This window comes from Hoylesella shahii, assembly GCF_937990675.1.
GTDB lineage: Bacteria > Bacteroidota > Bacteroidia > Bacteroidales > Bacteroidaceae > Prevotella > Prevotella shahii.
On record NZ_CALKQY010000073.1, the window covers coordinates 57,672 to 103,736 of the forward strand.

Here is a 46,065-nt window from a genome sequence, read left to right on the forward strand (position 1 = left end):
AGCGTGTTTCTGGGCGCTTAATAGTTAAAAAGGGTGGGGATTGATTTGTTAATGCGGTAAACAAACTTTACAAAATGCGCTCTTCTGTACAACCCTTTCTAGACGAAAAGGCTCGCTAAAACCTATATAAAACGCCTCAAAGACATAAAATTCACGACGTCAAACAGTCAGTTTTTATCTCGTTTAGGGGCATTTACTATGCTTTTGCACTTTTTTTTGAGGCAAATTTGTGCTAAATGTGTGTCGCTCCGACAAGAAAACCGACGCTAAAAAGCACGAAAATGCAGTGCTTTCTCTTGCAAAACGCAATGCTATCTCCTGCAAAACGCAATGCTATCTCCTACAAAACGCAGTGCTAACTCCTACAAAACGCAATTAAAATTGCTGTTAAAAGTGGCTTTAACTTGCGGTTGAAAGTGGCAAAAGCTTGATATATAGGAAGTTATTGTGTTTTTGATAAATTCCGACAGTCCACTTTTGATTGAGCGCTTAATTACGTCTTTTTCTTCTATTTTTTGTTCAAAATAGGATGTTTTGTGCGTTATTTGCTATAATTGTTTGTAAGTCAACGTGTTATAAACTTTCGAAATACGCGCGAAAATTCGGCCGATGCTCGGATTTTTCACACCGAAGGCACTCATAATGTTAAATTATGGTGGAAATATTTTACAATTTACGTACGGTTTTGTCTTTCGCCCTTTGCTAGGATGCCCTATTCTTATCAGTCCGTTAGTGTTTAAGTTTCTTTAGTTTGCAGTTGAAAGACCTTGCCAGGTGTGCGATTATAGGTTTAGAGTTTGGTTTTATGTCCAAGTTAATCGGTAGGGTTGTTTATCACAATCAAGGGATGTGAGGAGGCAAAAGAAGAAAGGACGGTGATAAGTGTTTGTGTTTGCCGCTGTTGTGTGTTGTTAATGGCAGAGCGTGGGTCTTAAACGGTAAGAAAGATGCCCGCAAGTAAAGCCCTTTTGCGCGATTTTGCTTAGTGCTGAGCGAGCCTTTACTATGCAGGGAAAAAAGAAAGCCCCATCTCCAGAGCTTAATGCTCTTGCTGGAGATGAGACTTATTGTATAGGAGTTAAACTCTAAGATGGGTTTAGTCTTCCATTCTTTGGGCCACTTTACCACTATTTGCATCAATTTTCTTTTTCGAACCGCCCGCGATGAACGGCACGAGAATGAGGCAGACGATGATAAGGAAGTCTACAATACCAACGGTGAGGATGATATTGGTGAGCGTTTGAGTAGTCATGTTCCAGCCTTCGGGTAGGGTTATGCCCCAAATCTTCATGATGGCGAAGAGAACAATGAGCACGATGAGCAAGACAACGCTGAGTGTTATGAATTTGATATATTTCATTGTCTATATTGTTATTGAGTTGATAATTATTTAAAACGAGCGTCTCAGGAGTTTGGTGAGGCCTTTGAGCGATTATATTTCGTTGAGTAGTTCGCGTTTTTTAGCCTCGTAGTCGGCCTCGCTAATTACATTTTCGTCTCTAAGCAGTCGCAGGCGAGTCAGTCGGCGTGTGAGTTCGTCGGTGGGGTTGGATCGTTCGTTAATGATTTGGGCTGCAGCGCCCATTTGTTTACCCATTTCCAGTCCCACGCCCATCTGCACTCCAGTGCCAGCCATTCCGCCTTCGTTGCGTGCAGCGTCTCGCAGTGCGCGCAGTTTTTCAAGTTCAGCATAGGTAAGTCCGCCCTCTTTAGCAGCTTGCGAGTCGGCAGTAACGTCGGCAATTCGTCCGATACGTTCTTGCGTTTGCTCGTCGAACACCGTACCATCAACACGGAAGTCGGTTAGTGTGAAGCCCAATTGTTCGGTATCCTGGTTGAGTAGGCTCGTCATTTGTAGTCCAATCTCGGTGAGATGTCCATCAATTTCGTTGTAGGCATATCCCAGTTTGTGAATGGAACTAATAATGTTTTGCGAAAGTCGGCCCAGCAGGAGTTCTCTAATTTCGTCGTTGCTAACCTCAGCTTTAGCACCAACGATGTTGATAAAGAAGTGTTCGATGTTGCTAATTTGGTAAGAGAAAGTTCCGTTAGCGCCCATTTCTACGGGCAGTTTATATTGTGGGTCGATAAACTTCACGGGCGAGGCTGTGCCCCAGTGTTGGTTGGTTACTTGAGCCTTGCGGAAGAAGAATATTTGCAATTTGTGTTCGCTTTCGAAGTTTTGGCGCAAGTTTACCAGTGTGGTGAAGAAGGGGTGGTTGTCTGTTTTGAGGTTAAAGGTGCCTTCGTCGGTAAGAACGTCGGCCACTTTACCTTCGTAAACCAGCACGGCGCCTTGTCCTGGAGCCACAATTAGCTTACTGGCGTTTTTTATCTCGTCGGTTTTAGATGGATATTTGTACCAGAGAAGGTGTTGCTTGTCGGCGTTCCATTGAATAACTGCCGACAATTGATTGCGAAAAATATTGGTTATGCCCATGATGTATGTTTATATAAATATGAGTAACGTGAATGAGTTATTGATAGCGGTTTAGAACTCTCTTATTGCTACGGTTTTTCCATTAAGTCCCAGTAGCCACACTTTGTTATATCCGCATATGATAAAGCCTTGTGGTGAGTGTACCACATTTCCCTGTAAGGAGTAAAAATGATAATTTTCGGGCTCTTTCACCGACCACAAAGGTTTGGCTGTAGTGGCGTCAAGGAGTTGGTAAACATATTCGGCATCTTCAGATGCTGTGGATTTAAAGCGTATAAACACATGCGAATCGTTCGACCAGAGTACGCTTGCAGAGAAGTAAGTTGCGTCGGGTGTGAAGTTTTCGTATTTAATAAGTCGTGCTCTTTCTTTGTCGAAAGTGCTGATGAAGGCCTTTACCGACCCTTCATTTCCTACGAATATACCCCATTTACGTCCAAAATCTCTGCACCAACCGAAGGACCAGCTATCAGATTTGGGGTATCCCACTTGCGTGTAATGCGAGTATTTTATCAGTTGGATCTCTTGTTCGGGATAGTCGGTAGTGGTTCGTGAGAAATCGAAATCGGTTTTTACAACAGGGTTTGGCAGTGGTTTCTCGCAGGCTTCGAACAATTCCCGCTGTGTGTACACCTTATTAATAATAGGCAGGTAAAAGCGTTCTTTAGCCGTGTTGGTCATTATTTTGAAGCCATCCGAGTCGCCATTGGATAAGAATTTGATGTTTGCAAATCCCGATTCCAGTTCAGGCACGTTTTTATAGCTTGTCATCTCTTTGAGGTCGAGCGTGCTTTTATCGATGGTGTACCAGGTGCTATTGTTGAGAATGATGTTAACTGAGCCATCGTCGAAGGTTCTTCCCTCTACCTCTTTAAGTTTTTCTATAGGCAGTTGGGTTGTTTTGATGGGTTCGTCTTTTTTCAAATCGTAGATGCGAATTTGGTTTTCGGTTATTTTTTTCGCGTAATCGCCTCTTGAGTATACGCCAAAAACAGCCACAACGGCGCGACCATCCTTTGTAACAAAGGGTACGAGTTTTTTAAAACTGAAGCTTTCTTCTATTTTAGGCTCATTATTCGCGGTGGAGTTAAAAGTAATAGGGTCGTCAGAGGATAAGAAGCTGAAGCAAGTAGAAATGACAAAGGGTATAATCATAAAGCCCAATATCGCCCCAATAATGGCCAGATGCTTAGCGTTGAGGCCGTTAAGCAGGTTGTTTTCTGGGGCAATGTATCGGTGGTTGATGTTGATATCGTCGCTATCAAGGAAAAACTCTGTAGAGCATGCTTCACATTGGTAATAATCGGGACGCGTTTCTCTCACCTTTGTGCTTCCGCAATGCGGGCATTTTATAACTTTTATATGTTTACTCATGTTGGTTGTCCAATTCTCAAGAGATGTGTAAATGTTGGTTTTCTAATTAATTCTAGTTTGTTCTGAATAGTCTTTCGACTACAAAATATTGCTTTACGTGTTCATGTTTTTAATCATACGTATCGCCCCTCGGTGCGTGTTGTAGCCCTCGTTACAGTTTGTTGGGTGGGCGTTGCCTTAATGTTTGGGCATCAACGTGCAGGTTAAGTGCTGCATTTACCGAAGTGGAATTTCAGAAACAGTTTTATTTTGGGTTGTCTTAACTGTTTTTTTAGAACATTCTTAATGTTGATGTTGGTTCTTAAACCAGTTTGCTTTTAAACATTCAAGGCACTCTAGCCCTTTAAGGCCAGAGTGCGCTCGAATATTTTTGGGTGAATGCGGGCGCTTTTCGTGCATGTGTTAGTCAAGTTGATGAGGTTGACTTACAGGCATTGCAACGGCCATGATTCAAGGCCGTGGTTTATCGCCTAGCGTCGAGTTGCTTTTTCAGCAACTCAGGGATTTCGCTTGTTTCTCTAGCCACGGGAATACCAGCAGCTTCGAAGGCGGCAACCTTTTCTTTAGCTGTACCGCTACTGCTAGAGATGATGGCTCCAGCGTGTCCCATTTGTTTGCCTTTAGGTGCTTCGCGCCCCGATATGAAGGCGGCAACGGGTTTAGTTACGTGAGCCTTGATGTATTCGGCAGCTCTTTCTTCAGCGTCTCCGCCGATTTCGCCAATGATGGCAATGCTATCCGTTTCGGGGTCGTTTTGGAACATTTCGAGTAAGTCTTGGAAGTAAAGTCCCACGATGGGGTCTCCGCCAACGCCCACAGCAGTGCTTTGTCCCATGCCCTTTTGGGTGAGGTTGTACACCACTTCGTAGGTTAGAGTGCCACTTCGGCTGATAACTCCAGTTCCACCTTTCTTAAAGATGTTAGTAGGCATGATGCCCACCATGCTTTCTTCGGGCGAAATAAGTCCGGGACAGTTGGGTCCGATAAGCTTAGCGCCCTTTTGTCGGATGTAGTTATAAGCCTGCACCACGTCGAGTGTGGGCACGCCTTCAGTGATACAGATGATGAGTTGAATGCCAGCATCGGCTGCTTCCATCATTGCGTCTTTGGCGAAAGCTGCGGGAACGAAGATTACTGACGTGTTGGCTTGAGTGGCTTCGACGGCATCTTTCACGGTGTTGAACACGGGGATGCCATTAACTTCCTGTCCAGCTTTGCCTGGAGAAGTGCCACCAACAACGTTAGTTCCATACGCTTTCATCTTGGTGGCATGAAAACCACCATCTCGGCCCGTGATACCTTGCACGATGAGCCTTGTATTTTTGTTGATTAGAATACTCATTTTAGGATGTTTTTAGATTGTGAATGTATTGTTCACTACTGGTTAAATAACTTGCGAATGCAATATTTGGTTTTGCCTTAAGTGCGTTTGCGTTTAATATCCAGCAGCAGCAACGGCTTTTTTACCAGCTTCGGCCATTGTTTCGGCTACGATGAAGTTGGTGCCTTTAAGCAATTCGCGTCCTTCTTTCTCGTTAGTGCCGGTAAGACGAATAACGATGGGCATATCGGTTTTCAGTTCTTTGAAAGCCTCGATAAGTCCCGTAGCCACGTCGTCGCAGCGAGTAATACCACCGAAGATATTGATAAGCACCACGCGCACATGTTTGTCGGCCATCAGAAGTTTCATTGCTTCAACAATCTTTTGTGGGTTAGAGCTACCGCCGATGTCGAGGAAGTTGGCAGGATTACCCCCATAAAGTTTAATCATGTCCATGGTAGCCATGGCCAATCCAGCACCATTCACCATGCATCCAATTTCACCACCGAGGTTAACATAGCTAAAACCTTTGTCTTTAGCCTCTTGTTCTTTCTTCTCATCTGGTGTAGGTTCGAACATTTCGAAGATGTCTGGGTGGCGGTAAAGGGCGTTGTTGTCGAAGGTCATCTTGGCGTCGATGGCCTTTAGTTGTCCTTCTTTGGTTAGCACTAGCGGGTTGATTTCGGCCAGCGATGCATCTTTTTCAACGAACAGCTTATACAATTTTTGGAACAAAGGCACAGCTTGTTTCACCTGAGCCATGTCGTCGAAGAGTTTAAAAGCTGCTTCGCGCGCTTTGAAGTCGGTTAGTCCAACGGCTGGGTCGATAGCAATCTTGAAGATTTTCTCTGGCGTTTCTTTAGCCACAGCCTCGATATCCATACCTCCTTCGCGGCTCAACATGAGTATAGCACCCTTCGATTTGCGGTCGATAACGATGCTTACATAATACTCAGCGGCGATGTTTACGGCCTCTCCCACCAATATACGGTCTACGGTAAAGCCTTTAATGTCCATCCCAAGGATGTTAGTGGCATACTCTAGCACTTCGGCTTCGTTGCTAGCAAGCTTCACTCCGCCGGCCTTTCCGCGGCCGCCAGTGTGCACTTGCGCTTTTACCACACATCGTTCTGTGCCAAGTTTCTTGAAAGCTTCTACTGCCTCTTGGGGCGTTTTGCATAGAATGCTGTTGTCTACTGGCACGCCATAACTTGCAAAAATACCTTTTGCTTGATATTCATGAACTTTCATAGTTTGATAATTAATTATTTGAGAATGAGTTCTAAGTGCAAATTTAGTTTTTTTTGTTAATCCACAGCGTTGTTTACTGGGGTATTTTGTTGAATAATGATTTTTTAACAGACCTGCTTTTCGTATGCCTTTTGACAAAGTTTTGTTGTTTTTGCCCTTGTGTCTATCTGCTTTTTCGCTTCGTAGGCATGTAGCTTACAAGTTGACAGGCTATAGTTCGTTGTGGCGAACAAGTTGAAAGTTACTTCTTGTTCGTTTCTTTCGTGTTGCAGGTTGTTGTTTTAGTTCAGCATGAGTGTCATTTCTGCCTGTTCGTTGCCAAAGATAAAGTCGGCCAACTGTTCGATGCGCAGCCTTGTGGCGTTAGCATCTGGTTCGTCGGTTTTCTTCACTTTTCCGTTTGCCAAGATATAATAGGCATTGTTCATGGGTATGTCGTGGTCGTCTTCCACACGTATAACGGTGTTTGTTTCGGGATGTTGTTGCAGGTAAAGTTTGAGTGCTCGTTTGGCATTCACCACGCGAATCATCCCTCGAACATTGTTTTCTGGACGTTGATACTTGTCGCCCATCAGTCGGATGTCTTCTTTAGCCACGTCGAAAGCGTCGGTGTCGTGTAGCACGATGCACGATTTGGCTCTTTGCCAGCGGTCGAATGTAGCAAAATTCATGCTTTCTATGCCTTCTGGAGGCGCTGTACAAGTTATTTGTTGAGCGTATCCGCACTTAGCATACCAATCAAAGAGCCATTCTTCGGCAGGTATGAGCGAGGCAAAAACGGTGTCCTTATAATATAAGTCGAAGTGCGCTTGTCGCATCAAGTTATCGGCAACGCCCTGCTGTCGATAGTCGGGATGGGTGCTCACACCACTTATATAGGCTGTTTTTACTTCCGTTCCGTGATACAATAAGTTAAAGGGGAGCGTCTGCAGAGCAGCCACCACGTGGTTGTCTATTTGGCAAACGATGTTAAATTTGGGTTTGAACACGCGCGTGAAGTAGAGGTTAACAAACTCATCGGTGTCTTCGAACACCAATTTCCACAGCGATTTCGTTTCTTCTTTAATTCGGTTTACGTCTTCAAACAGTGCCAACGGGTGTTGTTCCATCACGCTGTTTTTCTCTAAAAGGATGTCGGGCTTGTACGATTCTTTCGCTCTTCGCAGCCCTTCGTCGCCCATGTCTTCTTCTCTATTGATGTAATAGTATTGTTCGGGCAGATGTTTCACAAACTCTTGGTTGATGATGGTGAATGCGCCCTCGTAGTTTACGTCGGCCTTTTCAACACAAACGTCGAACGTGTTTTGGTTGATAGGGCAGCCAAAGGTGAAAGCCACTAGGTTGTTGTTCACCCAAATCGTTCCACCAACAAGTCCCAATCTATCCCATCTATTAAATGCACGAGTCATCGAGCGCAGCTCTTCCGAGAGTCCTTCGTCAAGGTCGTCCTCGTCGTTATCGTCTTTCGACACGTTTCTCCATTGTTTTTCGAGTGCCAAACATTGGGGGATAAGGTCGGGTGTAAGTTCCTTATACACATAATTGGGGTAAAGGTTCTTAAACTTATTGATGTGGTTGCGTTTGCTTTGCAGCTTCTTTCCCGAGAGATTAATCAGCTTTTCGCGCGTGTAGATATAGTCGGCGAAATCTCTGTTAGGCTTTATTTCAAATGTGTTGGGGAAGCGAAGTTCAATCAAGTCGCGCATATAATTGCACACGCCCATGAGCAAAAAAGGATGTCCCATGGCAATAGAGTCATCGCGTATAGCTTTAATCACGTTGATAGAACATTCGTCGCAGGGTTTCACCTTATAGGTCCCGTCTTCTTGCAGCTGCGGTTTAGCCACGGGCATCATGTAAGCAAGGTGGCGATTATAGTGAAATCTAAACACCAAATAGTCGTCTACGATGGCAAATTGTGTGTTGTATAAGAATCTCCAACTGATGAGGTTGGCAAACGATAGGTCGCAATTTTGCCGTTCGCCCCATAGCGTATAGCTTTGAATGAGCTGTTTGTCGGCTGTTGCGAGGTCTTTAAATTTTATCATAACGCTGGTTGGTTGCTGGTGTTGAATTTGTTTAGGGCAATCTATTGAAATAGTTTTGCGGGACATGTTACGACTCTTTTCTGGTCACGAATATCTATTACCGAACCTATTCGGCTGCCCCACGATACAAAATTATTAATTTTTATTTGTCGGACAAAGGCTATCCCATATATTTTTGTTACTTTTGCATTGTTCATATAGCAAAACAACGTAATAAAAAATAACTACATTAACTATAAGGAAAATAAAAATGGACCTATTAGACCAAATTATAGCGCGTGCTAAAAGCGACAAGCAGCGCATCGTTTTGCCCGAAGCTAGCGAAGAACGCACGCTTAGAGCAGCCGACAGAGCTTTAGACGACGAAATCGCCGACATCATTCTCATTGGCAACCCGTCTGAAATTCATAAGCTGGCAGAGGCTCGTGGACTGGTAAACATCAGCAAAGCCACCATCATCGACCCGCTTGACAATCCCGATAGCGAAGAACTGGCCGAGTTGTTGGCACAACTTCGTAAGAAGAAAGGTATGACTATTGCACAGGCTCGCGAGCTAGTGAAGAACAATTTGTACCTTGGTTGCATGCTTATTAAAACCGAAAAGGCCGACGGACAGATATCTGGCGCACTCAGCACCACTGGCGATACGCTGCGCCCTGCATTGCAAATCATTAAATGCGAACCGGGTGTTACCTGCATTAGTGGCGCTATGCTGCTGGTTAGCACACAGAAAGAGTATGGCGAAAATGGTGTTCTCGTAATGGGCGACGTGGCTGTTACGCCTATGCCCGATGCCAGTCAGCTTGCCCAAATCGCTGTTTGCACCGCTGCAACAGCTCGTTGTGTGGCTGGATTTAAAGACCCCCGTGTGGCCATGCTGAGCTTCTCTACCAAGGGAAGTGCTAGCCATGAGTCGGTGGATAAGGTGGTTGAGGCTACCCGTTTGGCCAAGGCTATGGCCCCCGACCTGCGTATCGACGGCGAATTGCAAGCCGATGCCGCACTGGTTCCATCCGTTGGACAGAAGAAAGCGCCTGGAAGTGCCATCGCAGGTAATGCCAATGTGCTGGTGGTGCCTAATCTTGAGGTAGGAAATATTAGCTACAAGCTGGTGCAACGCCTAGGAAACGCCCAGGCCATTGGCCCGATTTTGCAGGGCATAGCACGCCCTGTTAACGATTTGAGTCGCGGTTGCTCGGTAGACGACATTTATTACATGGTGGCCATTACTGCTTGTCAGGCACAAAACGCCAAGGCTAAGGCTTGCGCGCTCAATGCCGATAAATAAATAACAACGATATATAACAATGAAAATCTTGGTTTTAAACTGTGGAAGCTCGTCCATTAAGTACAAGCTCTACAACATGGACGATAAGTCGGTTCTGGCTCAAGGAGGCGTTGAACGCATCGGTCTAGACGAGGCTTTTTTGAAACTAACACTGCCAAACGGCGAGAAAAAAGTGATTATGCACGACATGCCCGACCACAAGGAGGGTGTGAACTTCGTGTTCCAAATGCTGCTCGATAAAGAGATTGGCGCCATTAGCGACCTCAAGGAGATTGACGCCGTGGGTCATCGCATCGTGCAAGGTGGCGACAAGTATAACGATAGCTGTATCGTTACGCCCGAGGTAGAAAAAGGTATTGAAGAACTTTGCGACCTTGCCCCTGTGCACAACGCAGGCCATCTTCGTGGTATCAGAGCCGTAGATGCCCTTATGCCCACCACGCCTCAAGTGGTTGTGTTCGATAATGCCTTCCATAGCACCATGCCCGAACATGCTTTCCTCTATGCTGTTCCTTATAAGTTCTACGAGAACTACCATGTTCGCCGCTACGGTTTCCATGGCACAAGCCACCGTTATGTATCGCAACGCGTGTGCGATTACCTGGGTCGCGACATCAAAACCCAACGCATCATCACTTGCCACATTGGCAATGGCGCCAGCATGGCTGCCGTTAAATTTGGTAAATGCATTGACACCTCAATGGGTCTTACACCACTCGAAGGCCTTATGATGGGCTCGCGTTCGGGCGATATCGACCCCTCGGCTGTTACTTACCTGATGGATAAAACGGGAATGAAGCCACAAGAAATGGCCGAATACCTCAATAAGCAGAGTGGTGTGCTGGGTATCACGGGCATCTCGTCGGATATGCGCGAAATTGAATCGGCTGCTGCCGAGGGCAATAAGCGTGCACAACTGGCGCTCGACATGTACAACTATCGCATTAAGAAATACATTGGCGCCTACGCTGCTGCAATGGGTGGTGTAGACATCATCGTTTGGACGGCTGGTGTTGGCGAAAACCAAACGGGAACGCGCCTCGATGCTTGCAGCGATTTAGAGTTCTTGGGTATCAAGATGGATGCCGAAGCCAATAAAGTGCGTGGCAAAGAGGCTATTATCTCTACGCCCGACTCGAAGGTTACGGTGTGCGTTATCCCCACAGACGAAGAACTGGTTATCGCAAGCGATACACAAAAGCTTGTGAGCAAACTTGGATAAATGGCCCGCTAGCGCCTTAACACCACTGATACTATTGGCCATGCTAGGATGCTAGCCACCCAATAACCTTTAAGCGACCAATTGAGCCATGCGCCCAATCGGTCGCTTTCTTTATCTACCTATTATTAGGTATTGTCTTATTCTTTATCTATTGTTAACTTTGCAGCCGTATTCAGGATAGGTGTATTCCATAACATCGCATTCCAGCTTTTCAAACAAACGTGCATTCAGCAACTGAACCCTTCATCCCAATCAGTACTGCGTGTTTCTCGTGTTGCTTGGTTGCAGTGGCTTTATTCCTTCTCATCTTGTCTAATGAAGGATGAAAGCTGAGAGGTGAAATTTAAATGTAAAATATTCGGTGCAAAATTTAACACTGAGAGTGGCTTTTTTGCGCGCCAATCGTCGCGCGGTCGCAAATATTCAATTCTCGCGGGAGTTTGTTGAGGCGAAACAAAAGATGTGGGAGGCAGATACCACAAAAGGATTTTTAGTCGAAAAAGTTGTGGTTTACACCAAAAAATAGATAGTTTAAAACAAAATTTAGGCTAAAATGCAGCAAAACGCCGTGCAATATGCAGCAAAATACCTTGCGTTTTGCTGCTAAACGCAGTGCGTTTTGCTGCTAAATGCAAGGTAAAATGGTGCAAAACGCAGAGTTAAATGGTGCAAAACGCGTTTCTTACAGCGCCTAAATCTTTACAATCGAGAGTAGAATGATACCTAATTTTGGTGAAAATATCGCCAAAAGTCTACTTTTTGTATGCTAAAACTGGTTTTTGGGACGACGAAAAATTGTGATCTTGGCACCAAATAGAAAGGCAAAAAGGTGCAAATTGATACTTTGACACTCAAAAAGACTGTAAAATAAAATGTGCAAGACTGAAAAAAAGGCCTAAAACCATGCTTTAGAGCATCTGTTTTCGCTAGAAGGGGTCGGAATTGGAGGGGTGTTTTGTAAAACAATAGTACTGGTTTTAACAATGTAAGGCGGGCAAATGGTTTTGAAAAACAAACCACATGTCCTGTTAATGCGCGCGCACATGCGTTGCACACACAGAATTAACCACTCTGTAACAAGCGCACTTCTCGGCCCAACGCCATAAAGAGAAGGTGTGTTTGAGGCTGTTAACACGCAACAGATTGTCGAAGCATATTGTGGCGTTGTGCAATTTTTTACACATAAAAGCATGGCGAGGTGGAAATAAAACAGTAACTTTGTGCAACAAAACCTAAAGATAATTATTTAACGATGACAAAGCGCATGCCTTGGGCATTGCAATAAACCTTTATAAGACACGGAAGAAATGATGACATTAATTGTTGTGAGTGGCTCGAGACATACCGACTGGGTATTTGTTGAAGATGGAAACATCGTGGAAAAGGCTCGTACTGAGGGATTAAATCCTTATTTCCAAACCCGAAAGGAAATAAGCCGAAGCGTTAGACTGGGCTTGCCCGAGGAGTATTTTCATCGTAAGCTGCAAAAAATATATTATTATGGTGCAGGATGTAGCAACGAATCCAAAAAGAAAGTGGTGAGCACGTCTATCATCTCGCAATTTAAAACCCCAACTTTCGTTGAAAGCGATTTGCTGGCGGCTGCGCGTGGCATGTGTCAAGATAAGCCGGGCATTGCCTGTATTCTTGATACGGGTAGCAACTCGTGTTTTTATAATGGTGAGGAAATTGTTAAAAACGTGCGACCTGGTGGCTTTATTCTTGGCGACGAGGGTAGTGGTTCGAACATGGGAAAGTTGTTTCTCTCGGATGTTCTTAAACGTTTGGCACCAGAAGAATTGGTGGTTGATTTTCTATATCGAAACAATACCACACCATCCGAAATGATGGAGAAGGTGTATAACGAGCCTCTGCCACATTATTATTTGGCTACGGTGAGCAATTTCTTGGCCGAAAGGTCAAACCATGAGTATGTGCGCGAACTGGTTGCAGACAGCTTCCGTAACTTTATCAAACGCAATTTGATACAATACGATTTTCAATCGCAGCCCGTTTACTTCATGGGTAAGATTGCAACAACGTGGGAACGACTGCTACTCACCGTGTGTTCGGAATTTAATTTCCAGCCTGCACGCATCGAAACCGATATTATTCCAGGACTGGTTAACTATCACAACCTGCGGCATCGACAAGGAAGCGACGTGCGCGGATAATGTTTGCGAAGCGCTCTTGTTTGCCCAATGGGGCAGCAAGGGCGCTTCGAGGTTTTATAAGGTGCATTTGTGGGCGTTGGTTTTGGGGCAAATTTCATCGTGTGAACATCTACTTTTGCACGCCAAAAACACGATGTTACAAGCCAATTGGTGGAATAGGGGAGAGATTGAAGTGATGACCTTGAAGGCTTAACATGTATTAAATAGGCAGATGGATAAGACAACAAAATATAAAATGTAATATATTTATGGATAAATGCTTGCAACGTAAATAATAAAGAATTAACTTTGTAATGTGTTTTTCATAGTATTAGATTTAAGGTTAACAAAAGGTTGGGGCTCAGCGGAGCCCTTTTTTTATGCCTTAAATTTAGGGCTAAGTGCTGTTTTTCATCTGTTTATCGCTGCATTTGACTTGTTTTTCGCATAGGTTGAGGGCTAATCCATCAGTTTGTGAAGTAATATTGCACGATATTTGTGTTTGTGTCGCGATTTTTTATTAACTTTGCAGTCAAGCCCCCAGCATAGAATACTGTGCTAAAAATGCGTTTAGAGAAGCGCGGAGAGTGTTATAATATGGTGGTTAAGGGCAAATGTGAGTAGTGAGCCAATCGTGGCGCGCAACAAAGTGAAAACGTGGCAGTTTCTTAACGAATTGAAACACGCTCGTGGCAGTTTCAACAGGCAGCAACAGCGATTATCTAAGTGCGCAGATGTAAGGCCACACAAATTCGATAACAAGAAATACGCAATTTTATTATTACGAAATGAACAAGCAACAGCCGTCGCTCACCGAGCGTAAGTATCTTTTACCCTTTGTGCTTATCACCACCCTGTTTTTTCTATGGGGCTTTGCTAGAGCCATACTTGATGTTTTGAACAAGCATTTTCAAAACGAACTCAATATATCGATAGCCCAATCGGCCTTTATCCAGGTAACAACCTACTTGGGTTATTTCATCATGGCCATCCCCGCGGGGTTGTTTATCAATCGTTTTGGCTACCGTCGAGGGGTGGTATTTGGCCTGTTGCTCTTTGCGTTGGGGGCATTTCTCTTTGTTCCAGGTGCCTATCATAGCACGTTCGAGGTGTTTTTAGTGGCTTTATTTGTTCTTGGTTGCGGACTAACGTTTCTCGAAACGGCCGCCAATCCCTATGTCACCGAATTGGGTTCTGAACAAACGGCCACCAGTAGACTCAATCTCTCGCAATCGTTTAACGGCATGGGAAGCATCTTTGCCACCTTAAGTGTGGGGCTGTTTCTCTTTCGAGGCGACAGCGAAGGGGGCAATGTGGCCGTGCCTTACGTGGTGCTGGGCATTGTGGTGCTTATTATTGCGCTGGTGTTTTCGCGTGTGCAATTGCCCGAAATACATCCCTCAGTCGGCGAAGAGCAGGAAGGTGGCGGGCTGCATAACCTTTTTTTGCTCTTTAAGAAACCCATGTTTGTGTTGGGTTTGGCCGCTCTTTTGGCTTACGAAGTGGCCGAAATATCCATTAATAGCTATTTCATCAACTTTGTAACTGGGCAAGGATGGATGACAGATAAGGTGGCTTCGATGGTGTTGACCGCCGCATTGGCCTTTTTTATGATAGGAAGGTTTGGCGGAAGTTGGGTGATGCGCCGTGTTAGTGCTCAGCGAGTGTTGCTGGTTTGTGCAGTGGGCTGCGTGGTAAGTATCTGCATGGTGTTGCTCAATGCGGGCTCGTTGTCGTTGATAGGGTTGCTAGTCAACTATTTTTTCGAAGCCATTATGTTTCCCACCATCTTTTCTTTAGCCCTTAAAGATTTGGGCGTTCTCACCAAAAGTGCTTCATCAGTACTGATGATGACACCCGTGGGTGGATGCGGTTTTTTGCTGATGGGTCTTATTGCCGATGGTGGCAACCCCGTGCTTCCCTTTGTTTTGCCTCTTGCAGGCTTTGCGGTGGTGCTAGCATATGCGTGGAAAGTGAATAGGGCAAGGAGATAGGTGATTGCTACTTCAAGGGAGAAAAGTTTAGTAATGGCTTCGAAGAATTCAAGTTTAGCAATGGCCACTTGAGTGTATAAGGTCTCGATGATTTTAAGCATACCAAGGCTATTTAGGCTATCTATGAGCAAGTTATAATCCCTAAAAGAACATAATATAATCCCGCTTATGCCTATAAGTGGGATTTTTTTTGTAACTTTACCACACTATTCACCAACAACCCGGTAGTATGCCCCAATAAAGGCAGCCGGCAAAACACAAAAACAATCGTTCAAAGCATGATCACTACATTAGTAATCCTCGCAATTTCGGTAACTATGTTTATAATTGGCCGCGTCCGTTCTGATGTGGTGGCAGTTTGTGCCATGGCTGCACTGCTTATTTTTGGCATCCTAACCCCAGCCGAAGCCCTTGCAGGCTTCTCTTCTACCGTTGTTATCATGATGGTGGGCCTGTTTGTGGTGGGCGGAGCCATATTCCAAACAGGCTTGGCCAAGGCAGCTAGTCATCGAATAATGGCGCTTGCAGGTGGAAACGACACGTTTATGTTTCTGTTAGTGATGTTTGCAACGGCCATCATTGGTGCCTTTGTGAGCAACACAGGTACAATTGCGCTGATGATGCCTGTGGTGGTTAGCGTGGCAACACAAAAGGGAATGCACCCCGGGCGAATGCTTATGCCACTGGCTTTTGCTAGCAGTATGGGCGGTATGCTCACACTTATTGGTACACCCCCTAACCTTGTGATACAAGAAGCATTGACACAGGCTGGCGAAACGCCACTTACCTTCTTCTCGTTTACTCCCGTGGGACTTATTATCGTGGTGATTGGCGTGCTGTTGATGTTACCCCTGTCGCGCATGTTCTTGGGAAAACGCAAACAAAAAGATGGCGATGCAGCCAATAAAGGTAAAACATTAGACCAGTTAGTGGAGGAATATAACCTCCAACATCAACTTAGAAGATACCACATCACACCGCAATCGCCTATCACAGGACAAACCCTGGCCGAACTAGACCTGCGCAACCGATTTGGCGTTAGCGTGATGGAGATAAGGCGAAAGGCTGCACGAAGTGGCCGATTTATTCGTAACGTGAAGCAAAGCATGCCCATGCCCGACAGTATGATGCAGGCTGAAGACATTATTTACATATCAGGAGACAACGAACAGATGGACCGCTTTGCCAAGGATATGAAGCTGGAACAGCTGGACGACACCGGAATTGACTTCTATGACTTGGGTATTGCCGAACTGGTGCTTATGCCAACCTCGCAACTTAATGGCGCAAGACTAAAAACTTCGGGACTAAGAGAACACTATAACGTGAATGTTCTGGGTATTAGGCGTAGTCATAACTACATCCTCAACGACCTCTCCGAAGAAAAATTGCATGCAGGAGACGTGTTGTTGGTGCAGGGCTCGTGGACCAATATCGGACAATTGGCAGGCGAAAACGAAGACTGGGTGGTGCTGGGACAGCCCAAAGAACAGGCTCAAAAGGTGATTCTTACTAATAAAGCTCCCATCGCTGGCGCTATCATGGTGTTGATGGTGGCCATGATGATGTTCGACTTCATACCCATTGCACCCGTTACGGCTGTTATCATTGCAGGACTTTTAATGGTGCTAACGGGATGTTTTAGAAACGTGGAAGCAGCTTACAAAACCATCAATTGGGAAAGTATAGTACTCATTGCAGCCATGATGCCCATGTCTACCGCCCTTGAGAAAACAGGTGTGTCGGCACAAATATCACACACTTTGGTAAACTCGCTGGGAAGCATGAGCCCACTTGTGCTGCTCGCAGGTATATATCTCACCACTTCGGTGATGACAATGTTTATCAGTAACACCGCAACAGCCGTGCTAATGGCCCCCATAGCCCTGTCGGCCGCAAAGGAAATACACGCCAGTCCCTACGCATTCCTCTTTGCAGTGACCATCGCTGCCAGTATGTGTTTTATGTCGCCGTTCTCCACTCCGCCTAACGCACTGGTGATGAGAGCCGGACAATACACCTTTATGGACTATGTTAAGGTGGGCTTCCCCTTACAATTGGTCATCGGCGTGGTGATGGTTTTCCTACTCCCCATCATCTTCCCGCTATAATAAAACTAACGTATGCAAATGTAAAGTAAAGCTGACAAAAAGTTAGTCAATAACTGATAAATGTCAAGTAATGTTGCATTTCGAAGGCGCAAGACAATAAAAACACAAACAACTCTTTGTGTTGACAAATTAAAACATTAAATTTGCATGTGTTTAAAAGAGTATCAGGAAATCCAACTTTATAATATAATAAAATTATGGTAGATTACAAATCACTAGGCCTAGTAAACACTCGCGAGATGTTTAAAAAGGCTATCAATGGCGGATATGCAATTCCGGCATTCAACTTTAACAACATGGAACAGCTGCAAGCCATCATTAAGGCTGCTGCCGATCTCAAATCACCCGTAATCTTACAGGTATCGAAGGGCGCACGCAACTATGCTAACCCCACCCTTCTGCGTTATATGTCACAGGGCGCTGTTGAATACGCAAAAGAACTCGGTGTAAAACACCCCGAAATCGTTATCCACCTCGACCACGGAGATAGCTTCGAAACTTGCAAAAGCTGTATCGATGCTGGCTTCTCTTCTGTAATGATCGACGGTTCGTCACTTCCTTACGACGAAAACGTGGCTCTTACCAAGAAGGTTGTTGAGTATGCACACCAATTCGACGTAACTGTTGAAGGCGAACTCGGTGTTCTGGCTGGCGTTGAAGACGATGTTGTGGCTGCCGAATCGCACTACACCAAACCCGAAGAGGTTATCGACTTCGTTACGAAGACTGGCGTTGACTCGCTGGCTATCTCTATCGGTACTTCGCATGGTGCATATAAGTTCACTCCCGAACAATGCACACGCGACCCCAAAACGGGCCGTCTTGTTCCTCCTCCCTTGGCTTTCGACGTGCTCGATGCCATCATGGAGAAACTCCCTGGATTCCCAATCGTACTCCACGGTTCGTCTTCTGTACCCCAAGAGTATGTTGATATGATTAACAAATACGGTGGCAAGTTGCCCGATGCAGTAGGTATCCCCGAAGAGCAACTGCGTAAAGCATCGAAGAGCGCCGTTTGTAAGATTAACATCGACTCAGACTCGCGCTTGGCCTTCACCGCTGCTGTGCGCAAGGTGTTTGCTGAAAAGCCCGCTGAGTTCGACCCCCGCAAGTACTGTGGACCTGCTCGCGACCTCATGACCGAACTCTACAAGCACAAAATTAAAGAAGTTTTGGGTTCAGATAACAAGCTGGCTCAACTCGACTAATTTTTTAATAAGTCTTTTGTGGATGTGCTTCCGCAGCGGGAGCACATCCTTATTCTTTTATATAAACCAAACAATGCTGTGCCATTTGCTGCTAACAGCATTGCTGCTGATGAAAAACAGGTTGCTAACATCTGCACGCGCCACCTTTATAATAAGGATAGGCGCTTATTTTTTTGCCTAAACGCCAACCTGAAGCCATATATCACCAACTCATCTCGTAAATATCAACTTTAATGGCCAACTTATCTGCTTCCAAAAAAATAACTTATTGAACAAACAATTATTCTCCTAAAAAACGATGTGAATACAAAAATATTCTTTATTTTTGCAAAAAATACCATGGAGATATGGAGAGAATAATCATTACCCTGTTATGCACACTCAGCGTTTTTAACTCTATTGCCCAATCAAAGAAGGGATTTGTAATCACAAGTGACATACCCGACCTGCCCGATGGCATTGAGGTGGAACTCGAAACTGCTGAAGGTTCAAACTACGATGAAGTGGCTAGAACCACTGTTAAGGATGGAAAATTCGAACTCGTGGGAAAACTTACGCATCCCACGCTCTGCACTTTGTCTACCAACAACTACAAGTTGTTGCTGGCAATGGAGTCGAAAGAGGAACCTACGTTTACTTTTACACCCATCTTTGTGAGCAACACCGAGATGGTTGTTAAGGCTGATAAGTATAAATATCTTGCATCTAACTTGCCACTAAGTAGCCATCTAAAGGTTACAGGCGGAAGGGCGCAAGCTGATTTCAACGACTTTAACCAGCGAAAAAACGACTCGCTCACCTGGATGAAGAAGCATCCGCAATCGCCTTTGGCCATAAAAATGGCCACCGAAATGGTGCAGAACAATCGCTCGCTTACTAAACGCCAGATACAAGACATGACGGCCACCATATTTGCGTGTCCAGAAGATTATCAAAGGGTGGTGGCTTATAGGCGAGCTGTGGCTATAGCTGAGGCTATGGCCGTGGGAGAGAAGCTGCAAGACGTGTCGATGTACACCGAAAAAAACAAAGGTACATCGCTGCTTGAGGCCATTCCTGCTGGCAAAGTGGCGTTCGTGGGCTTCTGGACTACATGGCGAAAGACTAATCAAAAGCTCATTCCCGAACTTAAAAGGATGATTGCCAAACACCCTGAAGTGTCGTTTCTCAATGTGGCCGATGATAAAGAAGATTATCTTTGGCAAAAATTCTTGGAGCGCGAACAACTATCGTGGCCTCAATATCGACTCACAAAGCGGGGGCTGAAGCACTTCACCGAGACTTATGGCCAAGATGCAACGCCCTTCTTTGTGATGCTTGCACCCGACGGAACTATCGTTAGGGTGAGCAGCTACTTAGCCGATATGCATAAGTTGATGGATAAAACTGCTTCGCGAATGACCCGATTGTACGAACAGAAGCAGAAAAAGGCTGCTGAACAAAATCCTGAACGCAAATCCAAGAAAGGTAAATAAATTGCTTTGTGGCCTCACTCATAATGCGTTGACGCGTGGGAAAGGCAGATTAAAATTATACCCAATGGTAAAAAGGTTTACCATTGGGCTATCATTCTTTGCCTGTTGGCCTTTGCTTATGTGCCTATTGGGCTATGACGGTTTGCAAGTTGCATAATGATAATCTGACACAAGTGCAAGAATCACTTGCCTAAGACCAATGTGTATTTGCTAAACACGCCGTATGTTAACCATAGACGTGTAGGTCATATTGTCTTTTTAATTCAGGTTCACCCTTATCTGTCTGTAGGTTTCTCACTCATTTCGAAGCTAATATTAGCCCCAGCGGTAAGCGTTTGGTGGGTTAACCAATGGCTTTTGTTGGGTGTTGCGTTAACCGTTAGGGCCTTAATATATCGCCATTGTGGATTGTTGCTGGTGATAACTGTGGTTTTGCCATTCTCTAGGTGCAATTTCACCTTCGCAAAGAGAGGCGAACCGATGGCGTATTCGTTGCTAGCAGGGCACACTGGATAGAAGCCCATAGCCGAGAAAACATACCATGCCGAGGTTTGGCCATTGTCTTCGTCGCCACAATAGCCGTCGGGTTGGGCGCTATAAAGTCTATCCATCACCTCGCGAACCCAATATTGTGTCTTCCAAGCTGCGCCACTCCAATTGTAAAGGTAGGGCATGTGCTGTATTGGTTGGTTGCCATGAGCGTAATTACCCATGTTCATAATCTGCATTTCGCGTATCTCGTGTATCACTTGTCCGTAATAACTATCGTCGAACACTGGCGGAAGGGCAAAAACAGAGTCGAGCATGGCTGTGAAAACCTTATTACCACCCATTAAAGCAATGAGAGCGTTGGGGTTATGAAACACCGACCACGTGTAATGCCAGCCATTTCCCTCGGTAAACACGTCGCCCCACTTCAGTGGATTGTAGGGCGTTTGCCACTCACCGTTTTTCTTTCGTCCGCGCATCAGGTTAAATTCTTTACTGAAAAGGTTGCGATAGTTTTCTGCGCGACGTTCGTACACAGCCCATTCTTTCTTGGGTTTGCCCAGTGCTTTGCCCAATTGAGCAATACACCAGTCGTCGTAAGCATACTCTAAGGTGCGCGCTGCACTCTCGTTAATACCCACATCGCAAGGCACATAGCCCAGTGTGTTGTAATATTCGTGACCTAAACGTCCTGTAGAAGCCACCTGCGGGTGCACTGCTTTGGTGCCATTCTTAACAGCTTGCCAAAGTGTTTCGATGTCGTAACCGCGTATTCCTTTGATGTAAGCATCGGCAACCACCGAGGCAGAGTTGTTTCCCACCATGCAATTGCGATGGCCTGGGCTGGCCCATTCGGGTAAAAAACCGCTCTCCTTGTAGGCATTAACCAGTCCTTCCTGCATCTCGCGCGCCATAGAAGGGTATATCAAGTTAATCAGTGGGAACAAACTGCGGAACGTATCCCAAAACCCCGTGTCGGTAAACATTGTTCCTGGAAGCACCTTGCCGTTGTAGGGACTGTAATGAAGGGTATCGCCTTTGGCTGAAATTTCGTAGAATTTGCGGGGGAAAAGCGTTGAGCGATACAGGCACGAATAGAAAGTGCGAAGGTTATCCACGTTGTTGTCTTCCACGCTGATGCGTCCCAACACCTCGTTCCATCGTTGTCGGCCCTTTTGTAGCAGTGTTTCTAACGAGTGGTTGCCCAATTCGTTGAGGTTTTGCATGGCTTGCGCTTTGCTAATAAACGACGAGGCCACACGTGCATGCACCTGTTCGCCACGCTTACAACTAAAGGTGACGATGGCGCCAGCGTGGTTGGCTTGCACTTCTTGTTTGCCACTGGGCAGCAAGTTGTTGCCATCGGCCAAATGCACAGCAGCAAAATCGCGGTCGAATACCACCACAAAATAGTTTTTAAAGTTATCGGGCACGCCACCACTGTTTTTTGTGGTGTAGCCCACGATGGTGCGTTTGTCGGGCATTACCTTTACATACGAACCCTTGTCGAATGCATCTACGATGACGTTTGCCGAGTCGGTCTTTGGGAAAGTAAAGCACATCAGGCACGCACGCTCGGTAGGAGCAAGCTCTGCCGTAATGTCGTAATCGGCCAAGTACACCTTATAATGATAGGGTTTGGCCGTTTCTGCCTTGTGCGAGAACCACGAGGCGCGCTCTTCCTCGTCAAAGACGGGTTTACCCGTAGTGGCCATGAGGGCGAATTGTCCGTAATCGTTTATCCACGGACTGGGTTGGTGCGTTTGTTTCAGTCCTCTTATCTTGTTGGCTTGATAGGCATAGGTCCAGCCGTCGCCCATTTTTCCTGTTTGGGGTGTCCAAAAGTTCATGCCCCAGGGCATTGCAATGGCGGGATAGGTGTTGCCTGTAGACAGTTGATAAGTGGACTGTGTGCCCACCAATGTGCTAACATAATCAACGGGTTGGGTTTGAGCCATGCCCACATTGGCAGCCAAAAAGGCAAGAATGATGAAACAAAACTTCTTCATTGTGCTAAAAATGATAATGCGTTGTAAACAGTTGGGCGCAAGAAGTCCCATTGTTTACAACGCATTTTTTGTTTAGATATTATATGCAGTGTGCCCGAATAGGGAAATTACACTTTTATAGATGCGGTTTGAGTTGCTTAACCCACACGTCGTAGCCAGCTTTGTTAAGGTGAAGCCCGTCGCTAGTTAGGTCGGCTCGCATGATATTGGTACCAGGTTCGGCGAAATGTGGGAAGAGGTTGATGAAGGTTAATCCCCTTTCGCGTGCCAGCGTCTCAAGGCGAGCATTGATTTGTGGTATCATATCGGTTTTGCCTTGCAGGCGTTTCCATCGTCCAGTGCTTTCTCGTATAGGCAAAAGGCTCTGTAGCACCAGTTTTGTTTTAGGCGATTGGGCGCGTATATGGTCAACCAGCAGGCGTATGCTGTTCACGATACTATCAACAGAGAGGTCGTGACTAACATCGTTTACGCCGATAAGCAAGAATATTTTTGAGGGCTTATAGGGTGTAATCTGAAACAAGCGATCATCAACACCCATAACCACATCGCCACTAATACCACGGTTGCGCACGTTGGGTTTACCCAGTTTCTCGGCCCAGTTGCGTCCACCTTCGGTAAGACTGTTGCCCAGCATCACAATATCGGTGGTGCGTATGGGCTCTTCGGCTGCAAAAACACGCATTCTGGCGTAATAGTTGGGTGGGTAAGGAGCTGTCTCATTGGTGATGCTTGCAGCCACAGCGTTGGCCACTTGCGCGCGTAGACGTATCACATTAGAAGCGTCTACGGGGTGAACGCTGTTGCAAAGCAAAATAATAGAGACGTCGTTTACGGGGTCGATAACGATTGAAGTGCCCGTGTAACCCGTGTGTCCATAGGCTTCGTTGCTCAGCAAGTCGCCTTTGTTAGAGGCATAAGCCGAATTAACGTCCCAGCCATAGGCACGTCCAAAGCTGTTAAAATGGGTGGGAACAGCACGCATGGCCTTTACCGTAAGCGGACTAAGGATGCGTTTACCGCCCCATTCGCCACCATTTTGCAGCATGGCACACAGTGTGGCCACATCTTCGGCCGAAGAGAACAAACCTGCATTGCCTGATACTCCACCGTTTAAAGAACAGGCAAGGGGGTCGTGCACCTGACCCAGTTTCACCATACCATTGGCCAAACGCTCGGTAGGAGCAATAGGTGTGAGGTCTGCTTTTTCGCCATTAACCAGCCAGCGAGCTTGTGCGGTGTTCGTGAGTTTGCCGTTTTTGTCGGCCGTGCAGGGCAAAAAATCGGTGTGTTTCATACCCAGAGGTATGAAAATATTGTTGGCGGCGAAGGTGCGGAGCGATTCTCCCGTGATGCGTTCAACAATGTTTTGTAGGGTGATATAGTTCAGACAGCTGTATTGCATGTCTGAGCGTGGCCTAAAATTGCGCTTCACATGGGCAATGTGTGCCATCAGTTTGGCGGGGTTAGGCTTGCCGTTAGGTTCGGCCAACGAGCTTACTGGGGCGTAAGCAGGTAGTCCCGAGGTGTGTGTAAACAAGTCTTCTACACGTATCGTAACACTGTCTTTACCTTCGCCGTGCCAGTTTTCGAAACCTGGAATATAGGTGCTAACAGGGTCGGAGAGTCTGAGTAGTCCGCGTTCCACCAGCAACATGGCCGCAATAGCCGTAGCCATGGGTTTGGTACACGAAGCCATATCGAACACCGTTTGCGTGGTCATGGGCAGCGTGTTGGGGTAAGTTTGTCTGTTGCCGTAGGCTTTAAGGTAGGCAATTTTGCCATGTCTCACCACGGCAAGCACAGCACCAGGAGTTCGATGGTCGCGAATGGCGCGCATAATCACCTCATCGGCAATGCTCAGTCGTGCCGAACTCATGCCCACTTCTTCGGGCGAAGCCGTGGGAACATTGTTAGCCGAGGCGTTAAGTGAGAAGGCACAGAGCACCATAAACAATAGTCTGAACATGGTTTGTATGCTTTAAGGGGTTTATTGTGTTGGGCGTTTGTATTCTTCCAAGGCCTTTTCTACCGAGCCATGGAGCAAAAGCAAGTTTTTAGCTTTGCCATATTCAAGGCCGAGCATCTCAACAAGCATGCGTGTACCGCGGTCAACAAGTTTTTTGTTGCTTAGTTGCATGTTCACCATCTTGTTGCCTTTAACACGTCCAAGCTGTATCATCACGGCAGTAGAAATCATGTTGAGAATCATTTTTTGTCCTGTTCCCGATTTCATTCTCGAGCTTCCAGTAACGTATTCGGGGCCAACAATCATTTCGATGGCCACATCGCTTTCGGCAGCCATGGGCGAATTGGGGTTGCTTGTGATGCAGGCCGTGAGTATGCCGTGTTCTCTTGCATTGCGAAGAGCGCCCACCACATAGGGTGTAGTGCCCGAAGCAGCGATGCCAATAACGGTGTCTTTCTCGTTAATGTTCAGTTCGGTAAGTTCTTCCCATCCATGTTCTTCATCGTCTTCTGCGTTCTCCACAGCGTTGCGCAATGCGGTGTCGCCGCCAGCAATGAGTCCAAGAACCAGTGTTTTGGGTACACCAAAGGTGGGTGGTAGCTCGCTAGCGTCTAGCACTCCCAGGCGTCCGCTGGTGCCAGCACCCATATAGAAGATGCGTCCGCCACGTTTCATGCGGGGCACAATGAGTTCTACAAGTTTTGCTACTTGTGGAATAGTTTTCTCAACAGCCTCTGCCACCTTGCGGTCTTCGGTGTTTATCTCTCTTAAAAGTTGTTCGGCCGTCTTTGTTTCGAGGTTGTTGTAGAGCGACGGCTGCTCGGTTATCTTTGTGAATGACATAGTGATGATGAATATAAAGCCTTATCCTCGCCCCATCCCACAGGAGTGGGGAGCTGAATGTTGTGAGATGGCTTTGTTTACTATATTTATTTACTTGTGCTAGTTTTGCTTATGAGGTTTTTGGCCTGCTATATGGCCACTGCATACTTTTCTTTGTTTTTTATTTCAGTGGTATATGGCTTGCCTTCTCTCTTTGGAGAGGGGTTGTGGGCTGTGGTTATGAATGATAGGCAACCAGTCCTTCCATCGGACTTTTCATTATTTGGCCGATTGAAACGCCCAACTCGTTGGCAGCTTCGGTAATTTCGTTGCAGTAATAATGGGCTACAGAGCCTATGCAGTTCATAGCAAGCGTGTTGTATTGGTATTGCATCACGTTACGACGGATAAACGATTTGAAGGCTTTTACCAACAATTGGTGCACGGCAGGATGTTCGCGATGGCGCGAAAGGAAAGGACTAAAGCTGGCCAAGAACCTACTGGGGAAGGGTTGACGGTACACGCGGTCGATGATGTCGGCCTGCGAGGTATTGTGTTCGTCAAAGAAAGCCTGCTTAAGGTCGGCAGGAAGTTGGTTTTTTAGTAGGTCGCTCACCAGTCTTTTGCCCAGGTTGGCCCCACTTCCTTCATCTCCAAGGATGAAACCCAAGGCAGGAACGTTGAACGAAATGGCATCGCCATCATAGTAACACGAGTTAGAACCTGTGCCCAAGATGCAGGCAATGCCGGGCTTACGGCCACAAAGGGCGCGGGCTGCAGCAAGGAGGTCGGAGTTTACCTCAATGGCAGTAGCCTGGGGGAAGCAGCGTTCAAGACTAGCGTTCACCAATGGCGACTTCTCGGGTGTGCATCCTGCGCCATAGAAATACACTGCTGCGGGTTGCTCGTTGGGTAGGTTGGGCAAGAGGTTCTGTCGTATTTCTTCCTCCATTTGCTCTTGTGTTTGGAAGAAGGGGTTCATTCCTTTGGTCTCTAGTCGGGCCTGTTGTTGCCCATCTTTCACCAAACACCAGTCTGTTTTGGTTGAACCACTGTCGGCGATGAGTATATATTGCATATTTTTATAGTTTATAAGTTGGTGAGTTTATGTGTTGGTAAGTTTTTTAGTTTACGAGTTGGTAAGTCTATGCGTTGGTAATTTTTTAGTTTACGAGTTGCTTGTTTACCGAGTTGATGATTTTTTGCGTTTGCGAGAGGTGTGTTTGGTGCACTTATTGCAAGGAAGAGGAGAGATTTTAGGCATTCGTTGCCCGTTTTCCCTAGCAATTTATCTGCAACAAAGCCATTTTGTGGCGCTACAAGGTTGCTTGTACGACGCATGAGCGCATGTTATAACCTCTTTGCATCTCAATTTATCACAACTTAATATATATTTTTCTCTTGTATAGTTGATAACCAATAACCCAGTTAAGGGCGATGAAGAGAAGCGAGTATACAAGCGAGCCGCCATATTGTCCGAAGATGGGCGAGAGCATTTGCGTGTAGATATAGCCTATCACATTCATTTGCTTGTCGCCAACGGGGAAGGTGAATGCCCCAAACACAATGGCAAAGAAGTCGCTTACCACGAAAAGGAAGAGGGGGTTAACCCCGAACACTTCAAAAAACACGCTCCACTTCTTTTTACCTTTAACATCTATAACCCAAGTGAGCAAGGCTAGGAGCATGGAAGCTAGTCCGCAGGTTACCAGTACATAGGTGGGCGACCACACTTTTTTGTTGATGGGGCAGCCATAGCTTAGCAGGTATCCAACAAAGAGTAGCGAAGTGCCTACCACAAAGAGCGGCACAACCTTGGTAAGGGTGATATGGGTAGGTGTGTCTAGGTGCTCAACGTTTGCATCGCTCTTGCGAAATAGCAGTCCACCAATGAGGAAACCCAGCAGCGTGTGGGCAATGGCGGGCAGCGTGCTTAGCAATCCCTCGGGGTCGATGCCGTTGTCTAGGTACATGTGCTTAGTGGTAAGCACGGCGCGGTCTACTATCGAGAGGATATTTGTTTCGTCGTATGCAAAACCGTTGCCCCACATCAGCAGACCAAAATAGCCCAGGAGCAATGCGCCAGCAATGTAAGGCAAGTGCTTATGGCGCACGGTAATGGCTAACAAAGCCGTTGCGCCGTAGCAAACAGCTAGGCGGGCGAGCACGCCAGTGAGACGAATAGTATCAAACGACCATATTGTGTACCATAGCTGTGCGAAAAAGTCGGCACCTGATAGCGGATTATTTAAGCGGTGACAGAACTTGGAAAACCAGCCAATAGCCAACCCCACAAGATAGATAAGCACCATGCGTTTGAGTATTTTCATAACGGTGGCGCGGTTACAGGTGAAGTCGAACTTGCGCATGGCGATGTAGATACACATGCCCATCACGCACATAAAGAAGGGGTAGACAAGGTCGGTGGGTGTTAGTCCGTTCCATTCGGCATGCTCTAGGGGAGCATACATGTAACTCCAACTGCCAGGATTGTTCACGGTAATCATTCCCGCGATGGTTATTCCACGCAAAATGTCGATGGATAAAATCCTGCTAGCGGTTTTATTTCGTTCCATAGGTTGGGTATTGGGGGATTATTTATAGAGATAATATTTTTTAGAGCGTGCGCGAAATTGTGCCACGTCCTTATCCCAGAAGGGTTTAACGTCGGCCCAGCGGTTGTTTAACGCCATCTTAGTGCGCACCTGTTTAGAGCCAGAAACCTTGTCGAACATGTCGAATCGTTTGGTGTCGGCATGTTGCAGAACAGCATGTTGGGGATATAGTCGGGCCACCTCTTCCATGAATACAAACTGCATAGGTGTTAGTTCCACGCTTTGAAAGTTGGTGATGTGTATTTGCACGCCTTGCAACAGTTCGCCTTTGCCCACGCTATAGAAGGGCTTAAGGAAGATGGGGCGGAACGTCACGCCAGGCATTTTGTGGGCGTTCATGGCATCAGCAAGTTGCACGGCATCTATCCAAGGCGCTGCAAACATTTGGAAAGGGATGGTGTAGCCCACGCCAATAGATAGATAACCCAGTTCGCCCAGAATGCCACTGGTGGGGTAGTAGTAAGCGGTTACAGCTTGGGGAATATGTGGCGACGAGGCAATCCATTGCAGACCGGTGTCGGCATAGCCCATTGAGCGTTTCCAGTTTTTCATCTTCACCACGGTGAGCTTGCACTTAACGCCCCCGGTGAGCATACCCTCATCGTTGAGCATGCGTGCTAGTTCGCCGCAAGTTAGTCCGTATATATAAGGAATTTTAAACTGACTGACGAACGAGATGCAATCATCATCGGTGATGTTGCCCTCTATTTTCAGCCCGCCCAAAGGGTTGGGACGGTCTAAAACCACAAATTCTTTATTGTTTTCGGCGGCAGCCTCCATGGCCAAGCCCATCGTACTAATGAAAGTAAACGAGCGGCAACCGATGTCTTGAATGTCGTAAACCAGCACATCAACGTCTTTTAGCATCTCAGGTGTTGGCTTTCGGGTTTTCCCATAGAGCGAAAACACGGGCAATCCCGTCTTTGCATCGCGTGCCGTTTCCACCTTATCGCCAGCGTGGATGTCGCCACGCACGCCGTGTTCGGGACCATATAGTGCCACGAGGTTCACGCCAGGGGCCGCTTTTAGCACGTCGACGGTAGATACTAGTTGAGCGTTCACACCCGTGGGGTTGGTAATAAGGCCCACGCGTTTGCCCTGCAAGCATTTAAATTGTTGCTGTGTAAGCACGTCGATACCCGTGAGCACAGTTTTCTTAGCCCACAAAGAAGAGGGCGTAAGAAGTGCAAAGAGAGTTAGGGCAAGCCCTATGAGGAAATTATTTTTCATCTTTAGAAATTCGTTTACGTCCGTATTCGGGGTCTACTTTAATTGTAAACGTAACGCCAACGGTGGCAATGCAGCAGGCAATGACCATCCAGAAGAAGTGTTCGTAGCCCAAAAGCTCTTGTAAATATCCAGCCACCATGCCTGGAATCATCATGCTAGCCGCCATGAACGCGGTGCAAATGGCATAGTGAGCGGTTTTAAATTCGCCTTCGGCAAAATACATCATGTAGAGCATATAGGCCGTAAAGCCGAAGCCATAGCCAAATTGTTCGATGGCCACGCACACACTAATCACCACCAAGTTGCTTGGCATGGCCATACTTAGATACACAAAGGTGAAGCAAGGCAGAGTCATGCAGGCAGCCATTGGCCAGAGACTTTTTTTCAATCCCCAGCGCGAAGCAGCCATACCGCCGATGATGCCACCCACGGTAAGGAAGATAACGCCGATGGTGCCGTAAACAAAACCTACGTTCTCGGTGCTTAATTCCAGTCCGCCTTTTGCTCGAGTGTCGAGCAAGAAGGGATTAACCATCTTGAGCAAGAAGGCTTCGGGCAAGCGATAGAGCAGCATAAAGACGATGGCGAGCAGCACCCCAGGTTTTTTAAAGTAAAGATTGAAAGTACGTGCAAATTCGTTAACAATCTCTTCGGTGGTGGTTTTCTTCTTCGTTTCGTTGCTTACAAGTTTCTCGGTTTCTTTTTCAGCATCGGCTTTTGCTCGTGGAACAAAGAATGTGTGATAAATGGTTATGCCGCTAAACATCACGGCCGTGATGGCCATGGTAATGGTCCAGGCCCATGGAATGTTGCCAGTTCGGGTTTCTAGCACGCCTGCTACGTAAACCAACACGCCTTGTCCGAAGATAGAAGAAAGGCGATAGAAGGTGCTTCGGATGCCCACAAAGAACGATTGTTGTTGCTGATTGAGGGCAAGCATGTAAAAGCCATCGGCTGCAATGTCGTGTGTGGCCGAGGCAAAGGCTGTTATCACGAAGAGAATTAGCGTGAACGAGAACAGACTAACGGGCGTTGCCGTGGCCGAAATCACTTCGGGAGAAGGGTGGGGGATGGAGAATGTGAGCAGGATGAAGGCAATGCTCATCACAATCTGCATCATTATAATCCACCAACGCTTGGTGCGAAGGATGTCGACAAAGGGGCTCCACAGAGGTTTAATAACCCAAGGGAAGTAAATAAGACTGGTAAAGAGGGCCATTTCGCCATTGGGAACACCCATGCGGGTGAATAAAATCACCGAGATGTTGTTCACAATGAAGTAGGGGATACCCTCTGCAAAGTAGAGCGTGGGTATCCATAGCCATGGATTAGCGTTCTTTATTACATTCTTCATTTTGCTGATATTGCTTCGTGATGTTGCTTTCGCTTCATCGTTTATTATTGGCATTGCTTCGTGTGGCAGCCTTTTGTTGCTTTTTTTGTGTGGCTTTCGAAGCATTGCTCACTATTGTTTCCGCTAGCGCCGGCCTTGTTTTTGGCGCATGTTTGTGATTGTTGTTAGTGCTAGTGCACTTAGTTTTGTGTCTGAAAGGTTTTACCTTGCCATCCGTCCTGCCCTCTTTCGCAAGACGGCAGGCGGATTAGCGCAAGGCTCTTTTCCTGTCATTCTTTTTATCTTAGTACCTATTATAATCGTTTTAGGCTTGTTTGTTGGCTGCAATACGTGCTTCCAACTCCCAAGTTCTTATTCTGTCTTTGTACAGGTTGTTGGCGTTTACCTTCTCGATGCTCAATGCTGCATCCGAGTTTCCACCCCAACGGCGACAGAGATAGAGCACATCGTAGATACGACCAATTTGATATTGGCGCGAGATGTTCAGGCCCATGGCGTAGTCTTCGCCATAGCTGGTGTTGGGTAATCCAATGGCGCGCAGCACGGGTGTGTAGAAAGCGCGGGGCGCACCCAGTCCGTTAATGCGCAAAGCATTGTTACGACCGTTGTCGGGTGTCCATTCCTTGTGGTCGATTACGCCTGGTGGAAGTTCGTTAAGGTCGAAGTCGGTCATCATATACGAGCCAATCACCATGGCGCATTTTTGTTCGTAGAAGGCGTTAACGATGGTTTGCAGCGTGTGTTCGTCTTTATAAAGGTCGTCGCTATCGAGTTGAACGGCGAACTTTCCACAACGTGCATCGTTTACACCATAGTTCCAGCAGCCGCCAATACCAAGGTCGTTGCGCTCGGGAACGAGGTGTACCACGCGTTCGTCGGCCTTGAATGCATCGATGGCTTCGGTGGTTCCGTCGGTGCTATGATTGTCAATGATGATGATATTAAACTTAAACGAGGTTTGTTGTTTCAGCACCGACTCGATGGCAGCACTGATTGTAGCCGCTCTGTTGCGCACGGGGATAATCACCGAAGCCTCAACTTCGAAGTCGCCTTGGTTGAAATCGATATCCTTGAAGTTGGGTTCAAGGTAGCCACCAATCTCTTTGAGGTGTTGTGTGCAAGCCTTTTCCATCTCAATTTGTCGGTCGCGGTTGCGTGGGTCAACATAGTCGAACTGCTTTTCGCCACTCTTTCTGTTGTCTTCTTCCACTTCGCTGTACAAGTATTCGTTGGCGTGCACCAATGCATAGAGTTGACTAAGCTTCAAACGTAGGTCGTAAAGTCCGGCGTGCAGATAGCTTTCGGTCATGCGGCTAACACTTTCTTTCAGCGCTTTGGCATTGAAGAAGAGCACCGAACCAAAGTCGAAATCATCTCTCAACGAACCCTTTTGGTAGTCGATAACGGGTGCTTTAACCTGCTCGTCGCCTTTCACCTGGAAGTGGTCGGCATAAACCATACCAGCTTCAGTGTCTTGTGCAATCTGCAAAAGGCGTTCTAAGGCCAGATAACCCAGTTCTAGCGTGGTGGTTTTGGTGTAAACTAGTGCATAGTCGGTATTGGTTTCGGCTGCTATTTTGCGAATGGTTTCCGACTTAAACACGGGTTGCTCTAGGCAAACCACCTTATCTACCAACTGCGATTGGCGCAAGGCCGTAAGCGTTTTGCCAGCTTGGGCCTCGTCGATATAAGGTACGAAACAAGTTATTTTCTTCATATCGTTATGAGTTTATGAGTTTATGAGTTCTATTGTGGAGTTACGGAGTTACGGAATGGTGGAGTTAAGTGAGGGTGAAGCTAAGTAGTGAAGGAGTTTTGGTTCTAAGGAGTTAAGGAGTTGTGACGTTAAGGAGTTACAGAGTTTGGAGTTTAACCAAATACAGATGTGATGTTAGTCACCTTTTCACTTTTCCACTTTTCCCCTTTTCCCTTTTTCAGGCCTTTCCCTCTTTTTCTCCTTCTCCCTTTTCACGGTTTTTTCCCTTTTTCACCTTTTTCTTCTTTTCACTTTTTCACTTCTCCAGTAAACGAAGTGATGTGTCGGGCCTTGTTCGAGCTTTGAGTTTGGCTGATTTTCACCTCGTCGTGAGGTTGTCGCATAAAGAAGTCGATGATGGTTTTCATCAGTTTCTCGCGACTAAATGCCTGCGTTATGCTCTCGAAAGGAAATCCCATCACAAATGTTTTGTAGCTACCTTGCGAGGCAATGGCTGCACTGAGGTTGTTTTCGGGATAGCGCATCACGGTAAATCCAGTTGAATCGGCCGGCTCGATGGCATCAGGCGACTCCACTATATATTGTTCAGCGTTTAGTGCATTGGCGTAATTCATCTCGCCCACACCCAGTTGTAGAGGCGAACGCACCATGCGAACGTTGCCAGTAAGTGCAGCACGCGAGTTGCGCCATTTGTATTTGAGCACCTCGGTTGCAAAACGTTGGTCGCTTTCCAACGACTTTGTTAAGGGGTTGCACCATAGGTCGCTAGCTACGTAAGCACCCGAAACAAAGAGGTGAACGCCCCGTTGGGCATATTGGGCAAGTGCGTTTTGCACCTTCGAGTCGAAGGTTTTAAACATCAGTGGGTGTACATCTCCGCGACCCATCTTGGTTTGGCATTGCTTACCCAGAATGTAATCAATGAAGGCATAATCGTCTTTAGCCTTGTCAAGACATTCGTTGGCGCACGATTCAAAGCTCAATCCTGCCTTTAAGATGGCTTCGCCGTGCAAGGCAGGATAGTCGAAAGTGTTACCCGCGATAACCTTAGTCTCTTCGTTACCATAGCTGTCGCCAAATCCGCCCGAGTCATCGTCAAGCCAAGGCAAGGTTCGGTTAAACTCTTTTTGGCTTCCTATGTAGCTAATATCTTGCACATAAGGCACACCATGGTCGATGTTATCAAGAAAACCCGCATATAAGGTGTCGGCAGGAGCAGGCGCAACGAAGTCGGCTGGCGCACAAATACGGTCGAACCCATTCACCACCAGTGCCTTCTTGTCCATGCTAGCCGAGCATCTAGCCACGGCCATTGTTTCCGAAGGAAAACTCTTTCCACCCTTGTTTACAGCCTCTACACGGAAGCTACACACCACATCGGCGGGAATACGAGCCACATAGCGGTTGCGTTTTACCACCTTACCATTGTCGAATGCACCGTTACCCAGACGAGTATAAACAATATATCGGTCGGGCATTGCCGATGGTTCGAGAGTGTCGGGCACTGCGTTCCAGGTTAATTCCACTTGGTCTCTGCCCTTAAGCGAAGCCGCAAAATGGTCGACAGGCAAGGGTGCAACCACGGGTGTGATGCCTCTTTGTGCACAGATAAAGCGCAATATACCCTTGTAAATGGCCCTGCTAACGGTGAAACGAAAACGTGGGTCGAGTCCGTAACGCATGTCGGCAAAGTTTTGATGCGACAGCAATTCGAGCAACATTGCCGGAACTCGTGGTGTGCGCGCTTCGAAGTAAGAGGCGTCTCTGCTGCCTCGGCTGTTCCATTGCGGTTCGTGCAGTGCGCGAATATCGTTAAGTATGCTGTTTTGCACACTCTCTGTGAGGTCTTTGCAGAGGTATCTTGATGCGCCATTGGCAAACACGCTGTCGTAAGATTGGGTGTAATAGATGCCCAAAGTGCCGATGGTGCGATTGTCTTTAGTGGTGCCGGCATCGCTATGAAAGGCGAATGAAAGGTCGATGGGCACGTTTAAACCCTGCCCACTGGGATAACTATCCGACCCGCCTGCTAGCCAATTCACCCACATACCACGACTTTTATAATCGTCGGTGTAATCGTTTTGGCCCTTCGATTCCGAGTAAACGCTGTCTGGTACGCCAGCCCATTGCATCCAATAGCGTGCTGCTTCGGTGAAGCGGGGATAGCCACTCACGTCGGGTCTACCGATGTTTCCCATACCACCGCCAAACTTTACGCCATCGGCCGTTACAATTTCGCCCACCTTTCCTGTGTTGTTGGTTAGCGTAACACGATGTTGTTGGCCAGCCTTTTCGTTGAAAACAAACTTGCCAAGGTAAATCCAAGTGCCGCCACCCATCTGTTGGTTTACGCAGAAATGGCTTTCTCCGCCTTGATGGTACACAGTGTAATGAGCAGTTGTGGTGCTTCCTGGCACTGTTTTATACGATACATAGACGGCATATTCGCCTGTTTTGGGCACATTGGGTGTCCATTCGGCTGTGCTTTCTTGTCCTTTTTTTATAGATTGCACACTGCGAAACGTGCCATCTCCAAAGGGATTTTGAAAGGCCATGTACACCTTTTGTCGATGGGCAAAGCCTGCTCCTTGGCCCTGTTGCCATGTTTGTTGGCCATTGTGTTCTTTGTAAATGGCTTTGCTGTATTGGGTGTTGGCATCGTTATCCACCACCACCTCGTTGGTGTTCCAGTCGCGTTCGCGTGGCAAGATAACGTTTGCGCCTGCGTTTTCGAGCATGGGTGTGAGGTAGGGTAGCACGTAACTCATGGTGTAAAGGTCTTCCACGGTTTGCAATAGTCGTGCGCGTTGCCACTCCCAGCGGTCTTGTGTGCGTTCGTAATATCTGCCGTGGCTGTGCCAAAGGGCAATATGTCTGCCCGCAAGTCCTTGTGTGGGTGTAGTTGGAGCCGACAAGTTGGTTATCAGTGGTTGTTCGCAACGAGGTGCGAAGGTGGTTGGTGCTGCCTGTTGAGCCCTTGTGGCAAGTGCAGTGAGGCACATTGCTGCTATGATGATGTTGCGTCTAGCCATTTGTTTTATACGTTTTGGGGTTTTTCGCCGCGTTTGATAAGCAGGCAAAGACCTGCAAAGGTGAACAGAGCATTGAGTATGAGCAATTCGTAACTAAAGTGATAGCCGTTGAACCACGCCTCTGAATGGCGGTCCATCACCCAGCATAGCAAGGGCGAAGCTAAGGCCACGATGGGTATCCAGCGGTCGCGCACGGGTTTCTTTATCAGTATGCCAAAGGCAAAAAGACCAAGAATAGGACCGTAAGTGTAGCTGGCCAGGGTGTAAACGGCGTCTACCACACTGGTGTTGTTCAGCATGTTAAACACGATAATAGACAATCCCATCACCACTGCCATGCCCAAATGCACGCGTTTACGCATCTTTGTTACTTCTTCTTCGCTGCGTTGGCCCGCTCCCAATATGTCTACAGTGAACGAAGTGGTGAGCGCGGTGAGCGCGGAACCAGCTGCATTGTAGGCCGAAGCCGATAAACCCACAATGAACAATATACCCACGATGCCCGGAAGCAATGTGCCGGTGGCGATTGTGGGGAACAATTTGTCGCCCGTTGCCTCTAAGCCATGGCGCGCTGCCTCTTCATAGAGCAGCACTCCCAACATAAGGAAGGCGGCAACAACAACAAATTGCAACAAAATGCTTATCACCATGTTCTTTTGCGACTCGCGACTGTTGCGACAACTCAAGTTGCGTTGCATCATATCTTGGTCTAAACCAGTCATCGCAATGGTGGTAAAGATTCCTGCAAAGAACTGTTTGAAGAAGTATTGCTTGTTGTTTACATCGTCGAAGAAGAACATACGGCTCATGTCGCTTTCTTTGATATGGCTGATTACGCCTCCAAAAGACAGCTGAAGGTCGCTTGCAATGAACCAGATGCACAAAGCTACCGATACGATGAGGCAGGTTGTCTTGATGAGATCGGCCCAGATAACCGATTTAACACCGCCTTTGTGCGTGTAAAACCACACGCATCCCACCGACAAGGCTACGTTTATCCAGAATGGAATGCCCAGCGGACCGAAGGCCAAAAGCTGCAAGGTGAAGCAAACCAAGAACAAACGAACGGCTGCACCTAACATCTTAGAGATGAAAAAGAACCATGCACCAGTGTGATAGGCTTGTTGTCCAAAACGATTGCGCAGGTATTCGTAAACCGATGTGAGCTGCAAACGATAGAATAGGGGTGTGAGAACAAAGGCCACAATAAGCTGTCCGGCAATAAATCCGAGCACCAATTGTAGATAGCCAAAGCCACTTTGCGCCACCATTCCCGGCACCGACACATAGGTTACGCCCGAGATGCTGGCCCCAATCATGGCAAAGGCCACCATGTACCACTTACTTTGGCGACTGCCTGTGAAGAAAGCGGCATTGTCCACATTGCGTCGGGCAAGAGCCGATACAAGGAACAGCACAACGAAGTAGGCCATAACGGTGGCGAGAATTGCTAATGGGGTCATGTTGGTTTAATTAATAGTCAGCTCTCTGCTGCCTCTTTAAGGAGTTGTTGTTTCTCACCACCAACCCCTCTCTCGGTTGTGAGAGGGGTGGCGGTGTGCCTTTCGGCTTGCTATGAGAACTGAGTTGGTTTTTGTTTTAAATCTTTTGCCCTCCATTTAGGGCTATTGTTTATTGATATCTTGTTTCTTAAAGCTTGAGATGATGCTGTTGGACTAGCTTTGTCACCACGTAAGAAGGACTCAAGGCACTGGCTGTATAGCTTCGGTTAAAGGCGAGCCGAGCTTAAGAGAGGCATAAATACACTTTGCCTAATATGCTCTTCTCGACTTGAAGCGAGGGTGTGCACCTGACCATCTTCTAATATTTACTCCTTATATAGAAGGTATTTCTTCCTACTCTCTTTAAATTTCTCCAGTTCGGGTTGCCACACGGCGCGAATTTCCTCGTTAGAACGCCCCTCGATAATCATCTTTTGCACATAGTCTACGCCCACCAGCTTGGTGAAGAATGGCGTAAAGAAGCGTTCGCCTATGTTGAGATTGCGATAGGCATTGATGATATACGAGAGATCGAAGCCACGTTTGATAATCTCATCATGGGGCATTTTGCTCAAGTCTACACCATAACAACGCTGGTTAAGCTGTGGCGGGTTCTTCGCTCCATCAACACTTCGCGGTGTGAAACTGTGCGCATAGCCCACCATCTTCGGGTGTCCGTATTGCTGAAAGGGCAAATCGGTGCCACGACCTAGGCTTACATCGGTGCCTTCGAACAGGCAAATAGCGGGATAGAGATATATCGACTGCATGTTAGGCAGGTTAGGAGACGGAGCAATGGGTAGTTCCCAAAGGGTGGAATGGGTGTAGTTGTTGCAGGTAACGACGCTCAAACGGCATTTTGCGCCGCCATCTAGCCAGCCTTCTCCATTAATCATGCCAGCCATCTCGCCCAAAGTGAGACCGTGAACCACGGGTATGGGCAACGCACCAACACCCGATTTGTGTTTCATGTCGAGCAGCGGACCGTCTACGTAGCTACCGTTAGGGTTGGGACGGTCTAATATCAACATCCTGGTTTTGGTCTTAACGCATGCGTTCATCAACTGGAGCATGGATATATAATAGGTGTAGAAGCGCAGTCCCACGTCTTGAATGTCTACCACAAGCACATCCGTCTTCTTCAAAACATCGGTATTGGGCTTGCCATCTTTGCCATTGTAGAGCGAAAAAATGCGCACACCCGTTTTCTTGTCAACATCGTTTTGTACATGTTCACCAGCATCGGCCCTACCTCTAAATCCGTGTTCAGGACCGAAAACGCCCACCACGTTCACTTTATTCTCAATCAGAAGGTCGAGAATATGCTTGCCATTTACCACAGCAGTGTGGTTAGCAAAAAGTGCCACCCGAAGCTTTTTCAGTTCGGGTAGATAGGCTTCTGTGCGCTCGTCGCCACATATAACCTGCGTGTTTTGCGCCTTAACGCCGATGGCGACAAGGCAAATTAACACTAATAACGTAACAATTTTTTTCATGTCAAGGCGGTTTCTAGTTGCTTACAACGCAAAGTTAGTGTATTTTTTAGAATTAGAAACACCAAATTAGGAATTTTTAGATTTCTTATTGATGTTTTGCAAAATCGCGACTAGTTGTGTTCTTATGTTTAAAAAGCGAAACCTTTGCTTTTATTGCCTTAATGAGGGCAATGCGCATTATGCTTGGTAGTACTGACAAACAGAGCCTCTCAGGTAGTTTTTGAGACTAAAATATTTTACAAATAGTGTCTTATTGGATGGCTGTCGACAATGCTTTGCGGGGTTAAAGACGCTGTTTAGCCTCTATGCTGATGCTTTTAGCTTTTGCTTCGTAGCGAAGGGTGTGCTGCTTTTTGCTTTCTATTCATAAGTCTCCTTTCTTCCAGACGTTTGGTTTGGAGTTTAGGGCATTTAACTTTGCCATCGCTTTTGGGTTTTCTGTTGTAAACTTAAGTCGTATAGATCGGATTTTACGGGCTATACGCCAACGTTATTAGACCTTAGTTGTGCCTTGTAAAAGCTTTCGAGCCATGTTTAAACCAGCTAATACGCCTTAGTGGTTTAGAATTTTCTTTAATAAGAACGTGGCATTCTGGTTTTTGGCCACGCCTGGCGTGATGCGATAGGAGTAAGTTACGTCGTTACCCAATTCTATTTCAAAGCAATAGTTGGCAAAACGTGTTGGCGCTTCGTCTTCCAACTTAGAAAGTTCAAGGTCGTGGGTGGCCACTATGCCACTGGCAGGTAGCTTCGCCATGGTTTGCAGAAACAATCGCGAACCATTAAGCTTGTCGAGAGAGTTTGTTCCCTTCAATATCTCATCGAGAATAATAAAGGTATTGGGGTTGTTGTGACAATAGTTGATAAGCTGTTCTAGTCGAATAAGTTCGGCATTGAAGTACGAAATGCCGTGAGTAAGATCGTCGGTGGTGCGCATGCTGCTGAAAAGCCAAAAGCAAGAGACACGCATCTCGTTGGCGAAAACGGGCAAACCCACCATGGCCAGTACATAGTTAACTCCCACACATCTTAAGAATGTGCTCTTGCCTGCCATGTTAGCACCTGTAACAATGTGGTATTGGCCTTGCTCGATGTGCAGGTTGTTGCCCACTGCTTTGGTACTTAAGAAGGGGTGGCGCAGGTTGGAGGCACGATAAAGGATGTGAGGTGTGTCTTCAATTTGTGGTTCAACGGCCTCGGGGTGGTTGTATTTGAAAGTGGCCAACGACACAAGGGCGTCCATGGCACTAAGATTTTCTACCCAAAGCGAAAAGTGTTGCAGGTTGCTATCCTGCCATTTCAGAAACTTACGCACAAGGAAGAAATCGCTAAGAAATAGGGCATTGGCAAACATTAGTCCTAAAACATTGCTTCGACGGTCAAGACTTCCAATGATTTGTTCTAGTTGTTTGAAGGCTTGTAAAGCCCCTTCCATCTCGGTTTTTATCTGTTTGTTTTGCGCTGCTTGCAGCTCTTCGGCTGTGATAAGACTAATCAATTGCACGCAAGCTGTTAGCTCTGTATGTAGTAGATTGGCCGTTTTGCTCACCGCTCTAAGCGAGTTTGAGCATAGCAACATGGCTGCGAAGAAGTTGATGATGGCCCACCAAACGGGGATGTTGGCGCTCAAAGGGGTGAAGATAGCGATCAAGGCAGTGACCCAAAAGCCAACGATGGATGCGCAGGCTAAGCACAGTGAGAGAGGCGAGAGGGCAAAACGGGGTATGCTTATGGCCGATGCGTTGGCCATGGCTTGCGTGAGTTGGGCGCTGTTGATGCTGTTTGCTTGTCCCTTGCCTTGGGCAATAAAGTGCATTCGCCACGTGTATTTATCGACTAGTTCGTTAATGGCTTCGCGTTTGCTTTCTACTTGTTCCTTAGCTTCTGCTGTAGCCCCTGGCAAAGCGGTTAAAGCCTGTGCCAGCGCATTGCTTCCGCCTGATGAAACGGTGCGGTTAAGTCGATGAAAAAGCGATGAAGGCCCGAAGATATCTAGGTCGAGGGCGAAGGGATGATGGGCATCGGCATGGTGCGAACCATCGTCGAAGGGACTGAAATCGCCCTCTAGAAATCGCGCCTCGTCTTCGTAGGCTTGGCAAAGCTTACCAATGGCCGTGATGGCCGATTCGTTTCGCACATCCATTCGCCTAATTAGCACGTATATTACTAAGCAAGCGAGGGCTATCCATAATGTCCAAGTGGCATTGTGCAAGGTGGTGGCGAGAGTTAGAAATGTTAACATCGCCAAGAACGATGCTATTTCGCCTGCCACAAAATAGCGGTTCTTGTGTTTTAAGCTTGCGAGTTGTGCGGATAGTTCGGCTGCTTGCCTTAAATAGGCTGCTTTGAGCGAGGCTGATTTCATGTGCGAAAGGTTTTTAGAACTTGTTAGGGATTAGGATTTTCTTGGTTTTCTGGGCTTGCTATGGTTTATAGGGCATCTCATTATTCTAGCGTTTTTAGTTGCTAGTTATCATTCTTCCATCCAATAATCCACGTCGGGGTTAATTTCGCGTGCCACTTCGCCCTCTCTTCGTTCGTCATAATCGAGCAATCCAAAGCGATCCACCGAATACACCTTGCGTTCGTAGTTGGCAACTAACGTTTGTAAGAAATTGGTGGCATTAAGACTCACGGCATCAATAAAAGCAAACTCGTCTAGAAAGGTGATGGCCACCTCGTCTGTGGTGCGGTTGATGGCGTAATAACCATTCTCATCGTCGCGCAACAGCGGCAACCAGTCGGCGCCATGCACCTTTTTAAGGGCTTCGTAAGCTGCAGGCCAGTCGTTAACGTGAATTAAACGAAAACCCGGAATAAAGTCGATGAAGTTTTCGCGTTTGCATTGTCGTGGCGTACCCGCCACCTTATTATATATATAAGCAAGTAATGGAGGGAGTGGCGAGCCAGCAACAAACTCCAATTGTTGCGTGGCGTTGGGCTCAGGAAGTCCTAAACTCTCGGTATAGCCCTTGCGTTTGTTTTCAGAAAGAACCAAAAAGCGGTCGAAAAGCTGTTGTATGTCCATCTTCTTTTGCGGTTTGTTGATTGTTTGTTAATGAGGGGTTGTGGCCCTCGTGTTGTTATTTAGATTTGTCGGTGCGCACAACGCCATTGGAATATACCAGCGAATGTTGGCGTAACGACTTAGAATTGTGGTCGAAAACCAATGCGGGGTCGATGCGTCGACCTTTAAAAAATACTTCGAAATGCAAGTGCTCGGTGGTTGCTCGGCCTGTTCTTCCCGTCAACCCGATAATGTCGCCAGCCTTAACAGCCTGCCCCACCTTCACCAAGTTGTGCGACTGATGGCTGTAAAGCGTTTCCAAACCATTGTCGTGACGAATAACGATGCAGTTGCCATAACCAAAATAAGGCCCCGAACGTGTTACAATGCCACTGAAGGCAGCGAGAATGTTGTCGTTGGCGCGTGTTTTAATATCTACACCCGAGTGTCTTCGCTTGCCGCCATAAGGACTAATTACATGACTACCTGGCAAGGGATAAGCCCATTCGCGTGGCAAGAAGTCGGTAAGAGAAAGTTGGTTGCCTGTGCTGCTTTTACCCGTTTTTTGCGTTTTAAGCAAGGTTTTTTCGTTCTCTTTTTTCTCTTCGGCCAAGGCTTTCTCCTCTTCTTTCACACGTTTAGCCTCCTCCTTCTTGATTTTCTCTTCCTCTTTGCGAAGCTTTTTCTCATCAGTCTGAGCCTTCTTTTCGGCTAAAAGTTTCTCTTCCAAATCTTTTTCGGTGGCTTGTCTCACCAACACGCGTTCGCCTTTCTTCTCCAGTCGCAACACCGTTTTATGCAATTTATGGTTGCTGGCGTCTACGATAGTAAGCGGATTGATGCGACCGCCGTTCACCATGGTGAGAAAAGACAATCTTCCCTTACCCTTATGCGTGCCCACAATGGCAATGCTTTGTCCGGCTTCCACTGTTTGGTTGGGCTTCACTAGCTTTTGAGCGTTGTGCGCATACACCGTTTCCAATCCGTTATCGTGGCGTATCACTATCACGTTTCCCCACTGCTTATTTTTGCGTGCCAGCCTTACGCGTCCTGGAAACATAGCCTTTACTGCGTCTCCTTTCTTGGTTGTAATCTCTAATACATCGCCCCCAATGGCTTTCGACTTCCCCACAGGCAGCGGGAAAGAGAAGTTTTTATGCCCCACGGCATTGAGATCGATAAAGAGAACATTGCTCTTATCAAATAAACCAGGCGTAGCGATGCTTATCTGTTGTGTCTCGGCAGGCGTGAAATTACCATCTGAGGGTTTGCCAGCAGTGAAAAGCAGAAAGAGAAGAAATGCTGTAAGTTGTTTCATTTGTATAATGCTATATACGAACAGGTGTTGGCACGAATGCCATACTTAACCGAATGCATGGTTAAGCCCTGTTCAGCTGATGGTAACGCCCGTAAATATGCGGCCAGAGTTGATGCCTAGCCTTCGGGCTGAAAAGAAATCGTTGCAGCGCTCGTATGTACAGATGTCCGTTGCATGTATGTTCTCGGCTTTCACACCAGCCTCTTGCAGTTGCATTTGGTTGCAAAGGGGCAGGTTGATATGCCATTTTTCTTGCCGTTGCGCAATCTCTTGCATAGGGAAAGCTGCATTGGCAAAGGCCTCGTACACCTCGTTGCCCACTTCAAAGTTGTGCAACGAAATGCCAGGCCCAATGATGGCGCGCAGCGATTGTGGGTTGGTGCCAAAAGCTGTGCGCATCTGTGCGATGGTGTTTTGTGCGATGCGTTTCACCGTTCCGCGCCATCCTGCATGGATAGCAGCTGTTGCACGGTGTTCGGCATCGTAGAGAATAATAGGAATGCAATCGGCTGTAGACACGCCAATACACACCCCCGGCACGTTGGTGATGAGTGCATCAACCCCCTCGAGCACCATTTGGCGCACCATTTGTGGCATGGAGAGCAACTCGCTGGCCACCAGTCGCACTGTGGTTTCGTGGGTTTGATGTGGCAACACCAAGTTGTTGGGTGCAATATCAAGCATGTGGCACAGCGCGTTCACGTTCTGTGCCACATGTTCGGGATTGTCTCCACAATAGGGATTGATGTTGAAATGAGCGTAAGCGTCTTGACTTTGGCCAGCAGCACGCATGGTGCTGAAGGCGTGAACCTCGTTGCCTAGCTCATATTCCAATAGTTTAGGCATCTTCGTCCTCCTCGTATTCGAAGTCGTCGAGGTCTTCAATCTCGGTGTCGATGTATTCCACATCGATATCTTCTCCTTCATCAGCCAGTTCTTGAGCAAAGCTTCTAATGTCTTTATCGCGGTGAACCAGGCTGTCTTCGGCCATGATGCTTTGCAGTTTGTTGCTTTCGCTGTTCAGTTCTCGCCATAGGATATCCTTCAGTTCGGCCAGTCCTTGTCCTGTAACCGATGAGATAAACACCACAGGGAGGTCGGTGGGTAGTGTCTCGCGAAGCATCTCTATGAGTTCTTCGTCAAGCAAGTCGCATTTGGTAACAGCCAATACGCGATGCTTATCGTTAAGTTCGGGATTAAAGTTGTTTAGCTCGTTGAGCAACACTTCGTATTCTTTTTTGATGTCGTCTGTATCTCCAGGCACCATAAAAAGCAGCAACGAGTTGCGTTCGATGTGTCGCAGAAAGCGCAAGCCAAGACCTTTGCCCTCGCTAGCGCCCTCGATAATACCAGGGATGTCGGCCATAACAAACGACTTATGGTCGTGATAGGCCACAATGCCGAGCGATGGTTCGAGGGTGGTGAAAGGATAATTGGCAATTTTGGGTCGAGCCGAAGAGAGCGAAGAGAGAAGCGTTGACTTACCCGCGTTGGGGAAACCCACCAGTCCCACGTCGGCAAGGAGCTTTAGTTCGAGTATTATGGTCATCTCTTCCATTGGCTCGCCAGGCTGCGCATAACGAGGCGTTTGGTTGGTGGCAGTGCGGAATTGGAAGTTACCCAGTCCGCCTCTGCCACCTTTAAGTAGCATAACCACTTGTCCGTCGTGCATCACGTCGCAGACATATTTACCTGTTTCGGCATTATACACCACCGTACCGCAGGGCACATCGATGTACATATCCTTGCCATCAGTGCCGTGGCATTTGTCTCTTCCGCCGTTTCCGCCATGTTCGGCGAACACATGTCGTTGAAACTTCAAGTGCAACAGCGTCCAATAGTTGTGGTTTCCGCGTAGGTAGATGTTACCCCCACGTCCGCCGTCGCCACCATCGGGCCCGCCGTTAGGGTTGTACTTAACATGTCGGAGATGCATAGACCCCCTTCCGCCCTTACCCGAGCGGCAGTAAATTTTTACGTAGTCTACGAAGTTTGATTCGGGCATGAGCAGTTTAGATGTTATCAATCACGTTGCACACGTCGGCAAAAATGCGGTCGAGTTCTCCCAAACCGTCGATGTGATTGTGAATGTTTTCTTTTTTATACCATTCGATGAGCGGAGTCGTTTGACTGTGGTATACGCCCAATCGTTTTTTAATTGTTTCCTCGTTGTCGTCTGTGCGTCCGCTTTGTTGTCCGCGAAGCACCAGGCGTTTCATCAGTTCTTCTTCGGGTACATCCAGTTCAATCATGGCAACCACCTTGTGTCCGCGTTCGGCGAGCATGGTTTTCAATGCTTCTGCTTGAGGGATGGTGCGTGGAAATCCGTCGAAAATAACACCCTTATGTTCTTTTCCAAACTTGTCGTACACGCTAGCGAGGATGTCAATCATCAACTCGTCGGGTATCAATTGGCCATTGTCGATGTATTCCTTAGCGGTTGTTCCCAGTTCTGTTCCGTTCTTAATCTCGTTGCGAAGCACGTCGCCAGTAGAGATATGTTCGAAACCATATTTGGCGATCATCTTGTCGCTTTGTGTGCCTTTGCCCGAACCGGGAGCACCGAAGATAACGATATTTTTCATTTTTAAGTTGTGTTTATAATGAAATTAAATAATTTTCTGATAGGATTTTCACCCTTTGTTATGCCACACGTCTTTCTCCTTTCCCCAGAGACTGGGGCAAGGGATTGCGCTGTTTTGCAACGATGAGGCAAAGGGGTGAACCTTTCTTACTCTTCCACCACGGTGTAGATGTCTCGCAGGTTGCGTCCTTGCTGGTTATAGTCTAGCCCATAACCCACGATAAAGTCGTTGGGGATTTCGATGGCTGCATATTCCACGTTGAGCGGAACGGTAAGTCTGTCGGGCTTCATTAGTAAAGTGCAGATATGAATCGACTTGGGCGAACGTGTGCCTATAGATTCTACCATGCGTTTGATTGTCAATCCCGACTCAACGATGTCTTCAACGATGATAACCGTGCGTCCAGCTAGGTCTTCGTTGATGCCAATCACCTCTTTGATTGTACCCGTTGATGTGGTGCCTTGGTACGACGCCAGTTTTACAAATGATATTTCGCAGGGTATGGTGAGCATGCGCATGAGGTCGGCAGCGAACATGAACGAACCGTTAAGCACAGCCAAGAGTAGCGGATTCTTATCGGCCATGTCGTTGTTTATCCTGTCTGCAACGGCTTTTACGCGTTCTTGAATTTGGGCTTCCGTGATGGAGGTCTCGAAAACCTTATCTAACAATTTTATTCGAGCCATATTTTTTTTGCTATTAAGCTGCAAAAATACGAAAAAAAACTGGAATATAGGGGTTTAGATACAGATATTTAGTTTTTAATGGGTGCGAGTGTAGGTGTTGCAGATTGGAGCTTGCTTCGCACCTAATTGTTTTTCTTTGGTTTCTTTCTTTTGGATAAAGCAAATAAATGCGAATTACTGGCCACGATAATTTGTTTATCCCCAATCTCGCTCGTTAGAGCCTAAACAGATTTTGTTTTATTGTCGGCAGATTGTATACGCCAGTTCGGGATAAGAAAGTGCCCTAAAAAGTTGGCAATCTTGCTATTGTTTTGTGGTTTTATAGTTGTAAATCAGTAACTTACAAAAC

32 protein-coding genes are annotated in these 46,065 nt (G+C 46.9%); 7 read left to right on the plus strand and 25 right to left on the minus strand.

The window, feature by feature from the left end; genetic code table 11:
• Positions 1–1,096: 1,096 nt before the first annotated feature.
• The 6 genes from QME03_RS10720 to QME03_RS10745 form a co-directional block, all read right to left on the minus strand.
• Complete coding sequence (locus tag QME03_RS10720) at positions 1,097–1,360, minus strand: hypothetical protein (protein WP_274946705.1); 264 nt, start codon at positions 1,358–1,360, stop codon at positions 1,097–1,099.
• Positions 1,361–1,432: 72 nt separating this feature from the next.
• The gene (locus tag QME03_RS10725) at positions 1,433–2,440 is read right to left on the minus strand and encodes an SPFH domain-containing protein (RefSeq protein WP_281724351.1); all 1,008 of its coding nucleotides are present in this window, start codon (positions 2,438–2,440) and stop codon (positions 1,433–1,435) included.
• 51 nt (positions 2,441–2,491) lie between these two features.
• Positions 2,492–3,814 (minus strand): hypothetical protein, encoded by a 1,323-nt coding sequence (locus tag QME03_RS10730; protein ID WP_281724352.1) that lies wholly within the window; start codon positions 3,812–3,814, stop codon positions 2,492–2,494.
• Positions 3,815–4,277: 463 nt separating this feature from the next.
• Positions 4,278–5,156: a succinate--CoA ligase subunit alpha gene (gene sucD / locus QME03_RS10735; RefSeq protein WP_281724353.1), complete on the minus strand. Its 879-nt coding sequence runs from the start codon at positions 5,154–5,156 to the stop codon at positions 4,278–4,280.
• Between the two features lie 93 nt (positions 5,157–5,249).
• Entirely contained in the window at positions 5,250–6,386 is a 1,137-nt protein-coding gene (gene sucC, locus QME03_RS10740) for an ADP-forming succinate--CoA ligase subunit beta (RefSeq protein WP_281724354.1), read from the minus strand.
• Between the two features lie 281 nt (positions 6,387–6,667).
• Positions 6,668–8,434, minus strand: coding sequence for a GNAT family N-acetyltransferase (locus tag QME03_RS10745; RefSeq protein ID WP_281724355.1), 1,767 nt, complete (start codon positions 8,432–8,434; stop codon positions 6,668–6,670).
• A 250-nt stretch (positions 8,435–8,684) separates the two neighbouring features.
• Between QME03_RS10745 and pta the strand changes: the two genes are divergently transcribed.
• From pta to QME03_RS10780, 7 genes are all read left to right on the plus strand, one after another.
• Positions 8,685–9,722, plus strand: coding sequence for a phosphate acetyltransferase (gene pta / locus QME03_RS10750; protein ID WP_281724356.1), 1,038 nt, complete (start codon positions 8,685–8,687; stop codon positions 9,720–9,722).
• A gap of 19 nt (positions 9,723–9,741) precedes the next feature.
• Positions 9,742–10,944: an acetate kinase gene (locus QME03_RS10755; RefSeq protein ID WP_110370327.1), complete on the plus strand. Its 1,203-nt coding sequence runs from the start codon at positions 9,742–9,744 to the stop codon at positions 10,942–10,944.
• Positions 10,945–12,254: 1,310 nt separating this feature from the next.
• The gene (locus QME03_RS10760) at positions 12,255–13,118 is read left to right on the plus strand and encodes a hypothetical protein (protein ID WP_025815683.1); all 864 of its coding nucleotides are present in this window, start codon (positions 12,255–12,257) and stop codon (positions 13,116–13,118) included.
• A 767-nt stretch (positions 13,119–13,885) separates the two neighbouring features.
• Positions 13,886–15,091 (plus strand): MFS transporter, encoded by a 1,206-nt coding sequence (locus tag QME03_RS10765; RefSeq protein ID WP_281724357.1) that lies wholly within the window; start codon positions 13,886–13,888, stop codon positions 15,089–15,091.
• A 278-nt stretch (positions 15,092–15,369) separates the two neighbouring features.
• Complete coding sequence (locus QME03_RS10770; protein WP_281724358.1) at positions 15,370–17,202, plus strand: SLC13 family permease; 1,833 nt, start codon at positions 15,370–15,372, stop codon at positions 17,200–17,202.
• A gap of 197 nt (positions 17,203–17,399) precedes the next feature.
• Positions 17,400–18,410: a class II fructose-bisphosphate aldolase gene (locus QME03_RS10775; protein ID WP_273112670.1), complete on the plus strand. Its 1,011-nt coding sequence runs from the start codon at positions 17,400–17,402 to the stop codon at positions 18,408–18,410.
• A 347-nt stretch (positions 18,411–18,757) separates the two neighbouring features.
• Complete coding sequence (locus QME03_RS10780) at positions 18,758–19,885, plus strand: DUF4369 domain-containing protein (protein ID WP_281724359.1); 1,128 nt, start codon at positions 18,758–18,760, stop codon at positions 19,883–19,885.
• 275 nt (positions 19,886–20,160) lie between these two features.
• On the opposite strand, the gene QME03_RS10785 is transcribed toward QME03_RS10780, so the two are convergent.
• The 19 genes from QME03_RS10785 to hpt all read right to left on the minus strand — a co-directional run bounded on the left by QME03_RS10785 (position 20,161) and on the right by hpt (position 45,716).
• Positions 20,161–22,383, minus strand: coding sequence for a GH92 family glycosyl hydrolase (locus QME03_RS10785; protein WP_281724360.1), 2,223 nt, complete (start codon positions 22,381–22,383; stop codon positions 20,161–20,163).
• Positions 22,384–22,498: 115 nt separating this feature from the next.
• Positions 22,499–24,352, minus strand: a complete 1,854-nt coding sequence (locus QME03_RS10790) for a serine hydrolase (protein WP_281724361.1) — start codon at positions 24,350–24,352, stop codon at positions 22,499–22,501.
• Between the two features lie 21 nt (positions 24,353–24,373).
• The gene (gene murQ, locus QME03_RS10795) at positions 24,374–25,195 is read right to left on the minus strand and encodes an N-acetylmuramic acid 6-phosphate etherase (protein ID WP_025815688.1); all 822 of its coding nucleotides are present in this window, start codon (positions 25,193–25,195) and stop codon (positions 24,374–24,376) included.
• 217 nt (positions 25,196–25,412) lie between these two features.
• A complete protein-coding gene (locus QME03_RS10800) occupies positions 25,413–26,252 on the minus strand; it encodes an ATPase (protein WP_110370324.1) in 840 nt (279 codons plus the stop codon).
• A gap of 11 nt (positions 26,253–26,263) precedes the next feature.
• A complete protein-coding gene (locus QME03_RS10805; protein WP_025815689.1) occupies positions 26,264–26,515 on the minus strand; it encodes a hypothetical protein in 252 nt (83 codons plus the stop codon).
• Between the two features lie 35 nt (positions 26,516–26,550).
• The gene (locus tag QME03_RS10810) at positions 26,551–27,750 is read right to left on the minus strand and encodes an acyltransferase family protein (RefSeq protein ID WP_025815690.1); all 1,200 of its coding nucleotides are present in this window, start codon (positions 27,748–27,750) and stop codon (positions 26,551–26,553) included.
• Between the two features lie 18 nt (positions 27,751–27,768).
• Positions 27,769–29,019, minus strand: a complete 1,251-nt coding sequence (locus QME03_RS10815; protein WP_025815691.1) for an exo-beta-N-acetylmuramidase NamZ family protein — start codon at positions 29,017–29,019, stop codon at positions 27,769–27,771.
• Positions 29,009–30,373 (minus strand): MFS transporter, encoded by a 1,365-nt coding sequence (locus QME03_RS10820; RefSeq protein ID WP_281724362.1) that lies wholly within the window; start codon positions 30,371–30,373, stop codon positions 29,009–29,011. Before QME03_RS10820 ends, QME03_RS10815 begins: the two co-directional genes overlap by 11 nt.
• A 304-nt stretch (positions 30,374–30,677) precedes the next feature.
• On the minus strand, positions 30,678–32,090 hold the full coding sequence (locus QME03_RS10825) for a glycosyltransferase family 2 protein (RefSeq protein WP_281724363.1): 1,413 nt from the start codon (positions 32,088–32,090) through the stop codon (positions 30,678–30,680).
• A gap of 287 nt (positions 32,091–32,377) precedes the next feature.
• Positions 32,378–35,122, minus strand: coding sequence for a golvesin C-terminal-like domain-containing protein (locus QME03_RS10830; protein WP_410521772.1), 2,745 nt, complete (start codon positions 35,120–35,122; stop codon positions 32,378–32,380).
• A 5-nt stretch (positions 35,123–35,127) separates the two neighbouring features.
• Complete coding sequence (locus QME03_RS10835; protein ID WP_281724364.1) at positions 35,128–36,585, minus strand: sodium:solute symporter; 1,458 nt, start codon at positions 36,583–36,585, stop codon at positions 35,128–35,130.
• A 365-nt stretch (positions 36,586–36,950) separates the two neighbouring features.
• Complete coding sequence (locus QME03_RS10840) at positions 36,951–38,120, minus strand: exo-beta-N-acetylmuramidase NamZ family protein (protein WP_281724365.1); 1,170 nt, start codon at positions 38,118–38,120, stop codon at positions 36,951–36,953.
• A gap of 553 nt (positions 38,121–38,673) precedes the next feature.
• Positions 38,674–40,485, minus strand: a complete 1,812-nt coding sequence (locus QME03_RS10845) for a MutS-related protein (RefSeq protein WP_281724366.1) — start codon at positions 40,483–40,485, stop codon at positions 38,674–38,676.
• 108 nt (positions 40,486–40,593) lie between these two features.
• Entirely contained in the window at positions 40,594–41,148 is a 555-nt protein-coding gene (locus QME03_RS10850; RefSeq protein WP_273112700.1) for a hypothetical protein, read from the minus strand.
• 55 nt (positions 41,149–41,203) lie between these two features.
• Positions 41,204–42,445, minus strand: coding sequence for a M23 family metallopeptidase (locus QME03_RS10855; RefSeq protein ID WP_281724367.1), 1,242 nt, complete (start codon positions 42,443–42,445; stop codon positions 41,204–41,206).
• A gap of 72 nt (positions 42,446–42,517) precedes the next feature.
• Complete coding sequence (gene pgeF, locus QME03_RS10860; protein WP_281724368.1) at positions 42,518–43,291, minus strand: peptidoglycan editing factor PgeF; 774 nt, start codon at positions 43,289–43,291, stop codon at positions 42,518–42,520.
• On the minus strand, positions 43,284–44,450 hold the full coding sequence (gene obgE, locus QME03_RS10865; protein ID WP_281724369.1) for a GTPase ObgE: 1,167 nt from the start codon (positions 44,448–44,450) through the stop codon (positions 43,284–43,286). The genes pgeF and obgE overlap by 8 nt, the downstream gene beginning before the upstream one ends.
• 7 nt (positions 44,451–44,457) lie before the next feature.
• Entirely contained in the window at positions 44,458–45,030 is a 573-nt protein-coding gene (locus QME03_RS10870) for an adenylate kinase (RefSeq protein ID WP_273112709.1), read from the minus strand.
• 146 nt (positions 45,031–45,176) lie between these two features.
• Positions 45,177–45,716, minus strand: a complete 540-nt coding sequence (gene hpt, locus QME03_RS10875; RefSeq protein ID WP_025815700.1) for a hypoxanthine phosphoribosyltransferase — start codon at positions 45,714–45,716, stop codon at positions 45,177–45,179.
• Positions 45,717–46,065: the final 349 nt, after the last annotated feature.

Excerpts from the sequence above, each read along its gene's own strand:
- QME03_RS10850 (WP_273112700.1), bottom strand. The coding sequence starts at position 41,148 with ATGGACATACAACAGCTTTTCGACCGCTTTTTGGTTCTTTCTGAAAAC.
- QME03_RS10765 (WP_281724357.1), top strand. The coding sequence starts at position 13,886 with ATGAACAAGCAACAGCCGTCGCTCACCGAGCGTAAGTATCTTTTACCC.
- QME03_RS10775 (WP_273112670.1), top strand. The coding sequence starts at position 17,400 with ATGGTAGATTACAAATCACTAGGCCTAGTAAACACTCGCGAGATGTTT.
- QME03_RS10790 (WP_281724361.1), bottom strand. The coding sequence starts at position 24,352 with ATGTTCAGACTATTGTTTATGGTGCTCTGTGCCTTCTCACTTAACGCC.
- QME03_RS10825 (WP_281724363.1), bottom strand. The coding sequence starts at position 32,090 with ATGAAGAAAATAACTTGTTTCGTACCTTATATCGACGAGGCCCAAGCT.
- QME03_RS10770 (WP_281724358.1), top strand. The coding sequence starts at position 15,370 with ATGATCACTACATTAGTAATCCTCGCAATTTCGGTAACTATGTTTATA.
- QME03_RS10800 (WP_110370324.1), bottom strand. The coding sequence starts at position 26,252 with ATGCAATATATACTCATCGCCGACAGTGGTTCAACCAAAACAGACTGG.
- QME03_RS10855 (WP_281724367.1), bottom strand. The coding sequence starts at position 42,445 with ATGAAACAACTTACAGCATTTCTTCTCTTTCTGCTTTTCACTGCTGGC.
- QME03_RS10820 (WP_281724362.1), bottom strand. The coding sequence starts at position 30,373 with ATGAAGAATGTAATAAAGAACGCTAATCCATGGCTATGGATACCCACG.
- QME03_RS10720 (WP_274946705.1), bottom strand. The coding sequence starts at position 1,360 with ATGAAATATATCAAATTCATAACACTCAGCGTTGTCTTGCTCATCGTG.
- sucC (WP_281724354.1), bottom strand. The coding sequence starts at position 6,386 with ATGAAAGTTCATGAATATCAAGCAAAAGGTATTTTTGCAAGTTATGGC.
- QME03_RS10745 (WP_281724355.1), bottom strand. The coding sequence starts at position 8,434 with ATGATAAAATTTAAAGACCTCGCAACAGCCGACAAACAGCTCATTCAA.
- QME03_RS10725 (WP_281724351.1), bottom strand. The coding sequence starts at position 2,440 with ATGGGCATAACCAATATTTTTCGCAATCAATTGTCGGCAGTTATTCAA.
- sucD (WP_281724353.1), bottom strand. The coding sequence starts at position 5,156 with ATGAGTATTCTAATCAACAAAAATACAAGGCTCATCGTGCAAGGTATC.
- QME03_RS10840 (WP_281724365.1), bottom strand. The coding sequence starts at position 38,120 with ATGAAAAAAATTGTTACGTTATTAGTGTTAATTTGCCTTGTCGCCATC.
- pta (WP_281724356.1), top strand. The coding sequence starts at position 8,685 with ATGGACCTATTAGACCAAATTATAGCGCGTGCTAAAAGCGACAAGCAG.
- QME03_RS10755 (WP_110370327.1), top strand. The coding sequence starts at position 9,742 with ATGAAAATCTTGGTTTTAAACTGTGGAAGCTCGTCCATTAAGTACAAG.
- hpt (WP_025815700.1), bottom strand. The coding sequence starts at position 45,716 with ATGGCTCGAATAAAATTGTTAGATAAGGTTTTCGAGACCTCCATCACG.
- QME03_RS10810 (WP_025815690.1), bottom strand. The coding sequence starts at position 27,750 with ATGGAACGAAATAAAACCGCTAGCAGGATTTTATCCATCGACATTTTG.
- QME03_RS10835 (WP_281724364.1), bottom strand. The coding sequence starts at position 36,585 with ATGACCCCATTAGCAATTCTCGCCACCGTTATGGCCTACTTCGTTGTG.
- QME03_RS10845 (WP_281724366.1), bottom strand. The coding sequence starts at position 40,485 with ATGAAATCAGCCTCGCTCAAAGCAGCCTATTTAAGGCAAGCAGCCGAA.
- QME03_RS10730 (WP_281724352.1), bottom strand. The coding sequence starts at position 3,814 with ATGAGTAAACATATAAAAGTTATAAAATGCCCGCATTGCGGAAGCACA.
- pgeF (WP_281724368.1), bottom strand. The coding sequence starts at position 43,291 with ATGCCTAAACTATTGGAATATGAGCTAGGCAACGAGGTTCACGCCTTC.
- QME03_RS10785 (WP_281724360.1), bottom strand. The coding sequence starts at position 22,383 with ATGAAGAAGTTTTGTTTCATCATTCTTGCCTTTTTGGCTGCCAATGTG.
- murQ (WP_025815688.1), bottom strand. The coding sequence starts at position 25,195 with ATGTCATTCACAAAGATAACCGAGCAGCCGTCGCTCTACAACAACCTC.
- QME03_RS10760 (WP_025815683.1), top strand. The coding sequence starts at position 12,255 with ATGACATTAATTGTTGTGAGTGGCTCGAGACATACCGACTGGGTATTT.
- obgE (WP_281724369.1), bottom strand. The coding sequence starts at position 44,450 with ATGCCCGAATCAAACTTCGTAGACTACGTAAAAATTTACTGCCGCTCG.
- QME03_RS10805 (WP_025815689.1), bottom strand. The coding sequence starts at position 26,515 with ATGCGTCGTACAAGCAACCTTGTAGCGCCACAAAATGGCTTTGTTGCA.
- QME03_RS10780 (WP_281724359.1), top strand. The coding sequence starts at position 18,758 with ATGGAGAGAATAATCATTACCCTGTTATGCACACTCAGCGTTTTTAAC.
- QME03_RS10815 (WP_025815691.1), bottom strand. The coding sequence starts at position 29,019 with ATGAAAAATAATTTCCTCATAGGGCTTGCCCTAACTCTCTTTGCACTT.
- QME03_RS10870 (WP_273112709.1), bottom strand. The coding sequence starts at position 45,030 with ATGAAAAATATCGTTATCTTCGGTGCTCCCGGTTCGGGCAAAGGCACA.
- QME03_RS10830 (WP_410521772.1), bottom strand. The coding sequence starts at position 35,122 with ATGGCTAGACGCAACATCATCATAGCAGCAATGTGCCTCACTGCACTT.